The organism is Pseudomonas guariconensis (assembly GCF_015680235.1).
In the GTDB taxonomy this organism is placed as follows: Bacteria; Pseudomonadota; Gammaproteobacteria; order Pseudomonadales; family Pseudomonadaceae; genus Aquipseudomonas; species Aquipseudomonas guariconensis_A.
Window position 1 is genome coordinate 56,560 of the sequence record NZ_JADLJL010000010.1, and the last position, 57,671, is coordinate 114,230.

General features: G+C 63.2%; 48 protein-coding genes and 1 pseudogene (2 of these 49 only partly in view). 24 read left to right on the forward strand and 25 right to left on the reverse strand.

Annotated elements, in window-relative coordinates:
- From ligA to IRZ56_RS09795, 4 genes are all read right to left on the reverse strand, one after another.
- A protein-coding gene (gene ligA / locus IRZ56_RS09780) for an NAD-dependent DNA ligase LigA (protein WP_196144767.1) crosses the window boundary here: on the reverse strand, positions 1 to 1,598 show its 5' portion. It extends 757 nt beyond the left edge of the window; 1,598 of the gene's 2,355 nt are visible here — the first part of the coding sequence; it begins with the start codon at positions 1,596 to 1,598; its stop codon lies off the left edge, out of view.
- 269 nt (positions 1,599 to 1,867) lie between these two features.
- A complete protein-coding gene (gene zipA / locus IRZ56_RS09785) occupies positions 1,868 to 2,740 on the reverse strand; it encodes a cell division protein ZipA (RefSeq protein ID WP_196144768.1) in 873 nt (290 codons plus the stop codon).
- 203 nt (positions 2,741 to 2,943) lie between these two features.
- Positions 2,944 to 6,432, reverse strand: coding sequence for a chromosome segregation protein SMC (smc, locus tag IRZ56_RS09790; protein WP_196144769.1), 3,489 nt, complete (start codon positions 6,430 to 6,432; stop codon positions 2,944 to 2,946).
- 3 nt (positions 6,433 to 6,435) lie between these two features.
- The gene (locus IRZ56_RS09795) at positions 6,436 to 7,095 is read right to left on the reverse strand and encodes a GntR family transcriptional regulator (protein WP_196144770.1); all 660 of its coding nucleotides are present in this window, start codon (positions 7,093 to 7,095) and stop codon (positions 6,436 to 6,438) included.
- 269 nt (positions 7,096 to 7,364) lie between these two features.
- Here IRZ56_RS09795 and xdhA point away from each other — a divergent pair, with 269 nt between their 5' ends.
- From xdhA to guaD, 4 genes are all read left to right on the forward strand, one after another.
- Positions 7,365 to 8,819, forward strand: coding sequence for a xanthine dehydrogenase small subunit (xdhA, locus tag IRZ56_RS09800; RefSeq protein ID WP_196144771.1), 1,455 nt, complete (start codon positions 7,365 to 7,367; stop codon positions 8,817 to 8,819).
- Complete coding sequence (gene xdhB / locus IRZ56_RS09805) at positions 8,812 to 11,211, forward strand: xanthine dehydrogenase molybdopterin binding subunit (RefSeq protein ID WP_196144772.1); 2,400 nt, start codon at positions 8,812 to 8,814, stop codon at positions 11,209 to 11,211. Before xdhA ends, xdhB begins: the two co-directional genes overlap by 8 nt.
- Before the next feature lie 137 nt (positions 11,212 to 11,348).
- Entirely contained in the window at positions 11,349 to 12,194 is an 846-nt protein-coding gene (xdhC, locus tag IRZ56_RS09810) for a xanthine dehydrogenase accessory protein XdhC (RefSeq protein WP_196144773.1), read from the forward strand.
- A 10-nt stretch (positions 12,195 to 12,204) separates the two neighbouring features.
- Positions 12,205 to 13,509, forward strand: coding sequence for a guanine deaminase (guaD, locus tag IRZ56_RS09815; RefSeq protein ID WP_196144774.1), 1,305 nt, complete (start codon positions 12,205 to 12,207; stop codon positions 13,507 to 13,509).
- Positions 13,510 to 13,512: 3 nt separating this feature from the next.
- Here the strand turns inward: guaD and IRZ56_RS09820 are convergent, their stop codons facing one another.
- Both IRZ56_RS09820 and IRZ56_RS09825 read right to left on the reverse strand, forming a co-directional pair.
- Complete coding sequence (locus IRZ56_RS09820; protein WP_196144775.1) at positions 13,513 to 18,516, reverse strand: dermonecrotic toxin domain-containing protein; 5,004 nt, start codon at positions 18,514 to 18,516, stop codon at positions 13,513 to 13,515.
- A gap of 234 nt (positions 18,517 to 18,750) precedes the next feature.
- Positions 18,751 to 19,506: a GntR family transcriptional regulator gene (locus IRZ56_RS09825; protein ID WP_196144776.1), complete on the reverse strand. Its 756-nt coding sequence runs from the start codon at positions 19,504 to 19,506 to the stop codon at positions 18,751 to 18,753.
- A 352-nt stretch (positions 19,507 to 19,858) separates the two neighbouring features.
- Between IRZ56_RS09825 and IRZ56_RS09830 the strand changes: the two genes are divergently transcribed.
- The gene (locus tag IRZ56_RS09830) at positions 19,859 to 21,208 is read left to right on the forward strand and encodes an NCS2 family permease (protein WP_196144777.1); all 1,350 of its coding nucleotides are present in this window, start codon (positions 19,859 to 19,861) and stop codon (positions 21,206 to 21,208) included.
- Positions 21,209 to 21,796: 588 nt separating this feature from the next.
- Here the strand turns inward: IRZ56_RS09830 and uraH are convergent.
- Entirely contained in the window at positions 21,797 to 22,150 is a 354-nt protein-coding gene (gene uraH / locus IRZ56_RS09835; RefSeq protein ID WP_196144778.1) for a hydroxyisourate hydrolase, read from the reverse strand.
- 388 nt (positions 22,151 to 22,538) lie between these two features.
- Between uraH and puuE the strand changes: the two genes are divergently transcribed.
- The 7 genes from puuE to IRZ56_RS09870 all read left to right on the forward strand — a co-directional run bounded on the left by puuE (position 22,539) and on the right by IRZ56_RS09870 (position 29,519).
- Positions 22,539 to 23,465, forward strand: a complete 927-nt coding sequence (gene puuE, locus IRZ56_RS09840; protein ID WP_196144779.1) for an allantoinase PuuE — start codon at positions 22,539 to 22,541, stop codon at positions 23,463 to 23,465.
- Positions 23,465 to 23,980, forward strand: coding sequence for a 2-oxo-4-hydroxy-4-carboxy-5-ureidoimidazoline decarboxylase (gene uraD, locus IRZ56_RS09845; RefSeq protein ID WP_196144780.1), 516 nt, complete (start codon positions 23,465 to 23,467; stop codon positions 23,978 to 23,980). The genes puuE and uraD overlap by 1 nt, the downstream gene beginning before the upstream one ends.
- A gap of 93 nt (positions 23,981 to 24,073) precedes the next feature.
- Positions 24,074 to 24,577 carry an ureidoglycolate lyase gene (locus tag IRZ56_RS09850; protein ID WP_196144781.1) on the forward strand — a complete coding sequence of 168 codons (504 nt, stop codon included), beginning with the start codon at positions 24,074 to 24,076 and terminating at the stop codon, positions 24,575 to 24,577.
- 56 nt (positions 24,578 to 24,633) lie between these two features.
- Complete coding sequence (locus IRZ56_RS09855) at positions 24,634 to 25,962, forward strand: urate hydroxylase PuuD (RefSeq protein WP_196144782.1); 1,329 nt, start codon at positions 24,634 to 24,636, stop codon at positions 25,960 to 25,962.
- A 148-nt stretch (positions 25,963 to 26,110) separates the two neighbouring features.
- Complete coding sequence (locus IRZ56_RS09860) at positions 26,111 to 27,463, forward strand: nucleobase:cation symporter-2 family protein (protein ID WP_196144783.1); 1,353 nt, start codon at positions 26,111 to 26,113, stop codon at positions 27,461 to 27,463.
- 135 nt (positions 27,464 to 27,598) lie between these two features.
- Entirely contained in the window at positions 27,599 to 28,384 is a 786-nt protein-coding gene (locus IRZ56_RS09865; protein ID WP_196144784.1) for an outer membrane protein OmpK, read from the forward strand.
- 352 nt (positions 28,385 to 28,736) lie between these two features.
- Positions 28,737 to 29,519 (forward strand): outer membrane protein OmpK, encoded by a 783-nt coding sequence (locus IRZ56_RS09870; protein WP_196144785.1) that lies wholly within the window; start codon positions 28,737 to 28,739, stop codon positions 29,517 to 29,519.
- A gap of 160 nt (positions 29,520 to 29,679) precedes the next feature.
- Here the strand turns inward: IRZ56_RS09870 and IRZ56_RS09875 are convergent, their stop codons facing one another.
- Positions 29,680 to 30,594, reverse strand: coding sequence for a DUF808 domain-containing protein (locus IRZ56_RS09875; protein WP_196144786.1), 915 nt, complete (start codon positions 30,592 to 30,594; stop codon positions 29,680 to 29,682).
- Between the two features lie 130 nt (positions 30,595 to 30,724).
- Here IRZ56_RS09875 and IRZ56_RS09880 point away from each other — a divergent pair, with 130 nt between their 5' ends.
- Positions 30,725 to 31,336 (forward strand): TetR/AcrR family transcriptional regulator, encoded by a 612-nt coding sequence (locus IRZ56_RS09880; protein ID WP_196144787.1) that lies wholly within the window; start codon positions 30,725 to 30,727, stop codon positions 31,334 to 31,336.
- A 114-nt stretch (positions 31,337 to 31,450) separates the two neighbouring features.
- On the opposite strand, the gene IRZ56_RS09885 is transcribed toward IRZ56_RS09880, so the two are convergent.
- A complete protein-coding gene (locus IRZ56_RS09885; RefSeq protein ID WP_196144788.1) occupies positions 31,451 to 31,891 on the reverse strand; it encodes a GlcG/HbpS family heme-binding protein in 441 nt (146 codons plus the stop codon).
- A gap of 256 nt (positions 31,892 to 32,147) precedes the next feature.
- Here IRZ56_RS09885 and gcl point away from each other — a divergent pair, with 256 nt between their 5' ends.
- The 8 genes and pseudogenes from gcl (at position 32,148) to IRZ56_RS09925 (ending at position 41,615) form a co-directional block, all read left to right on the forward strand.
- Entirely contained in the window at positions 32,148 to 33,923 is a 1,776-nt protein-coding gene (gene gcl, locus IRZ56_RS09890; protein WP_084854615.1) for a glyoxylate carboligase, read from the forward strand.
- A 57-nt stretch (positions 33,924 to 33,980) separates the two neighbouring features.
- Positions 33,981 to 34,763, forward strand: a complete 783-nt coding sequence (gene hyi / locus IRZ56_RS09895) for a hydroxypyruvate isomerase (RefSeq protein WP_070576732.1) — start codon at positions 33,981 to 33,983, stop codon at positions 34,761 to 34,763.
- A gap of 40 nt (positions 34,764 to 34,803) precedes the next feature.
- Positions 34,804 to 35,781, forward strand: coding sequence for a 2-hydroxy-3-oxopropionate reductase (locus IRZ56_RS09900; RefSeq protein ID WP_328306605.1), 978 nt, complete (start codon positions 34,804 to 34,806; stop codon positions 35,779 to 35,781).
- 230 nt (positions 35,782 to 36,011) lie between these two features.
- Entirely contained in the window at positions 36,012 to 37,286 is a 1,275-nt protein-coding gene (locus tag IRZ56_RS09905) for a glycerate kinase type-2 family protein (RefSeq protein WP_196144789.1), read from the forward strand.
- Positions 37,283 to 38,698: a pyruvate kinase gene (gene pyk, locus IRZ56_RS09910; protein WP_196144790.1), complete on the forward strand. Its 1,416-nt coding sequence runs from the start codon at positions 37,283 to 37,285 to the stop codon at positions 38,696 to 38,698. The genes IRZ56_RS09905 and pyk overlap by 4 nt, the downstream gene beginning before the upstream one ends.
- A gap of 270 nt (positions 38,699 to 38,968) precedes the next feature.
- Positions 38,969 to 39,844 (forward strand): urea transporter, encoded by an 876-nt coding sequence (locus tag IRZ56_RS09915; RefSeq protein WP_196144791.1) that lies wholly within the window; start codon positions 38,969 to 38,971, stop codon positions 39,842 to 39,844.
- 102 nt (positions 39,845 to 39,946) lie between these two features.
- Positions 39,947 to 40,456: pseudogene (locus IRZ56_RS09920) on the forward strand (ion transporter); the annotation flags it as partial.
- Positions 40,457 to 40,616: 160 nt separating this feature from the next.
- On the forward strand, positions 40,617 to 41,615 hold the full coding sequence (locus tag IRZ56_RS09925) for a sulfate ABC transporter substrate-binding protein (protein ID WP_196144792.1): 999 nt from the start codon (positions 40,617 to 40,619) through the stop codon (positions 41,613 to 41,615).
- A gap of 84 nt (positions 41,616 to 41,699) precedes the next feature.
- On the opposite strand, the gene IRZ56_RS09930 is transcribed toward IRZ56_RS09925, so the two are convergent.
- Together IRZ56_RS09930 and IRZ56_RS09935 are read right to left on the reverse strand one after the other, a co-directional pair.
- Entirely contained in the window at positions 41,700 to 42,629 is a 930-nt protein-coding gene (locus IRZ56_RS09930; protein WP_196144793.1) for a class I SAM-dependent methyltransferase, read from the reverse strand.
- Between the two features lie 252 nt (positions 42,630 to 42,881).
- The gene (locus IRZ56_RS09935; RefSeq protein ID WP_196144794.1) at positions 42,882 to 43,781 is read right to left on the reverse strand and encodes a DMT family transporter; all 900 of its coding nucleotides are present in this window, start codon (positions 43,779 to 43,781) and stop codon (positions 42,882 to 42,884) included.
- 133 nt (positions 43,782 to 43,914) lie between these two features.
- Between IRZ56_RS09935 and IRZ56_RS09940 the strand changes: the two genes are divergently transcribed.
- The 3 genes from IRZ56_RS09940 to IRZ56_RS09950 all read left to right on the forward strand — a co-directional run bounded on the left by IRZ56_RS09940 (position 43,915) and on the right by IRZ56_RS09950 (position 47,082).
- Positions 43,915 to 44,352, forward strand: coding sequence for an Lrp/AsnC family transcriptional regulator (locus tag IRZ56_RS09940; RefSeq protein ID WP_084854606.1), 438 nt, complete (start codon positions 43,915 to 43,917; stop codon positions 44,350 to 44,352).
- Positions 44,353 to 44,803: 451 nt separating this feature from the next.
- The gene (locus IRZ56_RS09945) at positions 44,804 to 46,339 is read left to right on the forward strand and encodes an NCS1 family nucleobase:cation symporter-1 (RefSeq protein ID WP_196144795.1); all 1,536 of its coding nucleotides are present in this window, start codon (positions 44,804 to 44,806) and stop codon (positions 46,337 to 46,339) included.
- 14 nt (positions 46,340 to 46,353) lie between these two features.
- Positions 46,354 to 47,082, forward strand: a complete 729-nt coding sequence (locus IRZ56_RS09950; RefSeq protein ID WP_196144796.1) for an aspartate/glutamate racemase family protein — start codon at positions 46,354 to 46,356, stop codon at positions 47,080 to 47,082.
- A gap of 25 nt (positions 47,083 to 47,107) precedes the next feature.
- Here the strand turns inward: IRZ56_RS09950 and IRZ56_RS09955 are convergent, their stop codons facing one another.
- From IRZ56_RS09955 to ccmB, 14 genes are all read right to left on the reverse strand, one after another.
- Complete coding sequence (locus IRZ56_RS09955) at positions 47,108 to 47,770, reverse strand: histidine phosphatase family protein (RefSeq protein ID WP_196144797.1); 663 nt, start codon at positions 47,768 to 47,770, stop codon at positions 47,108 to 47,110.
- 312 nt (positions 47,771 to 48,082) lie between these two features.
- Positions 48,083 to 48,421, reverse strand: a complete 339-nt coding sequence (locus IRZ56_RS09960; protein ID WP_196144798.1) for an FKBP-type peptidyl-prolyl cis-trans isomerase — start codon at positions 48,419 to 48,421, stop codon at positions 48,083 to 48,085.
- Positions 48,422 to 48,591: 170 nt separating this feature from the next.
- Positions 48,592 to 48,999 carry a GFA family protein gene (locus tag IRZ56_RS09965; RefSeq protein ID WP_084854598.1) on the reverse strand — a complete coding sequence of 136 codons (408 nt, stop codon included), beginning with the start codon at positions 48,997 to 48,999 and terminating at the stop codon, positions 48,592 to 48,594.
- A gap of 622 nt (positions 49,000 to 49,621) precedes the next feature.
- Positions 49,622 to 50,410, reverse strand: coding sequence for a PhzF family phenazine biosynthesis protein (locus tag IRZ56_RS09970; protein ID WP_196144799.1), 789 nt, complete (start codon positions 50,408 to 50,410; stop codon positions 49,622 to 49,624).
- A 50-nt stretch (positions 50,411 to 50,460) separates the two neighbouring features.
- Positions 50,461 to 51,399 carry a 2-hydroxyacid dehydrogenase gene (locus tag IRZ56_RS09975; protein ID WP_196144800.1) on the reverse strand — a complete coding sequence of 313 codons (939 nt, stop codon included), beginning with the start codon at positions 51,397 to 51,399 and terminating at the stop codon, positions 50,461 to 50,463.
- A gap of 102 nt (positions 51,400 to 51,501) precedes the next feature.
- The gene (locus IRZ56_RS09980; protein ID WP_196144801.1) at positions 51,502 to 51,921 is read right to left on the reverse strand and encodes a hypothetical protein; all 420 of its coding nucleotides are present in this window, start codon (positions 51,919 to 51,921) and stop codon (positions 51,502 to 51,504) included.
- Positions 51,922 to 51,933: 12 nt separating this feature from the next.
- Positions 51,934 to 53,130 carry a c-type cytochrome biogenesis protein CcmI gene (ccmI, locus tag IRZ56_RS09985; protein WP_196144802.1) on the reverse strand — a complete coding sequence of 399 codons (1,197 nt, stop codon included), beginning with the start codon at positions 53,128 to 53,130 and terminating at the stop codon, positions 51,934 to 51,936.
- Entirely contained in the window at positions 53,123 to 53,599 is a 477-nt protein-coding gene (locus IRZ56_RS09990; RefSeq protein WP_196144803.1) for a cytochrome c-type biogenesis protein, read from the reverse strand. The genes ccmI and IRZ56_RS09990 overlap by 8 nt, the downstream gene beginning before the upstream one ends.
- Entirely contained in the window at positions 53,596 to 54,132 is a 537-nt protein-coding gene (locus tag IRZ56_RS09995; RefSeq protein WP_196144804.1) for a DsbE family thiol:disulfide interchange protein, read from the reverse strand. Before IRZ56_RS09995 ends, IRZ56_RS09990 begins: the two co-directional genes overlap by 4 nt.
- Complete coding sequence (locus IRZ56_RS10000; protein WP_196144828.1) at positions 54,129 to 56,102, reverse strand: heme lyase CcmF/NrfE family subunit; 1,974 nt, start codon at positions 56,100 to 56,102, stop codon at positions 54,129 to 54,131. The genes IRZ56_RS09995 and IRZ56_RS10000 overlap by 4 nt, the downstream gene beginning before the upstream one ends.
- An 11-nt stretch (positions 56,103 to 56,113) precedes the next feature.
- Complete coding sequence (ccmE, locus tag IRZ56_RS10005; RefSeq protein ID WP_070577143.1) at positions 56,114 to 56,569, reverse strand: cytochrome c maturation protein CcmE; 456 nt, start codon at positions 56,567 to 56,569, stop codon at positions 56,114 to 56,116.
- Entirely contained in the window at positions 56,566 to 56,742 is a 177-nt protein-coding gene (ccmD, locus tag IRZ56_RS10010) for a heme exporter protein CcmD (RefSeq protein WP_084858204.1), read from the reverse strand. The genes ccmE and ccmD overlap by 4 nt, the downstream gene beginning before the upstream one ends.
- Positions 56,739 to 57,506 (reverse strand): heme ABC transporter permease, encoded by a 768-nt coding sequence (locus tag IRZ56_RS10015; protein ID WP_196144805.1) that lies wholly within the window; start codon positions 57,504 to 57,506, stop codon positions 56,739 to 56,741. Before IRZ56_RS10015 ends, ccmD begins: the two co-directional genes overlap by 4 nt.
- A gap of 46 nt (positions 57,507 to 57,552) precedes the next feature.
- Positions 57,553 to 57,671, reverse strand: partial view of a heme exporter protein CcmB gene (gene ccmB / locus IRZ56_RS10020; RefSeq protein WP_419183256.1) — the end only. The gene runs 559 nt beyond the window's last position; 119 of the gene's 678 nt are visible here — the last part of the coding sequence; its start codon lies beyond the right edge, outside the window; its stop codon occupies positions 57,553 to 57,555.

A 57,671-nucleotide genomic window follows, 5' to 3' on the forward strand; every position in this document is an offset into this window, starting at 1 on the left:
AGGGCGAAGATGAAGCGCGCCAGGCTAGGCCGCTTGCTGGCCTCAATGGCGTCTAGCAGCTTGTTGCTGGAGACCTCAGCGAAACCTTCGAGCTCGACCACCTGCTCGAATGTCAGGCGGTACAAGTCAGCCGGCGAGCGGATCAGGCCTTCGTCGACCAACTGCTCGACGCTTTTCTCGCCCAGGCCGTCGATGTCCATGGCTCGGCGCGAGACATAGTGGATGATCGCCTGCTTGAGCTGGGCGGCACAGGCCAGGCGACCGACGCAACGGTATACCGCGCCTTCGCTGGTGGTTTCCTTGCCTTTGCTGCGCTTGACCAGTTGGGTGCGCTCGACCTGCGAACCACAGACCGGGCACTGGCTGGGCACCTGCACCGGCCGGGCGCTCTCGGGGCGGCGCTCGGTCACCACCTGCATCACCTGTGGGATGACGTCGCCGGCCCGGCGGATGATCACGGTGTCACCGATCATCAGGCCCAGACGGGCGATTTCGTCCATGTTGTGCAAGGTGGCGTTGGAAACGGTGACTCCCGCCACCTTGACCGGCTTCAGGCGCGCCACTGGCGTGACCGCGCCCGTGCGGCCGACCTGGAATTCGACATCGAGCACTTCGGTGAGCTCTTCCATGGCCGGGAACTTATGGGCGATAGCCCAACGTGGCTCGCGGGCACGGAAACCGAGTTCGCGTTGGGCGGCCAGACTGTTGACCTTGAACACCACGCCGTCGATCTCGTACGGCAGGTCGTTGCGCCGGGCGCCGATGTCGCGGTAGTAGGCCAGGCACTGCTCGACCCCGGCGGCATGCCTGAGCTCACGGCTGATGGGCATGCCCCAGCCCTTGAGCTTCTCGAGGATCCCGATATGGCTGTCGGCGATGCTCTCGGACACCTGCCCCACCCCATAGCAGCAGAACTCCAGCGGGCGGCTGGCGGTGATCTTCGAGTCCAGCTGGCGCAGGCTGCCGGCGGCTGCGTTGCGCGGGTTAGCGAAGGTCTTGCCGCCGACATCGGCCTGGGCGGCGTTGAGGCGCTCGAAACCGGCCTTGCTCATGTAGACCTCGCCACGGACCTCCAGCACTGCCGGCCAGCCGGTGCCTTGCAGCTTGAGCGGGATGTTGCGCACGGTGCGCACGTTGGCGCTGATGTCCTCGCCGGTGGTGCCATCACCACGGGTGGCGCCTTGTACCAGCAGGCCATCGCGGTACAGCAGGCTGACCGCCAGGCCATCGAGTTTGGGTTCGCAGCTATAGTCGACCGCCGTCTCTTCGGCGAACAGGTCGCCAGTCGGCAGGTCCAGGCCCTCCACTACCCGGCGATCGAAATCACGCAGGTCGTCTTCCTCGAAGGCGTTGCCCAGGCTGAGCATGGGGATTTCGTGGCGGACCTGGCTGAACGCCGCCAAGGCCGAGCCGCCCACCCGCTGGGTCGGCGAGTCGGGGGTCACCAGGTGCGGATGCTCGGCCTCCAAGGCCTTGAGCTCGTTGAACAGGCGGTCGTATTCGGCGTCGGGCACGCTCGGTTCGTCCAGCACGTAGTAGCGGTAGTTGTGCTGGTCGAGCTCGGCACGCAGTTCATGGATACGGTTTTCGACGTTCATCGTTCGTTTTCTCTTGCAAAGCAAAAGAGCAGCCTGGAGCCAATGCTGTGTACCTAAGCAATTGGGGCCGCTACGCGCCCCATCGCGGGACAAGCCCGCTCCTACAGCGCAAGTGCGATTCCTGTAGGAGCGGGCTTGTCCCGCGATGGGCTGCATAGCAGCCCCAACGAATGCCACAAATAGCTTGAGCGAACAGTACCAGCCTACGGGCTACGCTTTCGTTGAAATCTCGCGGGCAGAATCGAGGCAGACCCGCCCGCTTGGGTACATCAACGCTTCTGGGTCAGCGCACGGCGCTCGAACTCGACGATGCGCTGGCGGTAGTGTTCGATGGTCTGGGCGGTCAACACGCTGCGCTGGTCGTCCTTGAGCTCGCCGTTGAGCTCGTGGGCCAGCTTGCGCGCGGCAGCTACCATCACGTCGAAGGCCTGCTTCGGATGACGTGGCCCAGGCAGGCCCAGGAAGAAGCTCACCGCGCGGGTGCTGAAATGGTCGATGTCGTCCAGGTCGAATACGCCCGGCTTGACCGCGTTGGCCATGGAGAACAGCACCTCGCCGTGGCCGGCCATGCTCTCGTGGCGGTGGAAGATGTCCATCTCGCCGAAGCGCAGGCCGCTTTCGAGGATGTTCTGCAGCAGGGCCGGGCCCTTGAAGCCGCCCTCGTCACGGGAAATCACGCTGATCACCAGCACTTCTTCGGCCGGCGGCAGCTCCTTGACGGTATTGCCGCCTGCAGCCGAACCGTTGTGGCGCTTGTCGGCCGGGTAATCGTCGTCGGCATCGGCGAACAAGTCGGGCTCGCGTGGCTCGGCGGCCAGGTTCAGGTCGCCCTGCTGCGGCTCGCCAGCACGCTTGCCGCGCTTGGCAGCCTTGGCCGGCTTGGGCTCGCGCTCGCGCGCCGGTGCGCTGACCGACGGCAGGTCGCTTTCGTCCAGCTCAGGTTCCTTCTGGGTTTCCAGCACACGTGCAGGGCCGAGCACCTCGGCGCTGCCCTCTTCGTCCGGCAGGTTGGAATAACTGCGATCCAGACGGAATTTCAACTTGCCCTTGCCGCCGCGCATGCGGCGCCAGCCGTCGAAAAGAATACCGGCGATGACAATGACGCCGATGACGATCAGCCACTCGCGCAGACCGATTTCCATGTAATCCCGTGCCTCTAAAAAATATGCTTGAAAACAAAGGCTTCAAAGCCCTTTAACACGTGGCGCCAACTCTATGTTCTGACAGGCGTTTTACCCACGCAAAAAACAAGTGACATTAAGCTAGCACGACCAAAGACAACTTTACACCGTCTGTCGCACATGTCGGGGGCATTTCCCTCTGGTTTGTACCCCCTGTTGTCTCATCAGGCGTCGACCATGGCCAGCGCTTCCTCCACATCAACTGCAACAAGGCGTGAACAGCCCGGCTCGTGCATCGTCACTCCCATCAATTGTTCGGCCATTTCCATGGCGATCTTGTTATGGGTGATGTAGATGAACTGCACGCTTTCGCTCATTTCCTTGACCAACCTGGCATAGCGCCCGACGTTGGCATCGTCCAGCGGGGCATCGACCTCGTCGAGCATGCAGAACGGTGCCGGGTTCAGCTTGAAGATGGCGAACACCAGTGCGAGGGCGGTCAACGCCTTCTCGCCGCCGGACAGCAGATGGATGGTGCTGTTCTTCTTGCCCGGTGGGCGCGCCATGATCGTCACCCCAGTATCGAGTAGATCTTCGCCCGTCAGTTCCAGGTAGGCACTGCCGCCACCGAAAACTTTTGGAAAAAGTGCCTGTAAACCGGCATTTATCTGATCAAAGGTATCCTTGAAGCGGTTGCGGGTTTCCTTGTCGATCTTGCGAATGACGTTTTCCAGGGTCTCCAGGGCTTCCACCAGGTCAGCATCCTGAGCATCCAGGTAACGCTTGCGCTCGGACTGCTGCTGGTATTCGTCGATGGCCGCCAGGTTGATCGCGCCCAGGCGCTGGATGCGCCCGTCCAGTTGCTCCAGCTCCTGCTCGGTGCCCTGCTCGCTGGCCTCGGGCTCGAGAGTGGCGAGCACGCCCTGCAAATCATAGCCATCGGCCTGCAACTGCTCCTGCAGCGTCTTACGACGCACGTCCAGGCCCTGGGACTCCAAGCGCGACTGCTCCAGCTGGCCACGCAACAACTGGGCCTGTTGCTCGGCCTGGGTGCGGCGGCGCTCGGCATCGCGCAGCTCGCGGTCGGCCTCGTCCATGTGCAGACGCGCTTGACGCATCTCTTCGTCGACGCCCATGCGCCGCTCGAGCAGCTCTTCGAGCTTCAGGCGCAACTCTTCCAGCGGCGCCTCGCCCTCTTCCAGGTTCAGGCTCAGCTGTTCCTGGCGCTCGCTCAGGCGCGCCGCCTGCAGCTCCAGGCGCTCCAGGGCCTGGCGGGTGGAGTCGTGCTGGGCGCGCAGCGAGCCCAGACGCACGGCCAGTTGATGAGCGTGATCCTTGTGCTGGCGGGCTTCCTGGCGAATGCGGTCCAGGCCTTCGCGCAGGGTGTCGCGGCGGGCCATCAGTTGTTCGCGCTGCTCGGTATCCTGGGCCATTTGCTCCAGGGCCTCCTGCAGCAACAGGCGCGCCTCGCCCAGTTGCTCGTGCTCGAGGGCGCGCTGCTCTTGCAGCTCGGCCAGTTCTTCGCCCAGGCGCTGCTGGCGCAAAGCCAACTGTTCGGCACGGGCGCGGCCAGCCGACAGACGTGCCTTGAGTTCGCCCTGCTGGCGGCTTGCGTCCTGGGTACGCCGGTGCAGCTGTTCACGCTGCGCTTCCAGCTCGCGCTGTTGCTCACGCCGGGCCTGGACCTTGCGGTCGAGGTGCTCCAGGCGCTCTTCCAGCTCGCGCTGTTCAAGGCCCAGGCGCTCGATCTCCTGGCCCCGGGCGAGCACTCCACCCTGGGACTCGCCACCCCGATTGACCCGCAGGAAGTGCCGCCCGACCCAGTAGCCGTCGCGGCTGACCAAGCTGTGGCCCTCGCCCAGGCCTTCGCGCAGCGCCAAGGCCTGCTCGAGGCTGTCTACCGGGCGTACCTGACCGAGCCAGGGCGCAAGGTCCGTGTGGCCTTCGACTTTATCCAGCAGGCTGCCCGGCAGCCGGGCACCTTGGCGCTGCACCAGTGTCAGGCGCAGTTCGCCCTGCTCGAGGGCAGCGAAATCCAGGTTACGGAAGTCGTCGACCAGCACCGCCTGCAGGTCGGCGCCGAGCACGGTTTCCACGGCCAACTCCCACCCGGGTTCGACCCGCAACCCTTCGGCCAGGCGCGGTCGTTGCTCCAGGCCTTGGCCGCGCAGCCAGTCGGCAGCATCGGCGCCAGGCTCCAGGGCGGCCTGCTGCAAGGCTTCCAGGGAAGCCAGGCGCCCGCCCAGGCGCTGCAATTCGCCCTGGGCTTGCTGGTGGGCCTCGGTGGCCGACTGCAATTGCTCGCGCACCCCTTCGATCTGCTCGGCCACCTGCTGCTCGGCCAGCTGCAGCTCTTCGAGCGACAGCTCGCTACCGGCGAGCTGTTCTGTCAGCTCGAGCAGCACTTCGCCTTCCGGGTCGGCGCCCAGCTGGTCGCGCTCCTCGCCCAGCTTACGCTGGCGCTCGGCCAGGCGTTCGAGGCTCGCTTCGAGCTGCTGCAGGCGCGATTGCTGCACTTCGGCCTGGCGCCGCGGCTCAGCCGACTGGCTGTTGAAGGTGTCCCACTGCTCCTGCCAGCCCTGCATGCCCTCCTCGGCCTCCTCGAGGTGAGCGGTGGCTTCCTCGGCTGCGGCCAGGGTCAGCTCCTGCTCGGGTTCGAGCATCGCCAGCTCTTCACCCAAGGTGGCCAGCAGGGTGCGGTCGTGGCCCAGGTGCGACTCGGTTTCCAGGCGGGTGCGCTCGGCCTCCTTGAGGTCGTCCTGCAATTGGCGCAGGCGTTGCTGGCCATGCTGGATGCTCTGCTCGACCCGGGCGATGTCGCCTGCGACCGAATAGAAGCGGCCTTGGACCTGGTTGAAACGCTCGGACAGCTCATGGTGGCCATCACGCAGGCGCTCGATACTGGCATCGGCATTGCGCTGCTCGGCCACCAGGGCCTCGAAGGCCACTTCCTGGTCGCCGATGACGGCCTCGCGCTGGCGCACGCGTTCGTCCAGCTCGCGCCAGCGCAGCGCCGACAGGCGCGCCTTGAGCTGGCGCTCCTGGGCTTTGTATTCGCGATATTTCTCGGCAGCCTGGGCCTGGCGGTGCAGGCGTTCGAGCTGGCGCTCCAGCTCCTCGCGCAGGTCGGTCAGGCGGGCGAGGTTTTCCTGGGTGCGGCGGATGCGGTTCTCGGTCTCGCGGCGGCGCTCCTTGTACTTGGAGATGCCCGCGGCTTCCTCGATGAAGTTGCGCAACTCCTCGGGCTTGGCTTCGATCAGCTTGGAGATCATGCCCTGCTCGATGATCGAGTAGCTGCGCGGCCCCAGGCCCGTACCGAGGAAGATGTCGGTAATGTCACGACGCCGGCACTTGGTGCCATTGAGGTAGTAGGTGTTCTGCCCGTCGCGGGTGACCTTGCGGCGGATGGAGATCTCGGCGTAGGCGGCATATTCGCCGAGCAGCGTGGTTTCGCTGTTGTCGAACACCAGTTCGATGCTGGCCTGGCTCACGGGCTTGCGGCCGGATGAGCCATTGAAGATGACGTCGGTCATCGACTCGCCACGCAGGTTCTTGGCCGAGCTCTCGCCCATCACCCAGCGCACCGCGTCGATGATGTTGGACTTGCCACAGCCGTTGGGCCCCACCACGGCTGCCATGTTGCTGGGAAAGTTGACCGTGGTCGGGTCGACGAACGACTTGAACCCGGCCAGGCGAATGCACTTCAGGCGCATCGATCAGGCCCGGGCCAGCGCCGCCAGCACCAGCTCGCAACTGCGCTGGCTATAGGCGACCAGCACTTCGCGGATGCGCACCTGGTCACGCGCGACCACGGCTTCGAGCAGCCGGGCGAACAGCTCCAGGTAATCGACCATGTTGGCCTGGCGCTGGTCCAGGGCCAGGTAGTAGGCACGGCTCATGGCCGGCTGCAGGTTCTCGACGGTTTCCTGCAGGTAGGGGTTGTCGGCGAACGGGTAGGCTGCGCGCATCACCGCGAAGCTGTCGGCGACGAAGGCCTCGATGTCCTGCCGGGCATGAGCCTGTTGCAGGCGCTGCTGGATTTCCAGGAACGGCTCGAGGTCGCCCTCGCTGCGCCAGTGCCTGGCCACCGCGTTGCCCAGCAGGATATAGAACTCGCCCATCAGGGTGCACAGGCTGCGTACGCCACGTTCATCCAGCTCGGTAACGTGGGCGCCGCGGCGCGGCAGGATGGCGATCAAGTGCCGACGTTCGAGGATCAGCAGCGCCTCGCGCACCGAGCCGCGGCTGACATTGAGCGCCTGGGTGACCTTCTGCTCCTGGATGCGTTCGCCCGGCTTGAGTTCGCCGCGAATGATCCGCTCGGCCAGGTAGTGGGCAATCTGCTCGGAGAGGCTGTCCGGCGCCTTGAACGTCATGGTTTTCCTTCAGAATCTTTGAACGGGGCACAAGGTGGCGATTGTAGCGTAATTGCCTGCCTACCGCGCAGCGGATCGACGCGCTTTATTCGACCTGCGGAGCCTGCCTGAAAGCTGACAGGCACTATGCTTGGGATAGGACGATCACTACCGTCGGGCGGGGCTGCAGGCAATTTCTTGACCTTTGAGTCAGAAAATTATTGACCAAAAGGTCAGCCGTTGCTTAGAGTCCGCCCGAACAACAATAAAACCATTGCGAGGCCTTCCCCGTGATCCAGTTTCTCGTCAACCAGGAGCTGCGTAGTGAGCACGCCCTGGACCCGAACATGACGGTGCTGCAATACCTGCGTGAGCACCTGGGCAAACCCGGCACCAAGGAAGGCTGCGCCAGTGGCGACTGTGGTGCCTGCACGGTGGTGGTGGGCGAGCTGGCCCAGGACGACCAGGGCCGCGACACCCTGCGCTACCGCAGCCTCAACTCGTGCCTGACCTTCGTTTCGGCCTTGCACGGCAAGCAATTGATCAGCGTCGAAGGCCTCAAGCACCAGGGCGAGCTGCACAGCGTGCAGCAGGCCATGGCCGATTGCCATGGCTCGCAATGCGGCTTCTGCACCCCAGGTTTCGTCATGTCCTTGTTCGCTCTGCAGAAGAACAGCGACGGCCACGACCTGCACCAGGCCCAGGAAGCCCTTGCCGGCAACCTGTGCCGCTGCACCGGCTACCGCCCGATCCTCGCCGCCGCCGAGCAGAGCTGCGCCCGCCCCTGCCGCGACCAGTTCGACGAACAGCAGGCCCAGACCATCGCTCGCCTGAAGGCGATCACCCCGACCGAAACCGGCGAGCTCAACAGCGGCGACAAACGCTGCCTGGTCCCGCTGACCGTGGCCGACCTCGCCGACCTGTACAGCTCGCACCCCGAGGCGCGTCTGCTGGCTGGCGGTACCGACCTGGCCTTGGAAGTCACCCAGTTCCACAAAGCCCTGCCGGTGATGATCTATGTCGGCCACGTGGCCGAGCTCAAGCGCATCGAGAAGACCGCCACCCACCTGGAGATCGGTGCCGCCACGCCGCTGACCGACTGCTACACCGCGCTCAACGAGGAATACCCGGACTTCGGCGCGTTGCTGCACCGCTTCGCCTCGCTGCAGATCCGCAACCAGGGCACCCTGGGTGGCAACATCGGCAACGCCTCGCCGATCGGCGACTCGCCACCCTTGCTGATCGCCCTCGACGCCCAGGTGGTGCTGCGCCAGGGCGAACACCAGCGCACCCTGGCGCTGGAGGACTACTTCATCGATTACCGCATCACTGCGCGCCAGGACAGTGAGTTCATCGAGAAGATCATCGTGCCGCGTGCCAGCGATGCCTGGACATTCCGCGCCTACAAGGTGTCCAAACGCCTGGACGACGATATCTCGGCGGTATGCGCCGCGTTCAACCTGCGCATCGAGGACGGCGTGGTCAGCGACGCACGCATCGCCTTCGGCGGCATGGCCGCGATTCCCAAGCGCGCCCGTGCCTGCGAGGCTGCCCTGGTGGGCAAAACGTGGACCCAGGCCAGCATCGAACGAGCCTGCCAGGCCCTGGGCGAGGACTTCACCCCGCTCAGCGATTTCCGCGCCAGCCGCGAGTACCGCCTGCTGACGGCGCAGAACCTGCTGCGCAAGTACTTCATCGAACTGCAATCGCCGTACATCGAAACCCGGGTGACCGCTTATGTCTAACCATCACGCAGCCAAGAGCCAGGCCGAGATGGCCGAACTGTTCAGCCAGGACCTGACCACCGGGGTCGGCCGCAGCATCAAGCACGACAGCGCGGACAAGCATGTGTCCGGCGAAGCGGTGTACATCGACGACCGCCTGGAATTCCCCAACCAGCTGCACGTCTATGCGCGCACCGCCGATCGCGCCCATGCGCGCATCCTGCGCATCGACACCAGCCCGTGCTACGCCTTCGAGGGCGTGCGCATCGCCATCACCCACGAAGACATTCCCGGGCTCAAGGACATCGGCCCAGTGGTCGCCGGTGACCCGCTGTTGGCCATCGACAAGGTCGAGTACTTCGGCCAGCCGGTGGTCGCCGTGGCCGCGCGCGACCTGGACACCGCTCGCCGCGCGGCGATGGCGGCGATCATCGAGTACGAGGACCTGGAGCCGGTACTGGATGTGGTCGAAGCCCTGCGCAAGAAGCACTTCGTCCTCGACAGCCACACCCACCAGCGCGGCGATTCCAACGCGGCCCTGGCCAGTGCCCCGCACCGCCTGCAAGGCACCCTGCACATCGGTGGCCAGGAACACTTCTACCTGGAAACCCAGATCTCGTCAGTGATGCCTACCGAAGATGGTGGCATGATCGTTTTCTGCTCGACCCAGAACCCCACCGAGGTACAGAAACTGGTGGCCGAGGTGCTGGACGTGCCCATGAACAAGATCGTCGTGGACATGCGCCGCATGGGCGGTGGTTTCGGCGGCAAGGAGACCCAGGCGGCCAGCCCGGCCTGCCTGTGCGCGGTGATCGCGCGCCTGACCGGCCAGCCGACCAAAATGCGCCTGCCGCGCGTCGAAGACATGATGATGACCGGTAAACGCCACCCGTTCTACGTCGAATACTACGTCGGCTTCGACGACACCGGCCGCCTGCAGGGCATCAACCTGGACCTGGCCGGCAACTGCGGATACTCGCCGGATCTCTCCGGTTCGATCGTCGACCGCGCCATGTTCCACTCCGACAATGCCTACTACCTGGGCGACGCGACGGTGCATGGCCACCGCTGCAAGACCAACACTGCCTCCAACACCGCCTACCGCGGGTTCGGCGGCCCACAAGGGATGGTCGCCATCGAGCAGGTGATGGACCACATCGCTCGCCACCTGGCGCTCGACCCGCTGGCGGTGCGCAAGGCCAACTACTACGGCAAGACCGAACGCAACGTCACCCACTACTACCAGACCGTCGAGCACAACATGCTCGAGGAAATGACCGCAGAGCTCGAGGCCAGCGCCGACTACGCCGAGCGCCGCGAGTCGATCCGCCGCTTCAACGAGCACAGCCCGGTGCTCAAGAAAGGCCTGGCGCTGACGCCGGTGAAGTTCGGCATCTCGTTCACCGCCACCTTCCTCAACCAGGCCGGTGCGCTGATCCACATCTATACCGACGGCAGCATCCACCTGAACCACGGCGGCACCGAGATGGGCCAGGGCCTGAACACCAAGGTCGCCCAGGTGGTGGCGCAGGTGTTCCAGGTCGATTTCGAGCGCATCCAGATCACCGCCACCAACACCGACAAGGTCCCCAACACCTCGCCGACCGCGGCCTCCAGCGGCGCCGACCTGAACGGCAAGGCTGCCCAGAACGCCGCCGAAATCCTCAAGAAGCGCCTGACCGAGTTCGCTGCACGCCATTACAAGGTCACCGAGGAAGACGTGGAGTTCCGCAACGGCCATGTGCGTGTGCGTGATCAGATCGTCAGCTTCGAACAGTTGGTGCAACAGGCCTATTTCGCCCAGGTATCGTTGTCCAGCACCGGCTTCTACCGCACGCCGAAGATCTACTACGACCGCGACCAGGCCCGTGGCCGGCCGTTCTACTACTTCGCCTTCGGCGCGGCGTGCGTCGAGGTGATCGTCGATACCCTGACCGGCGAATACAAGATGCTGCGCGCCGACATCCTCCACGACGTAGGGGCCTCGCTGAACCCGGCCATCGACATCGGTCAGGTCGAAGGCGGCTTCATCCAGGGCATGGGCTGGCTGACTACCGAGGAACTGGTGTGGAACGCCAAGGGCAAGCTGATGACCAATGGCCCGGCCAGCTACAAGATCCCGGCCGTGGCGGACATGCCGCTGGACCTGCGGGTGAAGCTGGTGGAAAACCGCAAGAACCCGGAAGACACCGTGTTCCACTCCAAAGCCGTGGGCGAGCCGCCGTTCATGCTCGGCATCGCCGCCTGGTGCGCGATCAAGGACGCCGTGGCAAGCATCGCCGACTACCGCGTGCAGCCGCAGGTCGATGCACCTGCGACGCCGGAGCGGGTGCTCTGGGGTTGCGAGCAGATGCGCAAGGCGGTGGCTGCGCAGCAGCCAGCCGAACAAGAACTGGAAACCGTGAATCACTGAGGTCGGGTGGGCGCCTGTTCGGGCCCTATCGCCGGCAAGCCGGCTCCCACTGGTACTGCGCAATGCTGCTGTCCTGTGTGGGAGCCGGCTTGCCGGCGATAGGGCCCGAACAGGCCACCAGAGATGAGGATCTGTCTATGCACCAATGGATCAACGCCCTCGCCGACCACCAGGCCCGCGGCGAAGCCTGTGTCTTGGTGACCATCATCGAGGAGCGTGGCTCGACGCCACGCAACGCAGGTTCCAAGATGGTCGTCAGCGCCACTGGCCTGTTCGATACCATCGGCGGCGGCCACCTGGAGTACAAAGCCCTGCATATCGCCCGGCAAATGCTCCAGGAGCAACGCACCACCCCGCATCTGGAGCGCTTCAGCCTCGGCGCGAGCCTGGGCCAGTGCTGCGGCGGCGTCACCGTGCTGCTGTTCGAGCCGATGGCCGCAGTGCAGGCGCAGATTGCCGTGTTCGGCGCGGGCCATGTCGGACGTGCTCTGGTACCCTTGCTCGCCGCGCTGCCCTGCCGGGTACGCTGGATCGACTCGCGTGAACAAGAATTCCCCGAGGCCATCCCCAACGGCGTGACCAAGGTCGTCAGCGAAGAGCCGGTCGACGAAGTGGCCGAGCTGCCGGCGGGCAGCTACTGCATCGTCATGACCCATAACCATCAGCTGGACCTGGAGCTGACCGCAGCCATCCTCAAACGCAATGATTTCACCTGGTTCGGCCTGATCGGCTCGAAGACCAAGCGGGTCAAGTTCGAACACCGCCTGCGCGAGCGCGGCTACGACGATGCCGTCGTGGCACGGATGCGCTGCCCGATGGGCCTGGCCGAGGTCAAGGGCAAGCTGCCGATCGAGATCGCAGTGTCCATCGCCGGTGAAATCATTGCCACCTACAACGCCTGCTTCGGCCAGCACGACGCTGCCGCCAATTCAGGCCCGATCGCCCAATTGCTGCCGCCCTCCCGGCGCAGCCAAGCCAATTGACGAGACCGTTATGAGCGCAACCCGCAAAGCCTACCGAGCCGCCATTCTGCACAGCATCGCCGACCCGGCCGAGGTGGGCCTCGACGCTTCCCACGAATATTACGAAGACGGCCTGCTGGTGGTCGAAGACGGGCGCATCAGTGCCCTGGGCCATGCCAGCGAGCTGCTGCCCACCCTGGGCGCCGAGGTCGAGGTGGTGCACCACCGGGACGCCCTGATCACCCCAGGCTTCATCGACACCCACATCCATTTTCCGCAGACCGGCATGATCGGCTCCTATGGCGAACAACTGCTGGACTGGCTGAACACCTATACCTTCCCGTGCGAAAAGCAGTTCGCCGACAAGGCCCACGCCGACAAGGTGGCGCATATCTTCCTCAAGGAGCTGCTGCGCAACGGTACCACCACGGCACTGGTGTTCGGCAGCGTCCACCCCGAGTCGGTCGATGCCCTGTTCGAGGAGGCCCAGCGCCTGGACCTGCGCCTGATTGCCGGCAAGGTGATGATGGACCGCAACGCCCCTGACTACCTGACCGACACGGCCGAGTCCAGCTACACCGAAAGCAAGACGCTGATCGAGCGCTGGCACGGCAAGGGCCGCCTGCACTATGCAGTGACGCCACGCTTCGCCCCGACCAGCACGCCAGAACAGCTGACCCTCGCCGGCCAGTTGCTCAAGGAGTATCCGGGGCTGTATATGCACACCCACCTGTCTGAGAACGTCAAGGAAATCGAGTGGGTCAAGGCGCTGTTCCCGGAGCGCAGCGGTTACCTGGACGTCTACGATCACTACGAGCTGCTGGGTGAGCGCTCGGTGTTCGCCCACGGCGTGCACCTGTGTGATGAGGAATGCCAGCGTCTGGCCGACACCGGTTCGGCGGTCGCCTTCTGCCCGACCTCCAACCTGTTCCTGGGCAGCGGCCTGTTCAACCTGCCCCAGGCGGAGCGCTTCAAGGTCAACGTCGGGCTTGGGACCGACGTGGGCGCCGGCACCAGCTTCTCGCTGCTCAATACCCTGAACGAAGCCTACAAGGTCATGCAACTGCAAGGCGCACGCCTGCACCCGTACAAGTCGCTGTACCTGGCCACCCTGGGCGGCGCCCGCGCGCTGCGCCTGGACGACCGTATCGGTAGCCTGCGCCCGGGCAACGATGCCGACTTCGTGGTACTGGACTACAAGGCCACCCCGCTGCTGGACTACCGCATCCAGCAGTCCAACAGCATCGAGGAGACCTTGTTCGTGCTCACCACCCTGGGCGACGACCGCACCGTGCGTGAAACGTACGCGGCCGGGCGTTCGGTGCACCAGCGCTGAGGCTCAGAAGTCGGCCAGCCGCTGCACAGCGACCTGGCCGACATGGGGGCCGGCCTCCAGACGCAGGGTCGCGGTAAGCCTTACCAATTGCCCGTCTGCCAATGCCTGGCGCAGGGACTGCGCCGAGCTTTCGGGCAAATTGGCAAGCCAGAATTCGATCCAGTTGCTGGACAACACAGCCCGCCCCTGCTCGAAAGCCATATCGATCCAGGCCTGGTCGCTGACCTGCAATGCGATCAGGTAGACCCTTCCCGTCGACGGCTGATGGTATTGGATGATGCCTCCTACCCGATGTTGTTGCACCAACCCATAACGCCCCAACAAGTCGTCGATCGCATTGACGGCATGGGAACGCAGGCGCGTACCGCTGACAGCGGCCAACAGGTTGGCGGTGTAGTCGTCCATCGCTTGCAGGTAATAGACCGTCGGGCTGCTACCTATCGGTTCGACCGGCAATGCCAGGCGCCAGGACATGGCGCTGTCCAGGCCAACCGGTTGTTGCCGGGCAAGCAACAGGAAAGGGTCGGCCAACTCGCCCAGGCTTCGACTATCGCGCAACCACAGCGCCAGCACATGCTCCAGATGCAGCAACCTTGCATACTCGCTGCCCTGTACTCCGTCCAGCGCCGCTCTAGCCGCATTTTGCGCGCTTTGTCGGGTCAGCCCGGGCCGCGCTCTGATGACCAGGCTGTCAAGCTGCATGGAAAACAGGGTACGCCTTACGGACCAACCTTCCGGGCCTCGGACCAATAGCCAAGTCTGCTCACCGAAGCGCTCACGCACACAGCGCTCCAAATCATCGAAGGTCAATGGCGACGGCAACGCCTGCGAACGCGAGAGCAGTATCCGGCTAGAGGTCTGCACCGGATACACCGACAACCAACCACCCTGGATACCCACCCCATGAACCAGCCCGTCATTCCCCATCCCATATAACCCGGAACCGGGAAGCAGCTCTCGATCAGAACCTTGCAAAGGACGAACCACATCCCGCCACGTACGCACCTGCAATGGTTGGGCTACAGCGCCCGGCGATATCCTGACGGATTGCCAGACCAACTCGGCACGTTGCTGCCCCTCGATATACAGGCCGCCGAGCAATGGGCGCAGCAACCCTTGTCGGCGCGCCGAGCGCAGGGCTGTTGCCAAGGCGGGATCGACCAGCCGCGAGAGCAACATGTCGAGCCATCCATCGCCCAACAGCACCAGGTTGTTCATGCCCTGAACCGAAACCGCCCCCATCACTTCATGCTGGACCAGTACATAGGTTTCACGTCGCCCAGGCTTGACGAATATCACCACGCAGCGGCGGTGATTGCCGTGACGGAACAGCACCTGGTAACCGCGATCGGTAATGACATTGGTCAGTATCTCGGCCAGCGAATGGCTGATGGCGCCATCAACTACAGCGCGTACGGCGGATTGTTCGGTGCTGCTCAGTGTCCAGCGCAACTGCACGAAGGATGCACGAGCGTCCCGGATCGCCAACACCGGGCGCGGCGTGGTCACCTCCTGCACGACCAGATGAAGCAGCGGGTCGGAGGCCGCTGTGTCGAGCCATCGCTCGAGCACACGCAGCCGCACCTGTGTCAGGCCCGGGGCAGTATCGGCACTCCGATAAATCGCTTCGCCCAACGACCAGAGGCTTTCTTCAGCCATGCCGGGAAACTGCCTTTGCAGGCGACTGCGAAACGTCTCGGCATACCCACCTACCACCTGCGCCGGCTCGATTACAGTGTTGCCAAGCGTGACGCGAACAGGCCCCACGCCTTGCTCGATAAGCTCATCCAGCTCACTCAGCCGAGTCGGCATTCGGCCCACGGGGAGCACGTATCGACCTCGCCCTTCGACCGCGCCAGGCAAGAGCGGGTAATACTCGCCTGCGATCCGCACGCCGGGGCGCTGGACCGACTCTGCAGCGAATGTCACGGAGACTTCCCCGCCGTATGCCTGGACCGCCACGGTGTCGCCATCCCCGACCTGCCAGCGCACGGACTGCCAACGTTGCGTGAGCGGGGCCTGTGCTCCCGAGGTACCCTGGCCACGCCGGTAGGCACGAGCCCAGGCGGGCGCGGTTGCGTCTTGCAGGTAGGCATAGGCGAATTCAACCGCACGCGCATCCGTCGGGAACTCATATTCCTGCAGGACGAGTCGACCTCGCCGGATAGCCTGGGTTCGGGTCGTGCCGGCGAAGCGTGGATGCTGGCTCACCGGGCCCCAACTGGCGAAGACCTGCTCGGCATCGTTGATCTGGCCGCCTCCGCCTCGCAGGCCGACCTGCGCATGCACGACCCAGCGCTCGCCGTCCATCCTCACCGGCATATCATAGTGGCGCGTGGCAGTGGTTTTCAGGCGCAGCGTGTGCTCGCCCTTGCGTCGATACACTGCGTAGGCATGGCCATCCTGCCAAATGTACTGCTCGCCATCGAGAAGCCAAGTCCCACTATCATGACCAGTCAAGGGCATCGGACGGTCGAACTTGACTTGCGCCTCGTACCCTTTGAAAGGACCTATGGCAATGCGTTTCCGAGTCTGCAGACGTGTCGCCCTGCGCAGGCTCGCCACGCTAGAACCGGCCGGGACGACGGTCAGCATCGCATCGAGCACTCCGCCGACCACGCTAAGAATGCCCATGCCGAGGGTATCGACATTTCTCGAACGCCAGCCGTCACCGATGGCCAGGGCGCCGTAGTGAATGTCCTGCAGCGCAATAGGCAGGTTTACACCGGGTACGATAGCTAACGCCGCGCGCAGGTAGCCCAAATGGCGGTGATGCGCTTCGAGATCGTTTTTCCGTCGAATGCCGTACTGGCTGCGCCCCTGGCGCCTTGCCTGATTGACCAGACGATTACTGCGCTCGGTCACTTGCAGGTGGATCAGCGTCTGGGCCAGCGAGGGAGGCGCACTCAAGTAGCCTCCATAACGACGAAAGACCGCCTGGCTAAAATAGCTGAGCAGTTTTTCAGGTTCGTCGCTGGAGCGGTCCGCCACGTACCTCGCCATATCAGGCTCCACTTCGATCAACCAACGCAGATGCTCGAGTGCGTCTTCCAGCCGCTCGCGTTCGATCAGTCGATGGGCGTGAGGGGCGCCAGGCAGGTACAAGAGGGTACGCCCTTCTGCCGTATCGACCAGCGCGCCTGCACCCTCGATGTTACGTCCGAGTTCCTCGGTACTGGTAATGACCAGCCAATGCACCCGCAGCCCGGCCTCGGCCAAGGCCTCTGCGCTAGATGACTGGGCTGCGACATCCAGCATCGCCGCCCCTTTTTCGGACAGCTTGCCGCACCATCGCCATGCCTGGGCCAGCAATTTCAACTCTTGGCTATAGGGTTCGACCAGCAACTGGGCATGCTGCTCATTGGCCAGGTCCAATGTCGCCCGGACCTTCGCTTCGTATTGCTGGAGTGGATCGAGCTCAACCAGTACGTCCGACAAGTAGCCAGAGGTAATCCCATCGACCTGCAGGTTCGCCATGGCCATCCGCTCTACTTCCGAAGGCTCGCCGGCGTCGAACCCTTCGCTTGCCAGCTTTTCGAGGGTGACCGACTCCCACGCCTCGCTCGGCACCCATTGCATCGCCTCCCCTGGTCGGTGTCCTGCGGCGCCATACCCTGGCGCAGGTTCCAGGACTGTGCCCTGGCCGAACCACTGATAGGTAACGCTGACAGGCCTTTCCAGCAACACGGTGTCGGCAGCCAAGGTGATGCCCTTGTCGATCTTCAACCTTGCGATCAAAAGGTCCGCAGCAAACGTGGGAAATGGCGGAAGCTGCGCTTTCAACCATCGTTCCAGGCGATCCGACTGTACGTGATAGTTCACCAAGTGTTCGGCATAGGCCCTGCGCTCGACATCACTACGCGCCAACATCCATCTGGGCAGCACCTCCATCATGGCTATCCCTTGCCATTGGCGCTCGGCCGCTGCCAAGGCCGCCTGGCGGCAGCTATCCACAGGAATGGCCAAGGCCGCCCGGGCCAGCTCCAACCGATATTCGGCGCTTTGCTCCCGGGAAAGCCGTTCTCCCTGAATCAGCTCGTCCGGTTCCGGATCCAGCCTCGCCATCCAAAATGTGAACAGCTCACGTACCAAACCAGGCAAACCTTCGCTGTTGGGCACGAACGTCAGTTGGGCGTTTGTACGCGGCATGAGCGTGGAAACGGCGAAGCCACCCACGACCAGCGTGGAGCCGAGCCGCTCACGCAGCGCGTCAAAACTTTCCAGATGCGTCATTCCACCGCTTTCGCCATGCACCCACAACACGATCGGCGCGTCATGCAAGCCAGCCAGACGGTCAGCGGCCCGGGCCATGATCCAGATGCCGGGCAATACCTGCCCATCGGCGTACACGGACAACCACTGCAACGTCTTCTCTTGAGTCTGTAGAAAAGACCAGGCATGGACCTGGGCAGGCAAGCGCCGCTCTTCGGCCAGCAGGTTCGCCTCGTTTCTCATCGCCTGTTGAATGTGATCGGAAAACGTCTCGATGCGGCGCGTCCAGTTTTCCGGGGCTTCCTTGAGGCCGTCCTGCAACTGCCGCCAGGCGTCCTGTCGCTGGATCAATGCCGCATTCCAGCCAGCCAACGCGCTTTTCGCGGGCGGCGTTTCCCCAAAGCGCTCGAGCAGGTTTCGCAGATAACCTAGACGATGCTCCTTACGTAACTGCCTTGGATAAGTAGCAGGCAGGCTGCCCAATGCCAGCAGATCGACATGGTCGCGAGCCTGCTGTTTCATCGCCTGATCAACGACCGTGCGCCAAGTCGCCGGGCGGTTCGCGATCAGCGTGGTGTAGTCGGTAAAACCATCGGGAAGGATGTGCGCCCAATCTTTATCGTTGGCCGCTTGGGCACGCAACGCTTCGTCCAGTTGATTGAGCCAGACGATAGGCGCCTCGGCACTCACGAGCCCAGCATTCACGCAGGATCGGGCAGAGGCGGATGCTTCATCGTGGGGTGCTTGTCCGTGCGCGATTGGTAGCACATCAAGCAGGTCGTCGAATGATCTCATGTGGTGGCTCCTGGTTTAGAACCACTGATCGTTGCTTGGAGCGACCTGGAAACTGCGGTAGATCTTTGGCACCGCTCAACGCATCGAAGGCATACCACGCCCTTCTGGATCAGGCGGGGCGTCGCTCGAAAACACCTCTGCGGGGTACCGGCAAGTCCCAGCGCGGCCCAGCCAGCCATTGGCTGGCTGGGTATCTAGTGTGGGAGGCCGATCGAAGAAGGGATAGGCAAACGTTCAACCCTTGGCCGAGGCCTTGGGTTTCTTCAGCAAGTGCGAAAACACCGCATGCAGGTCGTCCGAGGCGCTTTCCTCGTCCAGGTTGAGCTTGGTGTCGATATGATCCATGTGGTGCATCATCAGGCTGACCGCCAGATCACCATCGCGGGCCTCGATGGCATCGATCAGTTGCATGTGCTCGTCATACGAGCAATGCGAGCGGTTGCCGCTTTCATACTGCGCAATGATCAGCGAAGTCTGGGATACCAGGCTGCGCTGGAAGCTGATCAGGGGTGCATTGCCGGCGGCCTCTGCCAGCTTGAGGTGGAACTCGCCTGAAAGCCGGATGCCGGCACCGCGATCACCACGGGAAAAGCTGTCGCGCTCTTCGCGGACCATTTGGCGCAACTCGTTGAGTTGCTCGACCGTGGCGTGCTGCACCGCCAACTCGGTGATGGCGCGCTCGACCATGCGGCGAGAGAAAAACACCTGGCGCGCCTCTTCAACCGTCGGGCTGGCCACTACCGCTCCCCGATTTGGCCGCAGCAGCACCACGCTTTCATGGGCCAGACGCGACAGGGCACGGCGGATGATGGTGCGGCTGACGCCGAAGATCTCGCCCAGCGCTTCCTCGCTCAACTTGGTGCCCGGTGCCAGTCGCTGCTCGAGGATCGCCTCGAAAATGTGCGCGTAGACGATATCGTCCTGGGTACCGCTGCGGCCGGCCTTGCCGTTGCGCGCAGGTTTTTTCAGAGGTTGCAGCTGTTCGTTCATGGGTTCTCGAGCACGAGGATCCGCCAGTCGGGACCTTGACTGTAATACCCGTCAGAGGGTGGCTGGCAAGTCCTGGAAAGAAAAAAGGGACCAAGGTATCGGCCTATTGTACACAGGCATACCGATTTCTGCAGGTAGCCTTCGCCATATAGCTACTATGCGTCGTATTTCGCTCACAAAAGATAAAACATTATTTGCATTATTTGTACACAAACGCATAATCCTGCGAGCAACTTCTTGACCCGAAAGTCAACAAACGGTCAGACGTCTGCCATCCCCTCGCGGAGCCGCCCAAGTGCATGGCGCAGGACCAGGCTCCGAAACAACAAGAAAGACTTGAGGAGTACTCGCTGTGGAAAGCCGCAAATCCGAAGCCCCTACGCTGGATCTCGCTCCACCGCTCGAAACGAGCTGGCTGGAACGGATTTTCAAACTCAAGCGACATGGCAGCACCGTCAGGACCGAGCTGATCGCCGGGGTGACCACCTTCATCACCATGGCCTACATCATCTTCGTCAACCCCAACATCATGGCCGATGCCGGTATCGACCATGGCGCAGCGTTCGTCGCCACCTGCATCGCCGCAGCGCTTGGCTGCCTGTTGATGGGGCTGTACGCCAACTGGCCGGTCGGCCTGGCCCCGGGCATGGGGCTCAATGCGTTCTTCACCTATACCGTGGTCGGCACCATGGGCTACACCTGGGAAGCGGCGCTAGGCGCGGTATTCGTCTCCGGCGTGCTGTTCATGTTGCTGACGCTTTCGCGGGTGCGTGAATGGCTGCTCAACAGCATCCCCGTGAGCTTGCGCCATGCCATGGGGGCCGGCGTCGGTCTGTTCCTCGGCCTGATCGGCCTCAAGACCGCGGGTATCGTCGTCGACAGCCCGGCCACGCTGATCAAGCTCGGTTCGCTGCATGAGCCTGGCCCACTGCTGGCGGCGGTGTGCTTCCTGATGATCGCCGTGCTCAGTTACCACCGGGTATTCGGTGCAATCCTCATCAGCATCATCGCCGTGACCTTGGCGGGTTGGGGCCTGGGGCTGGTGCAGTACGGTGGTGTTTTCTCGCTGCCGCCCAGCCTGGCGCCGACCTGGATGGCCATGGATGTTGCCGGGGTGTTCAACGTCAGCATGATCAGCGTGGTACTGGCATTCCTCTTCGTGCACATGTTCGACACGGCAGGGACCTTGATGGGCGTGGCCCAGCGGGCTGGCCTGGTGGATGCCGACGGGCGCATCGAGAACCTGTCGCGAGCGTTGAAGGCTGACAGTGCATCGAGTGTATTCGGTGCTGCGGTGGGGGTTCCGCCGGTGACCAGCTACGTGGAAAGTGCCGCAGGGGTTGCCGCCGGTGGCCGCACGGGCCTGACCGCCGTCGTGGTTGGCCTGCTGTTTGTCGCGGCGATGTTCTTTGCACCGCTGGCGGGGATGATCCCGGCGTATGCCACGGCGGGGGCGCTGATCTATGTGGCGATGCTGATGATGGGCAGCATGGCGCATATTCATTGGGACGAGGCGACCGATGCGATTCCGGCGATCGTGACCGTGATCATGATGCCGTTGACGTTCTCGGTGGCGGATGGGATTGCCCTGGGCTTTATCAGCTATGTGGCGCTCAAGGCGGGGACTGGGAAGTTCAAGGAGATTTCCGCGAGTTTGTGGGTGCTGTGTGTGATCTTTATTGCCAAGTTTGTGTTTCTTTGAGGCTTGGGCTTGGGCTTGGGCTTGGGCTTATAGAAAGTGTAAATATTCATTTGCGGCGGTGGCGCCACTGGCGCTTTTCGCCTTTACGGCGACCTACTTTTGCTCTTGGGCAAAAGTAGGCAGAAACCGCTGGCTCCTGCATCCGGCCCCGGCGCTGCGCGCCGGGGTTCCCTCGCTCCGGCATTGCTCCCGGCGGGGCGCGGCGAAGGGCCATCCATGGCCCTGCGCCGCTTGCCAGGCATCCATGCCTGGCACCCACCTGCGCAATGCCTACGCTCGGCCTCCTGACGTCGCAATTGGCGGCGCCTGGGGTATTGCGTAGGAAAAGCAAGAGCAAGAGCGAAAGCGGCGGGGGTGGCGGTGAAAAATCATATTGATTGGTGGGCTGTTCTTGCCCAATCGCGGGGCAAGCCCGCTCCCACAGAGACCGCACAACGCTCGAGCGTGCGCCTCTTCTTCTTGCAGGAGCGGGCTTGTCCCGCGATGGGCCCGAAAGCTCACCGCCACTCCACTGAATATTCAAGACAAAAAAAAGCCCGCCAGTGTGAGAGCGGGCCAAGGACCTACGAAGATTCTTCTAGCGACCAACTAGCTTCCACGATAGGTCGAGTAACTGTACGGCGAGATCAGCAGCGGCACATGGTAGTGCTCCTGGTTCTGATCGATACCAAAGCGCAGCACGACAACATCCAGAAACGCGGTTTCAGGCAGTTTCACACCGCGAGCACGGTAGTAGTCGCCAGCGCTGAACTGCAGCTGGTACACCCCAGTGCGATAATCGTCACCCTGCAGCAGTGGCGCGTCGACGCGGCCGTCGCTGTTGGTCAGGGCAGTGTTCACCAGCTCCAGCTGCTGGCCTTCGACACGGTACAACTCGACCTTGATCGAGCTGCCCGGGCAGCCATGAGCGGCATCCAGTACGTGTGTGGTCAAACGTCCCATTTGCTTGTCGCCTCTTGTCGTATGCGTGGGCAAAAAATACACGGCAATCACCGCGCCAGGGGCCTGCGGTGTGCGGGAATGGAGCCATTAAGACATTTTCTCAAGAAATTGTACACAATTTTTTGAATACCTCTTGCACAACCACCCTTCCCTGCTTGTAAATACACCAATGCCCGCAAAGACAGGCCCCATGCCGACGGCGTCGTCATTAGCTGACCGACCAGGCAGGTTTCTTGCAATACATTCTCAACCGACAGATGGGAAGAAATGCGGAAAAACAGGCTTACAAAAGATTTCAGAAGTTGTATACAATCACTCCATCCGGTGGTGCGACAACCCGACGCGGGCCGCCCACCCCACGCATCGACGAACAAGAAGGAAGACTGCAGTGAGCGCTGACTACCCTCGCGACCTGATCGGTTACGGCAACAACCCACCTCACCCGCAATGGCCGGGGAATGCACGCATCGCTCTGTCCTTCGTGCTCAACTACGAAGAAGGCGGCGAACGCAACATCCTGCATGGTGACAAGGAGTCCGAAGCCTTCCTGTCCGAGATGGTCGCCGCCCAGCCGCTGCAAGGCGTGCGCAACATGAGCATGGAGTCGCTCTACGAGTACGGCAGCCGCGCCGGCGTATGGCGCCTGCTCAAGCTGTTCAAGGACACTGGCGTGCCACTGACCATCTTCGCCGTCGCCATGGCCGCCCAGCGCCACCCCGACGTGATCCGTGCCATGGTCGAAGCCGGCCATGAAATCTGCAGCCACGGCTACCGCTGGATCGACTACCAGTACATGGACGAGGCGCAGGAACGCGAGCACATGCTCGAGGCCATCCGCATCCTCACCGAACTCACCGGCGAACGCCCGCTGGGCTGGTACACCGGCCGCACCGGCCCGAACACCCGCCGCCTGGTGATGGAGGAAGGTGGCTTCCTCTATGACAGCGACACCTACGACGACGACCTGCCCTACTGGGAGCCGAACAACCCGACCGGCAAACCGCACCTGGTGATCCCGTACACCCTGGACACCAACGACATGCGCTTCACCCAGGTCCAGGGCTTCAACTGCGGCGAGCAGTTCTTCCAGTACCTCAAGGACGCCTTCGACGTACTCTACGCAGAAGGCGCCGAAGCACCGAAGATGCTGTCTATCGGCCTGCACTGCCGCCTGGTCGGTCGCCCGGCCCGCCTGGCCGCGCTCAAGCGCTTCGTCGAATACGCCAAGAGCCACGACCAGGTCTGGTTCGCCCGTCGCGTCGACATCGCCCGCCACTGGCACGCCACCCACCCGTACAAGAACGAGAACGCCTGATGACCGCTTTCAAGACCCTCAAGCCATCGACCCTGGCCCGCGACGCCTTCGTCGAAGCCTTCGCCGACATCTACGAGCACTCGCCGTGGGTTGCCGAGAAAGCCTATGACCTGGGTCAGCTGGCCGAGCTGGACGAGATCGAGGCGCTGCACCAGCGCATGAGCGACATTCTGCTCAGTGCCAGCCATGAAGACCAGTTGGCCCTGATCAATGCTCACCCGGACCTGGCAGGCAAGGCCGCCATCCAGGGTGAGCTGACCGAGTCGAGCACCAACGAACAGGCCGGCGCCGGTATTCACCAGTGCACCGCCGAAGAGTTCGCACGCTTCACCGAGCTCAACGACGCCTACAAGGCCAAGTTCCAGTTCCCATTCATCATGGCGGTCAAGGGCAGCAACCGGCACCAGATCCTCGCCTCCTTCGAAAAACGCATCCACAACGACGCCGATGCCGAATTCAAGGAAGCCCTGGCGCAGATCAACCTGATCGCCCTGTTCCGCCTGCTGCAACTTTAAAAGACGGTGCGATGGCCCGCCCCGAGTACGCGATACGTTCGCTCCGGGGCAGGCCCACCCCCTAAACAGAACATAGAACAAAGAGATAACCGCATGCGCACTTTAATGATCGAGCCCTTGACCAAAGAAGCCTTCGCCCCGTTCGGTGACGTGATCGAAACCGATGGCAGCGACCACTTCATGATCAACAACGGGTCGACCATGCGCTTCCACAAGCTCGCCACGGTCGAGACCGCCGAGCCCGAGGACAAAGCGATCATCAGCATCTTCCGCGCCGATGCCCTGGAGATGCCATTGACCGTACGCATGCTGGAACGCCATCCGCTGGGCAGCCAGGCTTTCATTCCGCTGCTCGGCAACCCCTTTCTGATCGTGGTCGCGCCAGTTGGCGATGCACCTGTATCAGGCTTGGTCCGAGCCTTCCGCAGTAACGGCAGGCAGGGCGTTAATTACCATCGCGGCGTCTGGCACCACCCGGTGCTGACGATCGAAAAGCGGGATGACTTCCTGGTGGTTGATCGCAGTGGTTCCGGCAACAACTGCGACGAGCATTACTTCACCGAGGAACAGATGCTGGTCCTCAATCCCCACCAATAAGAAAAGGTCGGTCATCCAGGGTTCGCCCAGGCCGTGACCGGCAAGAGGTAAATACTGTGGAAGCACACCTTCACGAATGGCTGAACCTGAGCATTCGCTGGGTTCACATGATCACCGGCGTCGCCTGGATCGGTGCCTCGTTCTACTTCGTCTGGCTGGAAAACAACCTGAACCGGAGCAATCCGCGTGACGGGCTGTCGGGTGACCTTTGGGCCATCCACGGCGGTGGTATCTACCACCTGGAGAAGTACAAGCTGGCCCCGCCGAAGATGCCCGAGAACCTGCACTGGTTCAAATGGGAAGCCTACTTCACCTGGATGTCCGGTATCGCCCTGCTCTGCGTGGTGTTCTACTGGAACCCGACCCTGTATCTGCTGGCACCTGGCAGCACCCTCAGCGGTGCCGAGGGCGTAGCCATCGGTATCGGCTCGCTGGTAGCAGGCTGGTTCATCTACGACTTCCTCTGCGACTCGCCCCTGGGCAAGCGCCCGGCCCTGCTTGGCGCCGTGCTGTTCGTCCTGATCATCGCTGCGTGCTTCGGCTTCAGCCTGGTATTCAGCGGCCGTGGTGCGTACCTGCACACCGGCGCGATCATCGGCACCATCATGGTCGGTAACGTGTTCCGCATCATCATGCCGGCCCAGCGCCAGCTGGTAGCGGCCATCGAGAAGAACGAAACCCCAGACCCGGTCCTGCCGGCCAAGGGCCTGCTGCGTTCGCGCCACAACAACTACTTCACCCTGCCGGTGCTGTTCATCATGATCAGCAACCACTTCCCGAGCACCTACGGCAGCCAGTACAACTGGCTGATCCTGGCCGGGATCGCAGTGGCCGCGGTACTGATCCGTCACTACTTCAACACCCGTCACGACAGCAACAAATACGCCTGGACCCTGCCTGTCGGCGCCCTGGCGATGATTTGCCTGGCCTACGTGACCGGCCCGAAGCCGATGCCGACCGCACCTGAGCAAGCCGCGGCGAAGATCGAGTACCAGCCGCTGCCGGCGACCGCCATCGGTGGCAAGACCGCTGCCGAACAGCGCGCCGAAGAAGCCGCCAAGGCCGCCGAAGCGCCTGCCGCACCGGCCGAAGCACCTGCCCAGGCTACCGCCCAGGCCGCTCCCGGTGGTTTCGAGAAGATCCACACCGTCATCCAGGAACGCTGCACTGTGTGCCACTCGGCCAAGCCGACCAGCCCGCTGTTCAGCGCTGCACCAGGTGGCGTGATGTTCGACACCCCGCAGCAGATCCAGGCTCAGGCCGCGCGTATCCAGGCGCAGGCCGTCGCCAGCCAGATCATGCCGCTGGGCAACATCACCCAGATGACCCAGGAAGAACGCAACCTGGTCGGTGCCTGGATCGCCAAGGGCGCTCCGGTCAACTGAGTCGCGCGCTGTAACACACGTCAAGCTGTAAGTAGTACGTAGCTAGCATCGAGCTAGGACTCCAGAGGGGAAACCCCGGGCTTTCGAGCCTGCCCCTCCGGAGCCCGACGCTTGGATCCGAGAATAAAAACAAAACTCGAGGTGCTGCATGTCCGAGTCCCGCAAGGCGTACATCCCCGTTGCGCCCCCACGACAGCCTCTGCCCCTGTTCCAACTGATCCTGGTGGGCCTGCAACATGTATTGCTGATGTACGGAGGCGCGATCGCCGTGCCTTTGATCATCGGCCAGGCCGCCGGACTGTCTCGTGAAGAAGTTGCCTTCCTGATCAACGCCGACCTGCTGGTCGCAGGCGTTGCCACAATGGTTCAATCGTTCGGTATCGGCCCCGTCGGCATTCGCATGCCAGTGATGATGGGGGCCAGCTTCGCTGCCGTCGGCAGCATGGTTGCCATGGCCGGCATGCCGGGCGTCGGCCTGCAGGGGATTTTCGGCGCGACCATCGCGGCCGGTTTCTTCGGCATGCTGATCGCGCCATTCATGTCCAAGGTGGTGCGGTTCTTCCCACCCCTGGTCACCGGTACCGTGATCACCTCGATCGGCCTGTCGCTATTCCCGGTCGCGGTCAACTGGGCCGGTGGTGGCCATGAGGCCGATACCTTCGGCTCGCCCATCTACCTGCTGGTTGCCGGCCTGGTACTGGCGGTGATCCTGCTGATCAACCGTTTCATGCGTGGTTTCTGGGTCAATGTCTCGGTACTGGTAGGCATGGGCCTGGGCTACATCCTGGCCGGCTCGATCGGCATGGTCGACCTGTCCGGCCTGTCCGAGGCGCCATGGGTGCAGGTGGTCACGCCGCTGCACTTCGGCATGCCGACCTTCAGCCTGGCACCGATCCTGTCCATGTGCCTGGTGGTGGTGATCATCTTCGTGGAATCCACCGGCATGTTCCTCGCCCTGGGCAAGGTCACCGACCGCGAAGTCACCCCGGGCATGCTGCGTCGCGGCCTGATGTGCGATGCGGGGGCGTCGTTCGTCGCCGGCTTCTTCAATACCTTCACCCACTCCTCCTTCGCTCAGAACATCGGCCTGGTGCAGATGACCGGGGTGCGTTGCCGCTATGTCACCATCGTGGCCGGCGCCTTGCTGATCCTGCTCAGCCTGCTGCCCAAGGCGGCCTTCCTGATCGCCTCGATCCCGCCTGCGGTACTGGGCGGCGCGTCCATCGCCATGTTCGGCATGGTCACCGCCACGGGTATCAAGATCCTCCAGGAAGCGGACATCTCCGACCGTCGCAACCAGCTGCTGGTCGCGGTCAGCGTCGGCTTCGGCCTGATCCCTGTGGTCCGTCCGGAGTTCTTCGCCCAGATGCCCCAGTGGATGGAGCCCATCACCCACAGCGGCATCGCCATGGCCACGCTGAGCGCCCTGGTGTTGAACCTGTTGTTCAACATCCTTGGCGGTGCCGAGCGCGCCGTGCACAACGCCGCCCATCAGCACTGAGTGGTCGGGCGGCAACATCGCCGCCCGGCTCTTCCCCGCAGTAACCGCAACACCGTCGGCCCACGCGCGTGGGCCGTACGGGGCGCCTGCGCGCCGAAAAAACCACAAACAAGAACAAGAACCGGGAATCACAACATGAAGCGCATCACCTCGTCCCTGTTGCTGGGCAGCAGCCTGCTGGCCACCCTCCCCGCCGTCGCGGGCGACTTGTTGGAGTGGCACGGCGAAAGCCTGACGTACCTGTACGGCAAAGACTTCAAGGTAAACCCAGGCATCCAGCAGACAGTGACGTTCGAACACGCCAACCGATGGAAATACGGCGACACCTTCCTGTTCATCGACAAGACCTTCTACAACGGCCAGGCCGATGCCACCAAAGGCCCGACCACCTACTACGGTGAGTTCAGCCCACGTCTGTCGTTCGGCAAGATCTTCAACCGCAAGCTCGAGTTCGGCCCGATCAAGGACGTACTGCTGGCCATGACCTACGAGCGCGGCGAAGGCGACAACGAGGCCTACCTGATCGGCCCCGGCTTCAGCCTGGCAGTACCGGGCTTCAACTATTTCAACCTGAACTTCTACTGGCGCAATACCGAGGGCAGCCGCCCCGGAGATGATGTCTGGCAGATCACCCCGAACTGGTCCTACACCATTCCTGTCGGTAAATCCGACATCCTCATCGATGGCTACATCGACTGGGTGGTGGACAACGACCAGACCCGCCGTGGCACCTACCACTCCAACCTGCAGTTCAACCCCCAGGTCAAGTACGACCTGGGCAAGGCCTTGAACTGGGGTGCCAAGCAGCTCTATGTGGGTATCGAATACAGCTATTGGAAGGACAAGTACGGCATCGACAGCCAAGGCAATATCGACAGCAACCAGAGCGTAACCAGTGCCTTGGTGAAAGTTCATTTCTAAAAGTTGACTGAAAGATCAAGTTTTGTGCCATAGTGCGCCAGGACGGAGCACTTGAGGCCTGGCGCGCAAGTGAGTAATCTGCGCGCCCCCTCGATCAGGGCAGGAAGGATCCTGCCCGCGTTTCCTGACCGCTCAGTCAATGAATTCGGGCGGTTGGCCAACGTGTTGCCAGCCTGAAATACCCTTTTCATCCGTTCAGAACGAAGTCGAGCAGGATGGTTGTGACCAACCCGGAAAGTTGGCGCAGCTCTTGCCAAACAGCTGTGGCCAATCGAAAAAAGCTGACTCGAAAGACAAGAATAGCGCCAAAGAGCGCTGACAACAGATCTGACTCAAGGGAGCGACCTTCGCAATGCGTACCATCAACAGCCTGATACTCGCCGGCGGCCTGCTGGCATCCGGAGCCACGTTCGCCGGCGATCTTCTGCAATGGCAGAACAACAGCCTCACCTACCTGTGGGGCAAGAACTTCAAGGTGAACCCGGAAACCCAGCAGACCTTCACCTTCGAGCACGCCGATGGCTGGAAGTACGGGGACAACTTCATCTTCTTCGACAAGATCTTCTACCAGGGCAAGAAAGACGCCAGCAACGGCCCGAACACCTACTACGGCGAAATCAGCCCGCGGTTGTCGTTCGGCAAGATCTTCGACCAGAAGCTCTCGTTCGGCCCGGTCAAGGACGTGCTGTTGGCCATGACCTATGAGTTCGGCGAAGGCGATACCGAGGCCTACCTGATCGGCCCAGGTTTCGATCTGGATATCCCAGGCTTCGACTACTTCCAGCTGAACTTCTACCAGCGCACCACTGACGGTAGCCGCCCCGGTGATAACGTCTGGCAGATCACCCCCGTGTGGTCCTACACCCTGCCGGTGGGCTCGTCCGACATCCTGATCGACGGTTTCATGGATTGGGTGGTGGACAACGACGAGAACCGCCGCGGCACCTACCAGGCCAACTTGCACTTCAATCCACAGGTGAAATACGACCTGGGCAAGGCGCTGAAGATTGGCCAGAAGCAGTTGTACGTGGGTATCGAGTATGACTACTGGAAGAACAAGTACGGCATCAAGGACAGCGATGCGTTCACCACCGACCAGAACACCATGAGCTTCCTGCTCAAGTATCACTTCTGACGGTGTACGGGGGCTGCTGCGCAGCCCTTTCGCGGCGCAAGGCCGCTCCTACAGAGGGTGGAGCTGCTGCGCAAGGCCGCTCCTACAGGCGGGAGTGGCCTGTATTTGTGGGAGCGGGCTTGTCCCGCGATCCGGGGCTTGCCCCGGCCATCCCCCGCAGTCAATTGGCCGGGCGCAGCACTTTCCACACCTTGCCCAGCACACTCACCACCGCCAGTACCACGGCTCCGGCCACAATGCCTACCAGGCCATTGAGCACACCGCCGGTAAGCGCCCCGCCACGCCCTTCGCTGAACGCTTCGATGGCATGATGCAGCGGCTCGATGCCATGCACCAGGATGCCGCCGCCGACCAGGAACATGGCCGCGGTGCCGATCACCGACAGACTCTTCATCATGTACGGGGCGGCCCGCAGTATGCCGCTGCCCACCGCTTTGGCCAGGTTCGATGCCTTGGTGGTCAGCCATAGCCCCAGGTCGTCGAGCTTGACGATACCGCCCACCAGCCCATACACCCCGATGGTCATCACCACGGCGATGCCCGAGAGCACGACGATCTGCTGGGTCAACGGCGAATCGGCAACGATGCCCAGGGTGATGGCGATGATCTCCGCCGACAGGATGAAGTCGGTGCGCACCGCGCCTTTGATCTTGTCCTTCTCGTAGGCCACCAGGTCGATGTTCGGGTCGGCCAGGGCTTCGTTGTGCGCCGCATGCTGCGTCGCATCCTCGGCCTTGCTGTGCAAGAACTTGTGCGCCAGCTTCTCGAAACCTTCGAAGCACAGGAACGCGCCGCCGAGCATCAGCAGCGGCGTCACCGCCCAGGGTATGAATGCACTGATCAGCAAGGCCGCAGGTACCAGGATCGCCTTGTTGATGAATGAACCCTTGGCCACCGCCCAGACCACCGGCAGCTCCCGGTCGGCACGCACGCCCGTCACCTGCTGGGCGTTGAGCGCCAGGTCGTCGCCCAACACGCCTGCGGTCTTCTTCGCCGCGACCTTGGTCATCACCGAGACATCATCGAGCACCGTGGCGATGTCGTCGATCAGTACCAGTAGACTGCTTCCTGCCATGTTTGCCTGTTTCCAATGGGTTGAATGGGCCGAAGTCTAGCCCAAAGCGGCTGCCTTGAGCGCCCGACAAGGCGGGTGCTACCATGCCGGACCCTCTTTAGAGGTGGCCAGACAAAGGAAGATTCCCGACATGAGCACCATTCGCGAGCGCAACAAGGAGCTGATCCTGCGCGCGGCCAGCGAAGAATTCGCCGACAAGGGCTTCGCCGCCACCAAGACCAGCGACATCGCCGCCAAGGCGGGCCTGCCCAAGCCGAACGTGTACTACTACTTCAAATCCAAGGACAACCTCTACCGCGAGGTCCTGGAAAGCATCATCGCGCCGATCATGCAGGCCTCCACGCCATTCAACGCCGACGGCGACCCCAAGGAGGTGCTCAGCGGCTACATCCGCTCGAAGATCCGCATCTCCCGTGACCTGCCCCATGCGTCCAAGGTGTTCGCCAGCGAGATCATGCACGGCGCCCCGCACCTGTCGCCCAGCCAGGTGCAGCAGCTCAACGAACAGGCGCGGCACAACATCGAGTGCATCCAGCGCTGGATCGAGCGCAAGCAGATCGCCCCGGTCGACCCACACCACCTGATGTTCAGCATCTGGGCGGCGACCCAGACCTACGCTGACTTCGACTGGCAGATCTCGGTGATCACCGGCAAGGCCAAGCTGTCCGACACCGATTACGAAGCCGCGGCCGAGACCATCATCCGCCTGGTGCTCAAGGGCTGCGAGCCCGAGGCTGCCTAATAGACCCAATCGCCGGCAAGCCGGCTCCCACAGGTACTCCACTGACAGTGAATTCAGTGCGATACCTGTATGAGCCGGCTTGCCGGCGATTGAACCATTACAGTCAATCCAGAATCAGGCGGCGACCCCAGCATCCGCCGTCAGCCCCACCTCTTCGATCGCACTGATCGCGCACTGCTCGTCGATATCCGACGTATCACCGCTGATCCCTACCGCACCCAATACCTTGCCGTCCTGATCGCGAATCAGGACACCACCCGGCGCCGGCACCACCGGACGCTCGCCCAGGCCGTTGAGCGCCGCGAAGAACGCCGGCCGTTGTTGCGAATCCAGCGCCAGCAGGCGCGAACCCTTGCCCAGGGCGACAGCCCCCCAGGCCTTGCCCATGGCCACCTGCGGGCGCAGCAAGCTGGCGCCGTCCTCGCGCTGCAGCGTGAGCAGATGCCCACCGGCATCCAGTACCGCCACCGTCAAGGGGGCGGCGTTGATCTTGCGGCCTGCGTCCAGCGCGGCGTTCACCAGGCTGACGGCGACTTTCAGGGTCAATGCGTTCATGGAAAGGTCCTCTTCTTGTTGTGAGAAGCCCTGAGGGCAGTTGAAAACCGATACGACAATAGAACACAACGGCCAGATTTTTTGTATACAATATTTTCAGACTATCGTGCACGATCAGACGAAATGCCGTTTTCATAGGCTTCCCGACGAAAGCCACCTCCACAGATGAAAATGGATTGACCTAAGGCGCCGAGCGTGAATACACTCTGTCGCAAAGCAAGTTGTATACAATTACAAAATCGATGAGGCACAAACCATGAGCAAAATGAGAGCAATCGATGCAGCCGTTCTGGTCATGCGCCGTGAAGGTGTAGATACCGCGTTCGGCATCCCGGGGGCTGCCATCAACCCGCTGTACTCGGCCCTTAAGAAAGTCGGTGGCATCGATCACGTCCTCGCTCGCCACGTCGAAGGCGCTTCCCACATGGCCGAGGGTTACACCCGCGCCAACCCGGGCAATATCGGTGTGTGCATCGGCACCTCCGGCCCAGCCGGCACCGACATGGTCACCGGTCTGTACAGCGCTTCGGCCGACTCCATCCCAATTCTCTGCATCACCGGCCAAGCCCCTCGTGCTCGCCTGCACAAGGAAGACTTCCAGGCCGTTGACATCACCAACATCGTCAAGCCAGTCACCAAGTGGGCCACCACTGTCCTGGAACCGGGCCAGGTGCCCTACGCGTTCCAGAAGGCCTTCTACGAAATGCGCACCGGCCGCCCAGGCCCTGTGCTGATCGACCTGCCGTTCGACGTGCAGATGGCCGAAATCGAATTCGACATCGACGCCTACGAGCCGCTGCCGGTGCACAAGCCAGCCGCCAACCGTGTCCAGGCTGAAAAAGCCCTGGCCATGCTCAACGAAGCCGAGCGTCCGCTGATCGTTTCCGGCGGCGGCGTGATCAACGCCGATGCCAGTGAGAAATTGGTCGAGTTCGCCGAACTGACCGGCGTACCGGTCATCCCGACCCTGATGGGCTGGGGCACCATCCCGGACGATCACCCGCAGATGGTCGGCATGGTTGGTCTGCAGACTTCGCACCGCTACGGCAACGCCACCCTGCTCAAGTCCGACTTGGTATTCGGTATCGGTAACCGTTGGGCCAACCGCCACACCGGCTCCGTCGACGTCTACACCGAAGGCCGCAAGTTCGTTCACGTGGATATCGAACCCACCCAGATCGGCCGTGTGTTCACCCCGGACCTGGGTATCGTTTCCGACGCAGGCGCCGCACTGGATGCGTTCCTGGAAGTGGCCCGTGAGTGGAAAGCCGCCGGCAAGCTCAAGTGCCGCCGCGAGTGGCTGGAAGACTGCCAGCAGCGCAAGTCGAGCCTGCAGCGCAAGACCCACTTCGACAACGTGCCGGTCAAGCCGCAGCGCGTGTATGAAGAAATGAACCAGGTCTTCGGCAAGGACACCTGCTACGTTAGCACCATCGGTCTGTCGCAGATCGCCGGCGCCCAGTTCCTGCATGTGTACAAGCCACGCCACTGGATCAACTGCGGCCAGGCCGGCCCGCTGGGCTGGACCATTCCGGCTGCCCTGGGCGTGGTCAAGGCCGACCCCAAGCGCAAGGTCGTCGCGCTGTCCGGTGACTACGACTTCCAGTTCATGATCGAAGAGCTGGCCGTGGGTGCGCAGTTCAACCTGCCGTACGTCCACGTGCTGGTGAACAACGCCTACCTCGGCCTGATCCGCCAGGCCCAGCGTGGCTTCGACATGGATTACTGTGTACAACTGGCGTTCGAGAACATCAACGCCACCGAAGCCAACAACTACGGCGTCGATCACGTGGCCGTGGTCGAGGGCCTGGGCTGCAAGGCTCTGCGTGTGTTCGAACCGGCTGAAATCGCCCCTGCCCTGCTCAAGGCGCAGAAGATGGCCGAAGAGTTCCGCGTACCGGTGGTGGTCGAGGTGATCCTCGAGCGCGTGACCAACATTTCCATGGGTACCGAGATCAACGCGGTTAACGAGTTCGAAGACCTCGCCCTGGTCGGCAACGACGCGCCTACCGCGATCTCGATGCTGGACTGACCGCCTGACGCCCCCGCGCCGGCTGTGCCGGGGGCCTTCATCTGCAAGGAGACAACCATGCCTCGCTTCGCTGCCAACCTGTCCATGCTGTTCACCGAGCAGGACTTCCTGGCCCGCTTCAAGGCCGCCGCCGACGCTGGTTTCAGCGGTGTCGAATACCTCTTCCCGTACGATTTCAGCGCCGCCGAGATCAAGCAACAGCTCGATGCCCACGGCCTGACCCAGGTGCTGTTCAACCTGCCGGCCGGTGATTGGGGCAAGGGCGAGCGCGGCATCGCCTGCAACCCTGAGCGCGTAGAGGAATTCCGCGCAGGTGTCGACAAGGCCATCGAATACGCCAAGGTCCTGGGCAACACCCAGGTCAACTGCCTGGCCGGTATCCGCCCGCAAGGCCCGGACTGCGCCACCGTGCGCAAGACCTTCGTCGACAACCTTAAGTACGCCGCCGACAAGCTCAAGGCCGCGGGTATCCGCCTGGTCATGGAAATGATCAACACCCGCGATATCCCAGGCTTCTACCTGAACACCACCAAGCAGGCCCTGGAAATCCAGGCCGAAGTCGGCAGCGACAACCTGTTCCTGCAATACGACATCTATCACATGCAGATCATGGAAGGTGACCTGGCTCGCACCATGGAAGCCAACCTGAAACTGATCAACCACATCCAGCTGGCCGACAACCCCGGCCGCAACGAACCAGGCACCGGCGAGATCAACTATCGCTTCCTGTTCGAGCACCTGGACCGCATCGGCTACCAGGGCTGGGTGGGCGCGGAATACAAGCCGCTGACCACCACCGAAGCAGGCCTGGGCTGGCTGAAGACCCACAACGCAATCTAACGATCGGACACCGACCTGTAGGAGCGGGCTTGTCCCGCGATTGCGATGGCGACTTCACCGCCGCCATCGCGGGACAAACCCGCTCCTACAGGATCCGCGAACAAATACAAAGAGGCACATTGTCATGGCTAAAATCGGTTTCATCGGCACCGGCATCATGGGCAAACCAATGGCCCAGAACCTGCAAAAGGCAGGTCACAGCCTGTTCGTTTCCACCCACCACGACGCCGCCCCGGCCGATCTGGTCGCCGCTGGCGCCGTCGCCCTGGCCAACCCGAAGGAAGTGGCCCAGGAAGCCGAGTTCATCATCGTCATGGTCCCGGACACCCCGCAGGTAGAAGCGGTCCTGTTCGGTGAGAATGGCGTGGCCGAAGGCGTTGGTCCGAACAAGGTGGTGATCGACATGAGCTCGATCTCCCCTACCGCCACCAAAGCCTTCGCCGAGAAGATCAAGGCCACCGGCGCTGCCTACCTAGACGCCCCGGTTTCCGGTGGTGAAGTCGGCGCCAAGGCCGGCACCCTGAGCATCATGGTCGGTGGTTGCCCGAAAGCCTTCGAGCGCGCCCTGCCGCTGTTCGAAGCCATGGGCAAGAACATCACCCGCGTTGGTGGCAACGGTGACGGCCAGACCGCCAAGGTCGCCAACCAGATCATCGTCGCCCTGAACATCCAGGCCGTCGGCGAAGCCCTGCTGTTCGCTGCCAAGAATGGCGCGGACCCAGCCAAGGTACGTGAAGCGCTGATGGGCGGCTTCGCCTCCTCGAAGATCCTCGAAGTGCACGCCGAGCGCATGATCAAGGGCACCTTCGACCCAGGCTTCCGCATCAACCTCCACCAGAAGGACCTGAACCTGGCCCTGCAAGGCGCCAAGGAGTTGGGTATCAACCTGCCCAACACCTCCAACGCCCAGCAAGTGTTCAGCACCTGCGTCGCCCTGGGCGGCGGCAACTGGGACCACTCGGCGCTGATCAAAGGCCTGGAGCACATGGCCAACTTCTCGATCCGCGACGACAAGTGATCACGGGCTGCCTTGCAGCCCAATCGCTGGCAAGCCGGCTCCCACCATTCTGAAGTCTTCTGTTGTACCTGTGGGAGCCGGCTTGCCGGCGATGAGATCCACACTGTTGAACCTGCGACCACAGGCCCAACGGTGACACCGAGCAACACCCGCCCCTGGTTCGGCCTGCACGGAGGCAGTTCCAGGGGCGTTTTCGATTCTGCAGAACAATAAGATTTTGGGAGCCTGCCATGTCGGTCGATCCACAAAAAATTCTCCGCGAGCTGTTCGACACAGCCATCGCCGCCGCTCACCCACGCCAGGTCCTGGAACCTCACCTGCCTGCCGACCGAACCGGTCGCGTCATCGTCATCGGCGCCGGCAAGGCGGCCGCGGCCATGGCCGAGGTGGTCGAGAAGAGCTGGCAGGGCGAAGTGTCCGGCCTGGTCGTGACCCGCTACGGCCATGGCGCCAACTGCCAGAAGATCGAGGTGGTCGAAGCCGCCCACCCGGTCCCCGATGCCGCCGGCCTGGCCGTGGCCAAGCGCGTGCTGGAACTGGTCAGCAACCTCAATGAAGACGACCGGGTGATCTTCCTGCTCTCCGGTGGCGGCTCGGCCTTGCTGGCCCTGCCTGCCGACGGCCTGACCCTGGCCGACAAGCAACAGATCAACAAGGCCCTGCTCAAGTCCGGCGCCACCATCGGCGAGATGAACTGCGTGCGCAAGCACCTCTCGGCGATCAAGGGCGGCCGCCTGGCCAAAGCCTGTTGGCCGGCGACGGTCTACACCTATGCCATCTCCGACGTTCCTGGGGACCTGGCCACCGTCATCGCCTCCGGCCCCACCGTGGCCGACCCGAGCACCTCGGCCGATGCCCTGGCCATTCTCAAGCGCTACAACATCGAAGCGCCCAAAGCCGTTGTCGATTGGCTGAACAACCCGGCCTCGGAAACCGTCAAGGCCGACGACCCGGCCCTGGCCCGCAGCCACTTCAAGCTGATCGCCAAGCCCCAGCAGTCGCTCGAGGCCGCGGCCGTCAAGGCCCGCCAGGCAGGTTTCAGCCCACTGATCCTGGGCGACCTGGAAGGTGAGTCGCGCGAAGTGGCCAAGGTGCATGCTGGTATCGCCCGGCAGATCGTGCTGCATGGCCAGCCGCTGAAGGCGCCTTGCATCATCCTGTCCGGCGGCGAGACCACGGTCACCGTGCGCGGCAACGGCCGTGGCGGGCGCAACGCCGAGTTCCTGCTCAGCCTGACCGAAAACCTCAAGGGCCTGCCAGGCGTCTACGCCCTGGCCGGGGACACCGACGGCATCGACGGCTCCGAGGAAAACGCCGGCGCCATCATGACTCCGCAAAGCTACGCCAACGCCGAGGCCCTGGGCCTGTCAGCGTCCGACGAGCTGGACAACAACAACGGCTATGGCTACTTCGCCGCACTGGATGCGCTGATCGTCACCGAGCCGACCCGCACCAACGTCAACGACTTCCGTGCCATCCTGATCCTCGAGACTCAGCCATCATGACGCCAGATAAGAAAGTCAAAATCCTCGCTACCCTGGGCCCTGCGATCAAAGGCGTCGACGATATCCGCCAACTGGTCGAAGCCGGCGTGAACATCTTCCGCCTGAACTTCAGCCATGGCGAACACGCCGACCACGCCCTGCGCTACCAGTGGATCCGCGAAGTGGAGCAACAGCTGAACTACCCACTGGGTATCCTCATGGACCTGCAGGGGCCCAAGCTGCGTGTCGGCCGCTTCGCCGAAGGCAAGGTGCAACTGCAACGCGGCCAGGCCCTGCGCCTGGACCTGGACAGCACCCCAGGCGACAGCCGCCGGGTCAACCTGCCCCACCCCGAGATCATCGCTGCGCTGGAGCCTGGCATGGACCTGCTGCTCGATGACGGCAAGCTGCGCCTGCGGGTAACCGCCAAGCACAGCGACGCCATCGACACCGAAGTGGTCGCCGGCGGCGAGCTGTCCGACCGCAAGGGCGTCAACGTGCCCCAGGCCGTGCTCGACCTCAGCCCACTGACCGAGAAAGATCGCCGCGACCTGGCCTTCGGCCTGGACCTGGGCGTGGACTGGGTGGCCCTGTCGTTCGTCCAGCGCCCTGAAGACATCGTCGAAGCCCGCCAGCTGATCGGCGAGCGCGCCTACCTGATGGCCAAGATCGAGAAGCCCTCGGCGGTCGAGCAGCTGCAGGCGATCGCGGAGCTGTCCGACGCGATCATGGTCGCGCGCGGCGACCTGGGTGTGGAAGTGCCGGCCGAAAGCGTGCCGCAGATCCAGAAACGCATCATCGGCACCTGCCGCCAGTTGGGTAAGCCAGTAGTGGTGGCGACCCAGATGCTCGAGTCGATGCGCTTCTCTCCTGCTCCGACCCGCGCCGAGGTCACCGATGTGGCCAATGCCGTGGCCGAGGGGACCGACGCCGTCATGCTGTCGGCCGAGACCGCCTCGGGCGACTACCCGCTCGAAGCCGTGCAGATGATGAGCAAGATCATCCGCCAGGTGGAGAACGGCCCGGACTACCAGGCCCAGCTCGACGTCGGCCGGCCCAAGGCCGAAGCCACGGTGTCGGACGCCATCAGTTGCGCGATTCGTCGCATCAGCGGCATCCTGCCAGTGGCCGTGCTGGTCAACTACAGCGAGTCGGGTTCCTCGACCCTGCGCGCGGCTCGCGAGCGCCCGCGTGCACCGATCCTCAACCTGACGCCGAACCTCACCACCGCTCGCCGCCTGAGCGTGACCTGGGGCGTGCACTCGGTGGTCAACGATCGCCTGCGCCAGGTCGATGAGGTTGTTTCCACTGCCCTGGAAATAGCCCAGGCGCAAGGCATGGCCAGCCGTGGCGACACGCTGCTGATCACCGCCGGTGTGCCTTTCGGCAAGCCGGGGACGACCAATACACTGCGGATCGAGACCTTGGTCTGACCCAAAGGGCGCTCCTGCAAAGAATAGGCAATACCCTGTAGGAGCGGCCTTGTGCCGCGAAAAAAGAGGGCAATACCAGGGCTGCTACGCAGCCCATCGCCGGCAAGCCGGCTCCCACAGGAACAGTGCTGTCCTCAAGGCTGACGCGTTACTTGTGGGAGCCGGCTTGCCGGCGATGGGCGTGCAGCGCCCTCCCTGGACACGATAACGGCGGACAACCCGAGGCCCAAAGAGGCCCACCGCTTTCCCAACAACCTTCCCGACTGCCCCATGTACACCAAGAATTTCGTCAACCCATGCCCCGACTGGGCCACGGCTTTGCTCAACGGCTTCAGCCAGGTACTGCTGCTGCGCAACCCCTTGTGCGGCCTGTGCTGCCTGCTGGCCATCCTGGTGACCGCCCCGAACCTGGTCGGCGGCGCCCTGCTCGGTGCCCTGGCCGGGCTACTGACCGCCCAACGCCGCGGTTACGAACGCGCCGACCGCCAGGCCGGCCTGTACTGCTACAACGGCGTATTGATCGGCCTGCTGATCGCGGCCTTGCTGCCATGGTCGGCCATCATGCCACCGTTGATCATCGCCGCCGGCGGCCTCTCCAGCATCCTCACGCACCAGTGGCGCAAGCGCGGCGGCAAGCTGCTGATCGCCTATACCGCGCCTTTCGTGCTACTGGGTTGGGGTACCCTGCTGATGGCAGAGCCTATGCCGGCCCTCTACACCGAGGCCAATCCGCTCTATGCCTTGCTACGCGGTGTGGGCCAGATCTTTTTGCTGGACAACCCGCTGGCCGGCCTGCTGATCGTCATCGGCATGTTCGTCGCCAACCCCTATGCCGCACTCTGGGCACTGATCGGCTCGGCCATCGGCGGCGCCGTGGCTCTGTTGGCGGGCGAGGCCCAGGCCGCCTGGATGGGGCTGTTCGGTTTCAACGCAGCGCTCGCCGCGCTGGCCTTCAGCCGCCAGGGCGAACGTCCTTGGGTAACCCTGCTGGCCATCACTGCGGCCCTGCTGTTGCAACCGCTGTTCAACCTGATGCCCATCGCCGGCCTGACAGCGCCCTTTGTCGTCGCCTGTTGGCTGATGCACCTGGGCGGCCATCTGGCGCAATCATTTCAACGCCGCAACGCAGGCCGCTTGCACAGCTAAAACCCAGCCCCTAGGCTCAGTCCATCGCACAATGGAATGCGCCCATGGATAACCCTGCTAGCCTGCGCGAGCGGCTGTACGTCGTCGTCTTCCAGACCGACACTGTACTACAGCGACGCCCAGTACCTGCTGATCGTGCGGGTCATCCGCATGCTGCGAATCTTCCGCGTGCTCAAGTTAAGCCCCTACCTCAAACAGGCCCATTACCTGCTCGCGGCGCTACAGGGCAGCCGACAGAAGATCATCGTGTTCCTGGTCAGCGTATCGACCCTGGTCACCGTGTTCGGCACCCTGATGTACATGGTCGAGGGCCCCGAGCATGGCTTCACCAGCATCCCCAAGGGTATCTACTGGGCGATCGTCACCCTGACCACCGTCGGCTTCGGCGATATCGTGCCGAAGACACCGCTGGGCCAGGTGCTGTCGTCACTGGTGATGATCACCGGTTATTCGATCATCGCCGTGCCCACGGGCATCTTCACCGCGGAGCTGGCCAACGCCCTGCGCGGCGAACAGCTGCAGCATGACTGCCCGACATGCCGCAAGAACACTCATGAACATGGTGCGGCGTTCTGCTCGCGTTGCGGCAATGCGTTGTTTCCAAAGTTATAGAAACGGGCTAACCCCGTGATTGCGTCGGCTGGAACTGACATCGTCGCCTGAGCAGTTGCAATGGCATAACCAAAGTGTTTTTTGTTCTTTAACCGCTGCCAGGCCACCCGCTATAGTCGCTGGCAAACTGCCTACAACCTCTCAAGAACAAGGAAGCAACGTGAAAAAGCTCTTTACCGCCTCGCTGCTCGTCGCAGGCATGGCCTTGGGCAATTTGGCCCAGGCTGCACCGACCCTGCTCAACGTTTCCTACGACGTAATGCGCGACTTCTACAAGGACTACAACCCGGCATTCCAGAAGCACTGGGAAGCCGAGCACAACGAGAAGGTCAACGTGCAGATGTCCTTCGGCGGTTCGAGCAAACAGGCACGTGCCGTGATCGACGGCCTGCCGGCGGACGTCATCACCATGAACATGGCCACCGACATCAACGCCTTGGCCGACAACGGCAAGCTGGTGCCGGACAACTGGGTTTCGCGCCTGCCGAACAACAGCGCACCGTTCACCTCCGCCACTGTGTTCATCGTGCGCAAGGGCAACCCCAAGGCCCTGAAAGACTGGCCCGACCTGCTCAAGGAAGGCGTGCAGGTGATCGTACCCAACCCCAAGACTTCGGGTAACGGCCGCTACACCTACCTCTCGGCCTGGGGCTATGTGCTCAAGCAAGGCGGCGACGAAGCCAAGGCACGCGATTTCGTCGGCAAGCTGTTCAAGCAGGCACCGGTGCTGGACACCGGCGGCCGCGCCGCGACCACGACCTTCATGACCAACCAGATCGGCGATGTGCTGGTGACGTTCGAGAACGAGGCGGAAATGATCGCCCGCGAATTCGGTCGCGACCAGTTCGAAGTGGTCTACCCGAGCGTGTCGGCCGAGGCCGAGCCACCGGTGACCGTGGTCGACAAGGTAATCGAGCGCAAGAAATCCCGCGCCGTGGCCGAGGAATACCTCAAGTACCTGTGGTCGCCGGCGGCCCAGGAACTGGCCGCGCAGAACTACCTGCGCCCGCGTGATGCGACCGTATTGGCCAAGTACACCGACCGCTTCCCGAAGGTGGATTTCCTGTCGGTGGAGAAGACCTTCGGTGACTGGCGTACCGTGCAGAAGACCCACTTCAACGACGGTGGCGTGTTCGACCAGATCTATACCAACCAGTAACCGTTCGCGACACAAGCCCGTTCCCACTGGCCAGGCTGGATACGATCGCTGTGGGAGCGGGCTTGTCCCGCGATCGACGCTTACTCAGGCTCGCTGACGAAACACCAACGCCTTCAAGCCCCCAGCCGGATCCGCATCCGGAAATTCCGGCGGATTCTCCAACCGCTCGACGAATGCCAGCCCCGGTGCATGTTCGGCCATGCCCTCGATCAGGAAGTCCGGCCCGATACCTGGGTCATTGACACACGCCAGCACCGTCCCCTGCCCCGTCAACAGTTCCGGCAAGCGTCGCAGGATCTTCGCGTAGTCCTGGGTCAGCACGAAGCTGCCCTTCTGGAAGGTCGGCGGGTCGATGATGATCAAGTCATAAGGCCCGTACTTGCGCACCTTGCCCCAGGACTTGAACAGCTCATGCCCCAGGTAGGCGACCCGGGAGGCATCGTGGCCATTGAGCTTATGATTGTCGCGCCCACGGGACAATGCCGCCTTGGCCATGTCCAGGTTGACCACTTGCTGCGCCCCGCCGGCAATGGCCGCCACTGAGAAACCACAGGTATAGGCGAACAGGTTGAGCACCCGCTTGCCCGCAGCCTGCTCGCGCACCCAACGGCGGCCGTAGCGCATGTCGAGGAACAGTCCGTTGTTCTGCCGCACGCCCAGGTCCAGCAGGTAGGTCAGGCCATCTTCGATCACTTCGCGTTGCCGGCACGGCTCGCCCAGCAACCACTGGCCGGGGCTGTCCGGCAGGTAACGGTGCTGGATAAGGATGGCTTGCCCGGCCCACTGCGGACGTTCGGCGAGGCGGCGCAACATGGCTTCCAGCTCGGCCAGCTGGCCTTCGGGCGGCTCGCGGAACAGCGCTACCAGCAGCACGCCTTGCAGCCAGTCGACCGTGATCTGCTCCAGGCCCGGCCAGCAGCGGCCGCGGCCGTGGAACAGGCGGCGGGTTTCCTGCGGGGCGGGGTCAAGGGCGGCGAGCAGGTGTTGCTCGAGGGTGTGGATCGGCGAGGTCATGGTGGGGTCGCAAGCAAAAAAGAACGCATTCTACCTAATGCCAGCCTATAAGCACTGTCAGAGGCTGCTACGTACCCCATCGCGGGACAAGCCCGCTCCCACAGGTTCACCGCTGCCCGCAAGAGCGGCGCATCCTTGTGGGAGATTACCCAGCCCTTCGGGCTGCGCTGTCGCGCAAAGAACAAGCGGCTAGCGCCGCCCCCCTGTGGGAGCGGGCTTGTCCCGCGATAGGGCCCGCCAGGCAAACCACGCTCAATACCCCTTCACCGCCCCCCTACCCGAACGGAACCACCACCCCTGCTGCATGCCTGCCGCCGCCAGCAGGATCGCCGCCACACCCAGCCACTGCAGCGGTGCCAAGCGGTGGTCGAACGCCACCCAATCGACCAGGATCGCCGCGATCGGGTAGATGAACGACAGCGCACCGGTCAACGCCGTGGGTAGACGCTGGATGGCGCTGTACAGCAGCACGTACATCAGCCCGGTATGGACGATACCCAAGGTCACCAGGCTAGCCAGTGCCGGCGCCTCTGCAGGTAGCCCGCGTACCCCGACCCAAGGCGCCAGCAGCAAAACACCGGTAATCACCTGGACCAAGGCGATCAGGTGCGGTGGCGTACCGCTCAGGCGCTTGATGATCAACGCCGCCACCGCGTAGAGGAACGCTGCGCCCAACGCCAGACCGATGCCTTGCAGATAATCACCCGCCCCTCCCTGGCCGTTGCCATGGGCGCTGACGATGGCCAGCATGCCGAGGAACGCCAGGCTCAGCCAGGTCATCTTCGCCAGCGTGACCTTCTCGCCCAGGAACAACGCCGCCAGCCCCACCAGCATGAACGGCTGAACGTTGTACACCGCCGTGCCGATCGCGATCGAGGCCTTGGCATAGGAGGCGAACAGCAACACCCAGTTACCGACGATGGCCACCCCGCTGGCCACCGCCAACAGGAAGGTCGTACGGGTCAGTACACCGGGCTTGAGCAACCCCATGGCTGCGCAGATCAGCAGCAAGGTGCCGGCACCGAACACACAACGCCAGAACACCACCTGCGGTACCGGCTGCCCGGACACCAGCACGAACCAGCCGATGGTGCCGGAGATCAGCATGGCGGCCGTCATCTCCAGCGAGCCGCGACGCAACGAATTGTCCATCTCACACCTCCTGTCGAACAGGGCAACAGTATGTGCGGGGCAAGGGTCGACCATCCAGCGGAAAAGCAAGGCGAACGCGCATTCTCACCTTTACTATCAAGGCAATCCTAAAGAATTACCTAACGAGAACAATATGACAGACGCGATAGACCAACTACTGATCAACGCCTTGATGGAAGACTCGCGCCGTTCGCTCAAGGCACTGGCCCAGGTCAGCGGCCTGTCAGCGCCCAGTGTCAGCGAGCGCCTGCGTCGCCTGGAAGAACGCGGCGTGCTGCGCGGCTACACGGTGGATGTCGACCCTCGTAGCTTCGGTTACCAACTCCAGGCCATCGTGCGTATCCGACCGTTGCCAGGACAGTTGCAGGAAGTCGAACGGCAGATCATCGCCATTCCCGAATTCACCGAATGCGACAAGGTCACCGGCGAGGACTGCTTCATCGCACGTCTGCACGTGCGCTCCATGGAGCAACTGGACACACTGCTCGACCGCATCAACGTGCTGGCCGAAACCAATACGGCGATCATCAAGAAGACACCGGTCAAACGTCGGCTGCCGCCTATGGAATAAAAGTTCGGATACTTAACGATCAATTTTTGTACACATGAATGTCACCTTAAGTGCCATTTTTGTGTGCACTTTTGTCCGGTAACGCCCCAACACGTTACACCCATTCTTATCTGAAAACTGACCAATCGATCAACTAACAGACCACTTCAAAAATAAAAACTGTTCATTTGGTCAACTTATAATTCCTCAATTTCATTCACTTATCTTTCAACGAGATAGATTCGAAAAAGCGTCACTCTGAAAGTTGCTTTTTGCCTGGCATGAAACTCGCTTTTGTGTCTTCGTGTTTTGTATACAAGTTGAGCAAAACATAAATACACAAGAACCCGTAGCGCCTGCCCTGCAGGCCGTTGCGCCCAGAACCCAGTGATGCCAACGCTGCACCGACGAGATGGCGAGCCCGTGCGCATGCCCGATCATCGCAGTCCATACGCATCAGGAGCCTGCCGGAATGAGTACCAGCCTCAACCTTGCCCCTGAACTATCCGTTGCCAGCACCAACCCCACTTCCACTCCGCTCAGCGGTGATCTACCGGACCTCGAACTCAGCCCACGCCTGCACAACCGCGACCTGGCCCCGACCCGCATCGAAGGCCGGCGCTGGGGGCGCTACAGCATCTTCGCGCTGTGGACCAACGACGTGCACAACATCGCCAACTATTCATTCGCCATGGGGCTGTTCGCGCTCGGCCTGGGTGGCTGGCAGATCCTGCTGTCGTTGGCCATCGGCGCCGCACTGGTGTACTTCTTCATGAACCTGTCCGGCTACATGGGGCAGAAGACCGGCGTACCCTTCCCAGTGATCAGTCGCATCGCGTTCGGCATCCATGGCGCACAGATTCCCGCCCTGATCCGCGCGGTCATCGCCATCGCCTGGTTCGGCATCCAGACCTACCTGGCCTCGGTGGTACTGCGGGTATTGCTGACGGCCATCTGGCCGCAGCTGGCCGCCTATGACCATGACAGCATCCTCGGCCTGTCGAGCCTGGGCTGGGTGTGCTTCGTGGCGATCTGGCTGGTGCAGTTGGTGATCCTGGCTTACGGCATGGAGATGGTGCGCCGCTACGAAGCCTTCGCCGGCCCGGTGATCCTGCTGACGGTGGCAAGCCTGGCGGGCTGGATGTACTTCCAGGCCGATGCACGCATCGCCTGGTCGGTGGCCGAGCCGCTGACCGGCTATGAGATGTGGCGCAACATTTTCGCCGGCGGCGCCCTGTGGCTGGCGATCTACGGCACCCTGGTGCTGAACTTCTGTGACTTCGCCCGCTCCTCACCTTGCCGCAAGACCATCCGCGTGGGCAACTTCTGGGGCCTGCCGGTGAACATCCTGGTGTTCGCCACCATTACCGCAGTGCTGTGCGGTGCGCAGTTCCAGATCAACGGCCAGGTGATCGACAGCCCGACCCAGATCGTCGCCAACATCCCCAGCACACCGTTCCTGGTGCTGGGCTGCCTGGCCTTCCTGATCGTCACGGTGGCGGTGAACATCATGGCCAACTTCGTCGCCCCGGCCTTCGTGCTGAGCAACCTGGCGCCACGCCACCTGAACTTCCGCCGCGCGGGGCTGATCAGCGCTACCCTGGCGGTGCTGATCCTGCCGTGGAACCTGTACAACAGCCCGCTGGTGATCGTGTACTTCCTGTCCGGCCTGGGGGCCCTGCTTGGCCCGCTGTACGGCGTGATCATGGCCGACTACTGGCTGCTGCGCAAAGGCCAGGTCAACGTACCGCAGTTGTACAGCGAGAACCCGGCCGGCGCCTACTTCTACACCCGAGGCATCAATCTGCGCGCGGTCGCCGCCTTCCTGCCCACTGCACTGCTGGCCATCGTCCTGGCCTTGGTGCCCAACTTCCACAGCGTCGCACCCTTCTCCTGGCTGATCGGCGCCGGCACCGCCGCAGCCTTGTACCTGCTGCTCGCACCGCGCAATCGCCAATACCTCGACGTCAGCGGCGAAGCCATCGCCGTCGACCATAGCAGCCATTGATAGGGAGATCTTCCATGCGCATCCTGATCGCCAACGTCAACACTACCAGCGCCATCACCGACGCCATCGCCGAACAGGCTCGCAGCGTCGCCTCGCCGGGTACCGAGATCGTCGGCCTGACCCCTTGGTTCGGCGCCGAGTCGGTGGAAGGCAACTTCGAGAGCTACCTGGCCGCCATCGCCGTGATGGACCGCGTGCTGGCCTATGACGAACCATTCGATGCCGTGATCCAGGCCGGCTACGGCGAGCATGGCCGCGAGGGCTTGCAGGAGCTGCTGGATGTACCGGTGGTGGATATCACCGATGCCGCCGCCAGCACTGCCATGTACCTGGGGCACGCCTACTCGGTGGTGACCACCCTGGACCGCACCGTGCCGCTGATCGAAGACCGCCTGAAGCTTTCGGGCCTGTTCGATCGCTGCGCCTCGGTGCGCGCCAGCGGCCTGGCCGTGCTCGACCTCGAAGCCGACCCGCAGCGCACGGTGGAAGCGATCGTCGAGCAGGCCGAACGGGCCGTGCGGGAGGACAAGGCCGAGGTGATCTGCCTCGGGTGTGGCGGCATGGCCGGGCTCGACGAGCAGATCCGTCAGCGCACCGGCGTGCCGGTGGTCGATGGCGTCAGTGCGGCGGTGACCATTGCTGAATCGCTGGTGCGCATGGGCCTGAGTACCTCCAAGGTGCGGACCTACGCTACGCCTCGGGCGAAGAAAGTGGTGGGCTGGCCGATGATGTTCGGACGGTGACCCTCGCGCTGCCCGGCCAACTGGCTCAGGTCGGGCAGCTATGCGCCCCATGGTCGAGCCCCTGCCGCACATTGCGGCTGAGCAGATGAGCCTTGCCATCGCGCCAGGTCAGCGTCAGCACGTAGAGGGTGTCGAAGTCGTCGCCACTCCAGTCTTCGGTGATAACGCGCTCCTCGCCCAGGGCCTTGCCGGCGACAGCGTTTATCAGATCTGGAAGATAACCGTGGGACCAGGCGGTATAGACGGTTGCATTGCGGTACTTGTCTTGCAGCAGTTCGTCAGCGAGGTCGTCGGTGTCATTGGCGGCGTAATCGATGTTCACCGGCAACCCCAGGCGAATGGCGCTCGGGGTAATCGTCATCAAGGGCCGGATATAGCTGTAGCGCTGGTCGCCGCTGCCCTCCTCGACCTGTCGAGACGGGTTGGCGGCGAACACGTAGTCGGCTTTGCCGAAACGCTCCGGCAGCAAGGTGGCCAAGTCCAGGGCCCGGTTCAGGCCTTGGCAGTTCAGTTGCCCGAGCCCTTCGCCCGGCTTTTCGGCGTGACGCAGGAATACCAAGGTCTGGGTGCCATCGACCGGTTGCGCACGTGTTTCTACGGCATCCAGTACCAGTGGCAAAGCTGTGCCGGCAAGTGCCAGGCTCAGCAACAGGTGGCGGTGGCGTCGGAGGAAAGCTGGCAACTTCATCAAAGCAGACTCTTGTGGCAAATAAATTCGGGTTGACCGCCACATAGCCCCGCGCAATGACGACAGGAAGTCCTTGTAGTGAATGCCATCCGTGGCCACGTGTGAGGGTCAGAGCCCCCTCAACCCGTTTGGTTCCTCCATGCGTGCATGTGTCGTTCCATCGACAAAGGCCACGTTAAAGGCTGCATGTTGCTGAATGATGTCCCGGTTCCCCGGGAGGTCATGGCAAAGCCGAGACGTCCCTCGGCTCAACCGGCCCTGGTCTGAAAGCTTAAAGGTCCCTTTCCGAAGCAATCGCAGGATATGAACGACTCAATCATCCCGCGTAAGCACCTCCAGCAGCTCGATCTCGAATGTCAGGTCCGAATGGGGCGGGATCGAACCGACGCTGCGCTCGCCATAGCCCAAGTGCGCCGGCACCAGCAGCTTGCGCTTGCCGCCGACGCGCATTCCCATGAGGCCTTGGTCCCACCCCTTGATCACGCGACCGGTGCCGATCACGCACTGGAACGGCTTGCCCCGCGACCAAGACGAGTCGAACTCGCGGCCGTCGGCCAGCCAGCCGGTGTATTGGGTGGTGATCAGGGCGCCTTTGACCACGGCCTTGCCGTCGCCTTCCTCGAGATCGATGATTTGCAGTTCGCTGCTCATGCCTGTTATTCCTGAAACGGATTTCGTGCCCGCCGTTTTCTCAGGAATGAACCGCTTTGGCAAGGCTGCGAGGTGCCTCGTACTGACGCATCGACCAGAGCATTCCATCGATCACAAACTGCCTGGATAGCCGGGCTGATCTGTCTGGTATCGGAGTTCATGGCGCGCACCTAGCCCAGTTGCTCGAAGGCTTCCTGGCCGGTCAGCTCCTTGGTCTGGTTGGCGAAGCAGTACCAGGCGGGTTTCTGTTCGACGAAGATCTGCAGGTCGAAGTCCCAGGTTTCGTCGCCGTCCAGCAGGCCCACCGGGATGGCATAGAAATCATTGGCCTTGAGGCGGTAGTACAGGTGCGTGCCGCACTGGCCGCAGAAGCCGCGTTGGGCCCAATCGGAGGAGTCATATACGGTAGGGGGCGTGCCTTCGATCTGGGGGGGTTGGCTGCAGTGGACGACCAGAAGGGGGCCGCCGGTCCATTTGCGGCACATGCTGCAGTGGCAGGCGCTGATGTGGGTGTTGTCGACGGTGACTTTCAGGTGGGTTTGGCCGCAGAGGCAGGTGCCTTGTTTTTCCAGGGGCATGAGGGGAGCTCCTTGGGAGTTGGGTTTGGAAGTATAGGTTGGGGATTTCCTGTTGGGCTTGGGCTTGGACTTTTAGATCGTGTGGGTATTCGTTTTTGGCGGTGGCGCCACTGGCGCTTTTCGCCTTTACGGCGACCTACTTTTGCTCTTGGGCAAAAGTAGGCAAAAACCGCTGGCTCCTGCATCCGGCCCCGGCGCTGCGCACCGGGGTTCCCTCGCTCCGGCATTGCTCCCGGCGGGGCGCGGCGAAGGGCCATCCATGGCCCTGCGCCGCTTGCCAGGCATCCATGCCTGGCACCCACCTGCGCAATGCCTACGCTCGGCCTCCTGACGTCGCGATTGGCGGCGCCTGGGCTGTTGCGTAGGAAAAGCAAAGGCAAAAGCGAAAGTGGCGGTGGCGGTGGCGGTGGCGGTGGCGAACAATCATATGGATTGGTTAGCTGTTCTGGCCTGATCGCGGGGCAAGCCGGGAGATCGCGCGATTGTTGAGCTTGCGCTCCCGCTGTGGGAGCGGCGGTGCGGCGGTCCGACTTGTCCCGCGATTGGGACGAAAGCTCACCACCTATCCCACGAACAAACAACGCCAGCCGAGGCACCACTTGTAGCTTGACCGCCCCACCGATCAGATAGAGATCACTCCACGCAGGTACAACGCCCCTCGCCCACTGATGATCACCCGCCCATTCCCAGGCACCTCGCACCTCAACTGCCCCTTGCGACGCCCACCCTGCTCGCACACCAGGCTCTGCTTGCCCAACCGCTCAGCCCAGTATGGCGCCAGTGACGTATGCGCCGATCCCGTCACAGGATCTTCGTTGACCCCTACCCGCGGTCCAAACCACCGCGTCACGAAATCGAACCCTCGCCCAGGCGCCGTCACCGCGATGCCACGCACCTCGAACGCCCCCAATGCCACGAAGTCAGGCGCCAAAGGCTCCAGCAAGGCCGCATCGTCGATCACCACCACGTAATCATCGGTACGATAAACCGCCCGAGCACTGCCCAGTCCCAGCGCCTCGAGCAACCCCGCGGGCACATCGACTGCCACCGGCTGCTTGGCCGGGAAGTCCATCGCCAGCAACCCATCATCGCCACGGCTGACCCGCAACTCCCCGCTGCGCGTATTGAACCGCAGCACCTCGGCCTGCTCACCCAACTGCTCGAACAACACCCAGGCCGCCGCCAACGTCGCATGCCCGCACAAATCCACCTCCACGCTCGGCGTGAACCAGCGCAGGTCGAACGCCTCGCCGTTGCGGACGAAATACGCCGTTTCGGACAGATTGTTCTCCTCGGCGACACGCTGCAGCGTTTCATCCGGCAGCCATAGCTCCAATGGCACCACTGCCGCCGGGTTGCCGCCGAACGGCGTGGCGGAAAACGCATCGACCTGGAAGATCTCGAATTGCATGCAAAGGCTCCTAGGCCCAGCATCATGCCAGGCAGGTTCAGGGGAAGGGGTCAGCAGCGGACAGGCGTCAGCACCGGCTCACCGGCAAAGAATGCCTGCAGGTTAAGCAGCACCAGGTTCACCGTATCCCGTGCCGCCTCCGGTGATTGGCCGGCCACGTGGGGCGTGAGCACGGTATTGCCAAGGACCTTGAGCGCATCGGGCACAGCAGGCTCGTCATCGAAGACATCCAGCGCAGCGCCTGCGATCGCGCCTCGGCTCAGTGCATCGACCAGCGCCTGAGTATCGACCACGCTGGCCCGGGCGATGTTGACCAGGTAACCGTCCGGCCCCAGGGCCTGGAGTACCTGGGCATCGACCAGATGACGGGTGGCATGGCCGCCGGGGGTCGCCACCACCAGGATGTCCACGGCCTCGGCCAGGCGCGGCACGCTGTCGTGCCAGGTGTAGGGCACATCGTGGCGCGGCGTGCGGCTGTGGTAGCTGATGCTCATGTCGAAGCCCAGGCTCGCCCGCTTGGCGATCGCCCGACCGACCGCCCCTAGGCCAAGGATCCCCAGGCGCTTGCCGCTCACCGAAGGGCTGATGACCCGATTCCATTCCCCTCGGCGTGTGCTGGCATCGGCCCGTGGCACATCGCGCAGCAACGCCAGGAGAAGCGCCAGGGCATGGTCGGCGACCGCTGCGGCGTTGGCGCCGGCACCATTGGTCACGGTAATGCCGCGGGCCGAGGCGGCAGCCAGGTCGACCTGTTCATAGCCGGCGCCGATCACGCAGATGATCTTGAGCGCTGGCAAGGCTTCGATCTCGGCGGCCGTCAGGCCCAGCGGGCCGCGGGTCAGTACCGCATCGACCTGGGCGCCGAAGTGCGCGATGGCCTCGGCGCGCAAGTGCGGCGACGGTGCGCGGATCAGCTGAAAACCGGCCTGCTCGAGCAGCGGCAAGTAGTCATCGACGGTTTCCACCAGCACCAGAACGGTCTTGCTCATGCGCCCTCCGGCTCGTCTGCGAGAAGGGATTATGCGTGGTGACTAGCCCATACAGTCAATGGAAATATCAGCCCGTAACTGTACTGTACCGGTGAGTGATGCTTACTGAGCGAACGCCCGACCCAGGCCGCCCGGAACGCCGCTGCTGTCGGTTTCCTGCCAAGGGCCCTCGGGGCTCAGCGACCAGCTCCAGCCGTTGTTCCAGCGGTAGTAGGTGCGCTGGCGATAGAAGGTGTTGGGCTTGTTTTCCAGCACATAGACGCCCATGCGCGGGTCCCAGTGGCTGGCACCGCCCGGTGGCGGGGCGAAGCTGGCGGAGGTGCGCGGCATGGCCTTGGGCGCGCTGGCAGGTTTGCTCGGCCGGGTGCTCGGCTGCCCGCTCGGCGCCGGCTTGATCACCGGCCCCTGGCGCGGCGGCACGGTTTCGACCGGCGGCCACGGCTCATCGCTTGGTTGCTGCACCGTACAGGCGGAAAGACCCAGTGCCAGGGTGATCAGGGTCAGACGGACGGCGCTGTTCATGCAAATACTCTCTTATTGATCTGGGCTGTCGATGGTCAGGTGCTGGGCTGCCTCGGTATGGGTGGACAGCGGCGCGCTCTGGCCGATCCATTCGCCCCGGGTCGGCTGGCCGCCACGGGACACACGGGCAACCAATTGGACCTCACTGAAGTCCGACAGTTTCATCTGCGGCGTCATCGCATCGGCGTCGGAAAGCTCCACTTCCAGCGGCAACTGGGCCACCGTCACGCGCTTGGCCGCAACAGGCATGGGTGGGCCATTGCTGGCACGGGCGAAGATGAACACCGTGTCACCGGGCTTGACCTTGTCCTTGAGCTTGTCGGCCAGTGTCACCCGCACTTTCAGACGAGCAGCCTCGGACACTGCCGCAGGTTTGCCGCCCGCCGCCTGCAACCGTTCTGCGGCGCGGTCGATACCGCCCTGCAGGGCGGCGCGCGAAGCGTCACCTTCAGGCAATTGCGCCAGCAGGCGTTGCCAGTAGTCGATCGCCTCCTGGTAGCGCTCGCCCTCGAACGCGGCGATGCCGCGCAGGCCCAGGCTGGTGACCTCCTTGGGGTCAGCCTTGAGCGCTTCGTCGGTCAACGCCTGTACCTGCTCGCTGAACTGCTTGTTCGCTGCGAAATACAAGGCCTGGGCCCATTGGCCAAGCAGCTCGGGCTGGCGTCCGGCCAAGGCGACGGCGCGCTCGAAGGTGCGGGCCGCGTCGGCTGGGCGTTGCTCGGCCATATAGGCGCGGCCAAGGAAATACAGGCCCTCTGCCGAGTCGGGCTGTGCCTGCACGGCACGCTCCAGGCGCGTGGTCATTTCTTCCATCGACTGCGGCGCCTGGGCGAACTCGCGGGTCAGCTCGACCTTGTCGGCAGCGCCGAAATGCAGGTACAGCCCAAGGCCCACCGCCGGCACCAAGACCGCAGCCAGCAGCGGCAGCGCCTTGCCCAGATGGCCCTGGCGCGGCGCCTCGGCGCCCTCGGTATCGGCCAGCAATTCACGGGCGGCCTCGTCGCGGCCCTTGGCCAGTTGCTCGGCATCGAGCACACCGGCTTCCTGCTGGGTTGCCAGTTCGGCGACCCGCTCCTGATACAAGGCGACATTGAGGGCAGTACGGTCTTCTTCCTGTTGCTGGCGGCGGCGACCGCGCAGGATAGGGATCAGCAGGAAAGCCAGGGCGGCGAGCAACAGCAGGCCCGCGCTAAGCCAGAATTCAGTCATGGGTCTGTTCTTTATCCAGCAGTTTGGCGAGACGCTCGCGTTCTTCAGGCGACAATTGCTCCGGGGTGGCCGCCACCGGCCCGCGGCGACGGCGCACGATCACCGCCAGCACCACGAAGCCGGAGGCCAGGAGGATGCCTGGGCCGAACCAGAGCAGCCAGGTGCGCCCGGTGAGCGCCGGCTTGTAGCGCACGAAGTCGCCATAGCGATCGACCATGAAATCGACGATCTGCTCGTTGCTCTTGCCTTCGCCGAGCATGCGGAAGATCTCCCGCCGCAAGTCAGCTGCAATGGGTGCATTGGAGTCGGCGATGTCCTGGTTCTGGCACTTGGGGCAGCGCAGCTCCTTGGTCAGTTGCTGATAACGCTCGCGCTCGGCATCATCGCGGAACTGGTAGGTATCGATGGCGGCCCGGGCCGCACCGGCCACGCCCAGGATCAGCATCGCCGCCGCCAGCCAACGCCTCATGGCTTGGCCTCCTCGACCAGGCTCTGATACAGCGGCGCCAGCTGCTCGCGCCACACCGTGGCATCGACCACACCCACATGTTTGTAGCGGATGATGCCTTTGGCATCGACCAGGAAGGTTTCCGGCGCCCCGTACACGCCCAAGTCCAGCCCCAGGCTGCCCTGCTCGTCACGAATGTTCAGCTGGTACGGGTTGTGGAAGTCGGCCAGCCATTTCAACGCCGCGGCGTTGTCGTCCTTGTAGTTGACCCCATGAATGACCACGCCCTGCTCGGCGAGCTGGTTGAGGTAAGGGTGTTCGACCTTGCACGAAGGGCACCAGGTGGCCCAGACATTGACCAGTGCCGGGCGCCCCTGCAGGTCGGCGGGGGTAAGCGTACGATCGCCTTGGACCGAGGCCAGCGAGAAGGCCGGGAACGGCTTGCCGATCATCGCCGAGGGCAGTTCGTCGGGCTTGAGGAACAGGCCTTTGTAGAGGAAGACCGCCATCAGCAGGAACACCGCCAATGGCAACACCATGATCCAACGCTTCATGCAGTTGCTCCAGACATGCCCAGGACATCACGCACCCGGGCCTTGACCTTGACGCGGTAGCGTCGGTCGAACGCCGCCAGGAACCCGCCCAACGCGGTCAGCAGACCGCCCAGCCAGATCCAGCGGACATAAGGTTTGATATGCACCCGTACCGCCCAGGCACCGTTGTCCAAAGGCTCGCCGAGGGCGACATACAGATCGCGGGTGAAGCCGGCGTCGATACCGGCCTCGGTCATCATCGCCTGCTGCACCGTATACAGGCGCTTCTCAGGGTGCAACACGGTCACTTCGCGACCGTCGCGGCTGATGCGCACGGTGCCCTTGTCGGAGATGAAGTTCGGCCCCTCGAAGTGCTGGGCGCCCTCGAACAGGAAGTGATATCCCGCCAGTTCCACGGTTTCACCCGGTGCCATGCGCAGGTCACGCTCGGCGCTGTTATTGCTCGACAGCACCACGCCCAGGGCGCACACCGCCAGGCCCAGGTGCGCCAGGTGCATCCCCCAGTAGCTGCGCGACAAGCCACGCAGGCCCTTGGTCAGGCCCTTGTGACGGGTCTTGTCGAAGATGTCGCGCACGCCTGCCAGCACCACCCAGGCGGCCAGGGCGAACGCGCTCAGGGCAGGCCAGTCGAAGTCGTCGACCAGCAGGCCCGCGACCGGCGCCAGGACCGCGCTGCCCACCAGCACCGGAGTCAGCATGCCCAACAGCCATTTGCCCGGAGTGTCCTTCCAGCGCACCACCACACCGACCCCCAGTACCACCATCAGCAGCGCCATCAACGGCAGGAACAGCGCATCGAAGTAAGGCGGGCCGACCGACAGCTTGGCCCCGGTCAGGGCATCGAGTACCAGCGGGTAGAGGGTACCGAGCAGGATCATCGACGCCGCCACCACCAGCACCAGGTTGTTGGCCAGCAGCAATGTCTCGCGCGACCACAGGGCAAAGCCGACCTGGCTCTTGACCACCGGTGCACGCAGGGCGAACAAGGTCAGCGAGCCGCCGACCACGAACAGTAGGAAGATCAGGATGAATACGCCACGGGACGGATCGGACGCGAAGGCATGCACCGAGGTCAACACCCCGGAACGGACCAGGAAGGTCCCCAGCAGGCTCAGGGAGAAGGCGGCGATGGCCAGCAGCACCGTCCAGCTCTTGAACACCCCACGCTTCTCGGTGACCGCCAGCGAGTGGATCAGCGCCGTGCCCACCAGCCACGGCATGAAGGAAGCGTTTTCCACCGGGTCCCAGAACCACCAGCCGCCCCAGCCCAGCTCGTAGTAGGCCCACCAGGACCCCAGGGTGATGCCGACACCGAGGAAGGCCCAGGCGACGATGGTCCAAGGCCGCGACCAGCGCGCCCAGGCCGCGTCCAGACGCCCGCCCAGCAGCGCGGCGATGGCGAAGGCGAAGGCCACCGAGAAGCCGACGTAGCCCATGTACAGCATCGGCGGGTGGACGATCAGGCCGAAGTCCTGCAGCAGCGGGTTCAGGTCGCGCCCGTCGGTCGGCACTTGGGGCAACAGGCGTTCGAACGGGTTGGAGGTGATGATCAGGAACGACAGGAAACCGACGCTGATCATGCCCATCACCGCCAGAACCCGGGCCAGCATCACCTGCGGCAGCTGGCGCGAGAACACCGACACGGCGAAGGTCCAGCCCCCCAGGATCAACGCCCAGAGCAGCAGCGAACCCTCGTGCGCGCCCCACACGGCACTGAACTTGTAGTACCAGGGCAAGGCGCTGTTGGAGTTGCTGGCCACATAGGCCACCGAGAAGTTGTCGGTCATGAAGGCATGGGTGAGGCAGGCGAAGGCGAACGCCAGGAAGGCGAACTGCCCCCAGGCCGCCGGCCGTGCCAGGCTCATCCACAGGCTGTCGCCGCGCCAGGCGCCAAGCAAAGGCACGCTGGCCTGCACCACGGCGAAACAGATCGCCAGGATCATCGACAATTGCCCGAGCTCGGGGATCACCAGGGCCGCGTTCATGGCTTGGGCTCCGCGCCGGTGGCCGCCTGACCGCTTTCCTTCAAGGCTTTGGTGACCTCAGGCGGCATGTACTTCTCGTCGTGCTTGGCCAGCACCTCGTCGGCCACCACCACGCCGTCGGCATTGAGCTTGCCCAGGGCCACGATACCCTGCCCTTCGCGGAACAGGTCAGGAAGAATGCCGCGGTAGGTGATCGGCACCGACTTGTTGAAGTCGGTGACCACGAAGCGCACGTCCAGCGAGTCGGACGAGCGCTGCACCGACCCCTTCTCGACCATGCCGCCTGCGCGAATGCGGGTATCGAGCGGCGCCTCGCCATTGGCGATCTGGGTCGGGGTATAGAACAGGTTGATGTTCTGCTGCAGGGCGCTCAGGGCGAAGCCGACGGCGATGGCCACGCCGACCAGCAGGCCGAGGATGAGGAACAGGCGTTTCTTGCGCTGCGGATTCACTGGTTGTTCTCCCGGCGCAGACGGCGCGCCTCTTCTTGCAGGTAGCGGCGGCGGGCCAGCAAAGGCGCTGCGACATTGAGCGCCAGCACCGCCAGGCAGATGCCATAGGCCGACCAGACGTACAGGCCATGATGCCCCATGGCGAGGAAATCACCGAAGGATGCGAAACTCATCTGGCGGCCCTCCGACCCAGGCTGTTCAATACTTCCTCCCGGACCCAGCTGGCGCGGGCTTCGCGCTTGAGCACCTCGAGACGCATGCGAACCAACAGCACCGCGCCGAAGAAGCAGTAGAAACCGAGCGCCGTCAACAGCAACGGCAACCACATCTCGGCCGGCATCGCCGGTTTTTCGGTCAGGGTAAAGGTGGCGCCTTGGTGCAGGGTGTTCCACCACTCCACCGAATACTTGATGATCGGGATGTTCACCACGCCGACGATGGCCAATACCGCGCAGGCCTTGGCCGCGCTGTCGCGGTTGCTGATCGCCTGGCCCAGGGCGATGATGCCGAAGTACAGGAACAGCAGGATGAGCATGGACGTAAGGCGTGCATCCCAGACCCACCAGCTACCCCAGGTCGGCTTGCCCCAGATCGCCCCGGTCACCAAGGCCACCGCGGTCATCCAGGCACCGATGGGGGCGGCGCATTGCAGGGCGACGTCGGCCAGTTTCATCTTCCACACCAGCCCCACTACCCCGGCCACCGCCAGCAGCACATAGCACGACTGCGCCAGCATGGCGGCCGGCACATGGATGTAGATGATCCGGAAGCTGTTGCCCTGCTGATAGTCCTGGGGCGCGAAGGCCAGCCCCCAGGTGATGCCGACCAGCAGCAGGAGGGTGGCGGCAACGGTCAGCCACGGCAGCATGCGGCCGCTGATCGCATAGAACCATTTGGGGGAGCCCAGCTTGTGGAACCACGTCCAGCTCATTTTCATCAGGGTACATCCAGGGTATCTGCCGGGCTTGGAAGCCCGGGACTCGTTATTCGCCGACGCTGATCTTCAGGCCGGCCGCGATCGCAAAAGGTGCCAGGGTCACCGCCAAGGTCGTCAGGCTGGCCAGCCACAGCAGATGGCCGGTGGCGGGCATATTCTGCAATG

What these genes read in the sequence shown, in the direction of transcription:
- zipA (WP_196144768.1), bottom strand. Translation starts at nt 2,740, where the DNA reads ATGGAAATCGGTCTGCGCGAGTGGCTGATCGTCATCGGCGTCATTGTC.
- smc (WP_196144769.1), bottom strand. Translation starts at nt 6,432, where the DNA reads ATGCGCCTGAAGTGCATTCGCCTGGCCGGGTTCAAGTCGTTCGTCGAC.
- IRZ56_RS09795 (WP_196144770.1), bottom strand. Translation starts at nt 7,095, where the DNA reads ATGACGTTCAAGGCGCCGGACAGCCTCTCCGAGCAGATTGCCCACTAC.
- xdhB (WP_196144772.1), top strand. Translation starts at nt 8,812, where the DNA reads ATGTCTAACCATCACGCAGCCAAGAGCCAGGCCGAGATGGCCGAACTG.
- xdhC (WP_196144773.1), top strand. Translation starts at nt 11,349, where the DNA reads ATGCACCAATGGATCAACGCCCTCGCCGACCACCAGGCCCGCGGCGAA.
- guaD (WP_196144774.1), top strand. Translation starts at nt 12,205, where the DNA reads ATGAGCGCAACCCGCAAAGCCTACCGAGCCGCCATTCTGCACAGCATC.
- IRZ56_RS09820 (WP_196144775.1), bottom strand. Translation starts at nt 18,516, where the DNA reads ATGAGATCATTCGACGACCTGCTTGATGTGCTACCAATCGCGCACGGA.
- IRZ56_RS09825 (WP_196144776.1), bottom strand. Translation starts at nt 19,506, where the DNA reads ATGAACGAACAGCTGCAACCTCTGAAAAAACCTGCGCGCAACGGCAAG.
- uraH (WP_196144778.1), bottom strand. Translation starts at nt 22,150, where the DNA reads ATGGGACGTTTGACCACACACGTACTGGATGCCGCTCATGGCTGCCCG.
- uraD (WP_196144780.1), top strand. Translation starts at nt 23,465, where the DNA reads ATGACCGCTTTCAAGACCCTCAAGCCATCGACCCTGGCCCGCGACGCC.
- IRZ56_RS09850 (WP_196144781.1), top strand. Translation starts at nt 24,074, where the DNA reads ATGCGCACTTTAATGATCGAGCCCTTGACCAAAGAAGCCTTCGCCCCG.
- IRZ56_RS09860 (WP_196144783.1), top strand. Translation starts at nt 26,111, where the DNA reads ATGTCCGAGTCCCGCAAGGCGTACATCCCCGTTGCGCCCCCACGACAG.
- IRZ56_RS09865 (WP_196144784.1), top strand. Translation starts at nt 27,599, where the DNA reads ATGAAGCGCATCACCTCGTCCCTGTTGCTGGGCAGCAGCCTGCTGGCC.
- IRZ56_RS09870 (WP_196144785.1), top strand. Translation starts at nt 28,737, where the DNA reads ATGCGTACCATCAACAGCCTGATACTCGCCGGCGGCCTGCTGGCATCC.
- IRZ56_RS09875 (WP_196144786.1), bottom strand. Translation starts at nt 30,594, where the DNA reads ATGGCAGGAAGCAGTCTACTGGTACTGATCGACGACATCGCCACGGTG.
- IRZ56_RS09880 (WP_196144787.1), top strand. Translation starts at nt 30,725, where the DNA reads ATGAGCACCATTCGCGAGCGCAACAAGGAGCTGATCCTGCGCGCGGCC.
- IRZ56_RS09885 (WP_196144788.1), bottom strand. Translation starts at nt 31,891, where the DNA reads ATGAACGCATTGACCCTGAAAGTCGCCGTCAGCCTGGTGAACGCCGCG.
- gcl (WP_084854615.1), top strand. Translation starts at nt 32,148, where the DNA reads ATGAGCAAAATGAGAGCAATCGATGCAGCCGTTCTGGTCATGCGCCGT.
- hyi (WP_070576732.1), top strand. Translation starts at nt 33,981, where the DNA reads ATGCCTCGCTTCGCTGCCAACCTGTCCATGCTGTTCACCGAGCAGGAC.
- IRZ56_RS09905 (WP_196144789.1), top strand. Translation starts at nt 36,012, where the DNA reads ATGTCGGTCGATCCACAAAAAATTCTCCGCGAGCTGTTCGACACAGCC.
- pyk (WP_196144790.1), top strand. Translation starts at nt 37,283, where the DNA reads ATGACGCCAGATAAGAAAGTCAAAATCCTCGCTACCCTGGGCCCTGCG.
- IRZ56_RS09915 (WP_196144791.1), top strand. Translation starts at nt 38,969, where the DNA reads ATGTACACCAAGAATTTCGTCAACCCATGCCCCGACTGGGCCACGGCT.
- IRZ56_RS09930 (WP_196144793.1), bottom strand. Translation starts at nt 42,629, where the DNA reads ATGACCTCGCCGATCCACACCCTCGAGCAACACCTGCTCGCCGCCCTT.
- IRZ56_RS09935 (WP_196144794.1), bottom strand. Translation starts at nt 43,781, where the DNA reads ATGGACAATTCGTTGCGTCGCGGCTCGCTGGAGATGACGGCCGCCATG.
- IRZ56_RS09940 (WP_084854606.1), top strand. Translation starts at nt 43,915, where the DNA reads ATGACAGACGCGATAGACCAACTACTGATCAACGCCTTGATGGAAGAC.
- IRZ56_RS09945 (WP_196144795.1), top strand. Translation starts at nt 44,804, where the DNA reads ATGAGTACCAGCCTCAACCTTGCCCCTGAACTATCCGTTGCCAGCACC.
- IRZ56_RS09950 (WP_196144796.1), top strand. Translation starts at nt 46,354, where the DNA reads ATGCGCATCCTGATCGCCAACGTCAACACTACCAGCGCCATCACCGAC.
- IRZ56_RS09955 (WP_196144797.1), bottom strand. Translation starts at nt 47,770, where the DNA reads ATGAAGTTGCCAGCTTTCCTCCGACGCCACCGCCACCTGTTGCTGAGC.
- IRZ56_RS09960 (WP_196144798.1), bottom strand. Translation starts at nt 48,421, where the DNA reads ATGAGCAGCGAACTGCAAATCATCGATCTCGAGGAAGGCGACGGCAAG.
- IRZ56_RS09965 (WP_084854598.1), bottom strand. Translation starts at nt 48,999, where the DNA reads ATGCCCCTGGAAAAACAAGGCACCTGCCTCTGCGGCCAAACCCACCTG.
- IRZ56_RS09970 (WP_196144799.1), bottom strand. Translation starts at nt 50,410, where the DNA reads ATGCAATTCGAGATCTTCCAGGTCGATGCGTTTTCCGCCACGCCGTTC.
- IRZ56_RS09975 (WP_196144800.1), bottom strand. Translation starts at nt 51,399, where the DNA reads ATGAGCAAGACCGTTCTGGTGCTGGTGGAAACCGTCGATGACTACTTG.
- IRZ56_RS09980 (WP_196144801.1), bottom strand. Translation starts at nt 51,921, where the DNA reads ATGAACAGCGCCGTCCGTCTGACCCTGATCACCCTGGCACTGGGTCTT.
- ccmI (WP_196144802.1), bottom strand. Translation starts at nt 53,130, where the DNA reads ATGACTGAATTCTGGCTTAGCGCGGGCCTGCTGTTGCTCGCCGCCCTG.
- IRZ56_RS09990 (WP_196144803.1), bottom strand. Translation starts at nt 53,599, where the DNA reads ATGAGGCGTTGGCTGGCGGCGGCGATGCTGATCCTGGGCGTGGCCGGT.
- IRZ56_RS09995 (WP_196144804.1), bottom strand. Translation starts at nt 54,132, where the DNA reads ATGAAGCGTTGGATCATGGTGTTGCCATTGGCGGTGTTCCTGCTGATG.
- ccmD (WP_084858204.1), bottom strand. Translation starts at nt 56,742, where the DNA reads ATGAGTTTCGCATCCTTCGGTGATTTCCTCGCCATGGGGCATCATGGC.
- IRZ56_RS10015 (WP_196144805.1), bottom strand. Translation starts at nt 57,506, where the DNA reads ATGAAAATGAGCTGGACGTGGTTCCACAAGCTGGGCTCCCCCAAATGG.